A 57,671-nucleotide genomic window follows, 5' to 3' on the forward strand; every position below is an offset into this window, starting at 1 on the left:
AGAACATCCATTGGAGAAATAAGTCATATTGGAAATTAAGGAATTGAGTCCGCTTCAAAGTTTTTTGGAGCGGACTTTTTTTGTATTAAAATGTTCTTGTTCTGTATGAATCGGTATTTTCTTAAAAGTTGAGGTAGGAACCAGAATTACCCACCCCGCCCTTTGGGCACCCCTCCGAGGAGGGGAATACGCTCCAAATCCCCTCCTCGGAGGGGTGCCGTAGGCGGGGTGGGTAATTTTGCACAATTCCTGTTACCTAACTCATAATTACAAGTCTCCAAACCAAAACAAACCTTTCTCCAATGCCTCGACCCATAATACCCTACAACCCCAGACTAAAAAAACTTGCAAGAGAATTGCGACAAAACATGACTTTGTCTGAAGTTTTGTTGTGGAATCAGTTAAAGCAAGGACAAATGCTAGGACACGATTTTGATAGACAACGACCAATTGATAATTACATCGTTGACTTCTATTGTAAAGATCTTCGACTTGCCATAGAAATAGACGGCTCTTCTCATGACTTTGAAGAAGTTGCTGAAAACGATATTGTCAGACAAGAAAGATTAGAGTCTCTCGGCGTACATTTCCTGAGATTTAGTGATTTGCAAGTAAAAAGAGATATGATAAACGTGTTGCTAGCGATTCAGTATTGGATTGAGGATAATAGGGGGGATTGATTGCGTTATTAGTCAAACTATTAATTTAATCCTCGTCTTTTGAAATTTCTAGTTTTTTCGAAGAGTTGGTACATAATTACCCACCCCACCTTCGGCACCGCGCGGCGGACCGTCCCTCCAAGGAGGGGAATACGGTCTTAATCCCCTCCTTGGAGGGGTGCCCGAAGGGTGGGGTGGGTCTAGTACCAAGTAACCAATCAACTATTTTCAAGAATCTATAATTAAAATCAGGGAAAAATTAACTTTTGCTAGTTCATAACTGATATTTATCCCTTACCGCCTCATGTCTAAATCGTTACCTTTTTTAGCACTGTTTTTGCTCCTGAATCTGAGCTATATTTTCAGAGGTACAAAGGAAAATGGACTAAGCACCCGGAATGCCGAAGTACAGCTTCATATAGTCCAGGATACCACCGCCGGAACGATCAGTATTTTCCGGGGGAAGGAGTCAAAACCGATTCTGGTTCAAAATGCCAAAGCGAACTTCCGTCCTTATCTTCATCCGATTGTTGCGCCAGACGGGAAAGGTATTCTGACAGAGTATAGTCCGGGACATCATAAACATCAGACTGGTATTTACTGGGGTTACACCCGTGTGAATGGGAGAGATTATTTCCACCATCCGGAGGGCGATTATTGGAAAAGAGTATCGGCAACTGTTACAGAAAGTAAGGGTGATATCGTCAAATGGCAGACGGTATACAATCTTCTGGATTCGACGGGAGCGGCGGTTTTAACCGAGACACAAAACTGGTCTATGCGCCAGAAAGATGGTAAATATCTGCTTGATCTGGAATGGAACGGAGAGGCGCAAACGGACGTAACCATTGGGAAGTATAATTACGGTGGACTCTTTGTCCGGATGCCCTGGAAAGAGGGGATAAAAGGAGAAGTGGTAAATGCGGCCCGTCAAAAGAACGAGAAAGCAGAAGGACAGGCCGCCATGTGGGTGGACATTGGTATGCAGGTGGAAGGGCGGGACGATCTGGCGCATATCGCTATTCTGGATCATCCCGAAAACAAAGGTTACCCGCAAACCTGGCGTGTTGACGGTCAGTTAGGAGCTGGGCCTGCCCGTGCCCGCAAGGCAGACTGGCATATCAAAAAAGGAGAAACGGAGGTTATCAAACATGAACTGGTTATCTATTCCGGTGAACTGAATGACGTTGCACTGAATAAAACTTTTGGAGAATTTATAGGAAACAACGGGCAGTATAATACGGCTGCGCTTTGGGCAATTGCGCAAAAGGAGGGAAGGGAAGCGAAATTTCTGAGTGCTCAGGAAGCCGTGGCAGCCATGACAATCAAGGATGGATTTAAGGTAAATGCGTGGGCATCGGAACCGATGATGACTCAGCCCATGGCTTTTTGTTGGGATGACAGAGGAAGGATGTGGATTGCTGAAAACAGGGATTACGAGTCCAGAGGAAAAGGGTTTTCCAATGCTGGCGACAGCCGCATCCTGATATTGGAAGATACCGACCATGATGGTGTGGCAGATAGCCGTATGGTTTTTATGGAAGGGATTGCATTTCCTTCGGCCCTAGCCGTTGGTTTTGACGGTGTTTTCATTGGCGCCCCGCCAAATCTTCTTTTTGTACCAGACAAAAATAAAGACGACAAAGCTGATGTGGAGGATATTGAAGTACGGTTGACCGGTTGGGGTATTCGCGACCGGCATGAAACGATAAACAGTTTTCACTGGGGACCAGATGGCTGGTTGTACGGATTGCAGGGTTTTGCCACGCCTTCCAAAGTAGGCAAGCCGGTTGGAAAGGGAAAGCTATACAAACACAAAGATCCGTTTCCTGAAGAAATTCTGAAAGATGGAGTTGATATCAATGGTGGAGTGTGGCGTTACCATCCTACGAAGGATAAATTTGAAGTAGTAGCACACGGGTTTAGTAATCCCTGGGGAATAGATTACGATGCCAAGGGTCAATTATTGATGACAGCCTGCGTAATTCCCCACCTCTGGCATGTTGTACCGGGCGGTATTTACCACCGTCAGGGCGGACAGCATTTTAATCCCTATGTTTATAACGATATCAAAACCATTGCTGATCACAGCCATCGATCTGCACATGGCGGAGCAAGGGTGTATCTTTCAGATGCTTTTCCGCAGAATGAACGAGGTAAGATTTTTATGGCCAATATTCATGAACATGGCATACTGTCGGACATCCTGGAAAGCAAAGGATCCGGTTTTGTTGGGAAACATGGGGATGATTTCATGATGGCCAACAATGCGCAATGGGTAGGTTTTAGCATGGAAATAGGGCCGGAAGGAGGGCTTTATGTGCTCGACTGGCACGATGCGGATATATGTGGGTCCGATGTGTTGAACTCCGAAACGGGTCGGATTTTTAGAATTATGCCAAAAACTTCTCTGGCGGAAAACTGGGAGGGAAGATATGGTGATCTGGATAAGTTTAGTGACTTGAAGTTGGCTGATCTGCAAACAAGTAAAAGTGAGTGGCATGCAAGGAGAGGTCGTATTATCTTGCAAAACCGGGCTGCAAAAGGTAAAATAACAAAGCAGTCGTTGGATCGCCTGACTGAAATTTATACTTCTAATAGTAACGCCGACTATCGTTTGCGAGCCATGTGGGCATTGCAGGTTGCCAATGCGCTGGGAGAAAAAGAACTTTTAGCCGCTCTTTCAGATAAGGACGAGTACATACGTGCATGGGCAATTCAATTTTTGTGTGAAAATGAAGCACCATCACCTGCCGCCATTGCCCGATTTGAAAAGATGGCGAAAGAGGACCCATCCGCTCCTGTGAGGTTGTATCTGGCATCTGCCATGCAGCGCATCAAACCAGAATCCCGCTGGGAAATTGCGGAAGCGTTGGTGGGACATGCCGAAGATATCAATGATCACAATCTGCCAAAAATGATCTGGTATGGATTGGAGCCTCTTGTTAAAGCAGATCCTGCAAAAGCACTTGAACTGGCTTCCAAAAGCAAAATACCAATGGTAACCAACTTCATTGCACGCAGAACTATGGATGCTGATGCGTCAGAAATACTTTTGACCGCAATCGGGAAAACGCCTGCCAACCAAATCGACTTGCTGGAAGGTATGCGTGATGGACTCGAAGGACGCTCTGATGTGAAAACACCAGCCAACTGGAAGCCTACATATGTAAAGCTGAAACAAAGCACTGGTAAAGTTGCAGCCTTAGCAACTGAATTGGCGCAGTATTTCGGTGATACAGAAGCAGCCAAGACCTATTTGACCACACTGAAAAATGCCAGTGCACCAGTTGCTCAAAGACAAAAAGCGCTTCAATCTCTGGCGTCTCGCCAGCGCCCTGAACTTGTGAAAGAGTTACCAGCGCTGCTTGCAACACCGGCTCTGAGGTTTGATGCGATCCGGGCTATAGCAAGTTATGATCAGGAACCTTTGGGCAAACTGCTGCTTGAAAAATATCCGGGATTTGACCCAAGAGAAAAGGCAGAAGCAATTCAAACCTTGTCGTCACGGCCAAAATATGGCTGGTTGCTCACACAGGCAATTGCCAAAAAAACCATTTCTAAAAATGAAGTTCCAACCTATGTCGCCCGTCAGTTGCGCAGGGTAGTGGGAAGTGGTTTTGTCGAAGTTTGGGGACCGATTGATCATGTGGCTTTTGATGAAAAGGCATATACCAAATACAGAAAATTGCTTACCGATCAGGCTGTGTCAGCAGCTAGTCCGGATAACGGAAAGCTCATTTTTAAAAATACCTGTGGTCCCTGCCACAAAATGTATGGCGACGGAGGAATTATCGGGCCAGATCTGACTGGCTCAAACCGGGGGAATCTCGATTATTTACTTGGTAATATCCTCGATCCTAGTGGAGAAATTCAGGACGATTACAAAATGGTTGTCGTTACCACGCGGGATGGAAGAACTTATGTAGGAAACATTGCCAAAGAAACCGAACGGCAGCTTACGCTACGTATTGTTGGGCAAGATGCGGTGTTACTAAATAAATCAGATATACAAACAAGAGAAACCACACCAACGTCCATGATGCCGTCGGGACTTTTGGAAGCATTATCGGATAAGGAAGTGAAAGAGTTGGTAGCGTTTTTACGAACTACCAAAAAAGCGGGATAATTTTACCTGCTGTGCAGTAAAAAGCGGTTCTGTCTCAGTCTTTGTCTGAAACAGAACCGCTTTCAGTTTGTGCTGTAATTAGTTGTTAGTCGTCGTTTTCAACGTCACCTCAACATTTCCGCGTGTTGCATTAGAATATGGGCATACCGTGTTAGCCTTCGCAACAAGTTCCTCTGCAACGGACTGTTCCACCTCAGGGATGTTAACTTCCAATGTAATAACTAATCCAAAACCTTCTGATTCATTTTTGCCGATCCCTACCTGCGCGGTAACGCTCGTAGTTCCGGTTTTTATTTTTGCTCCTCTGATAACCAGAGCTAGTGCACTGTCGAAACAGGCTGCATAGCCTGCCGCAAACAACTGTTCCGGATTGGTATATGCGCCTCCCGAACCTCCCAGTTCTTTTGGAGTTCTTACTTCAAGGTCCAATACGTTATCTGAAGATATTACTTTGCCATTTCTGCCGCCGGTTGCGGTTGCAGAGGCTGTATACAATGCGTTAATCATGATTTTAATTATAAATTGTTGATTTTCAATTGGTAAATTAGTTGCTGCGTACAAGCTCAATCTGGTTTAACTTGTCCAACATCCCGGTTGCGAGTGAACGCATTTGTTCCAGTTCCTGATAAGAGAGTTCAAGGCTACATTTTATTTCTTCTGGTATACGGGAAGCATTTTCCTTTAACGCTTCTCCTGTTTCCGTCAGAGAAATAATAACAACGCGCTCATCTTCTTTCAACCGCTTGCGTGTGAGTAGCAGCCGGTCTTCCATCTTTTTCAGCAGAGGGGATAGCGTACCCGAGTCCAGCATCAGTTTTTGTCCAAGTTCTTTTACGGACAGCCCGTTTTCTTCCCAAAGCACAAGCATGACCAGGTACTGCGGATAAGTAAGTCCAATCTTGTCCAATAATGGTAAATAGTGGCCGGTGATTTTCCTTGATAAAGCATATAAAGGAAAACACAGTTGGTTCGATAGTTTTAGTAGCTCCATATCATTTATTAATTGTGTAAAATTAAATTGTATAAAATTTAATTACAAATTTTTGCATAAAAAAGAGCTGTATCTTTCGGATACAGCTCTTTCGGTATTGAATCAGGTTTCTGATTATTCTTCAGAAGAACCAATTTTAAGAATTGCCTTGTCGATTTGGTAACGTCCTGTACCATCTTCGCCGATTACATCGAAAAGCTCAACAGCACGACGTGCATTATCTTCTTCTTCAATTTGCTCGTTTACAAACCACTGGATGAAATTTTCAGTGCCGTAATCTTCTTCTCTGCGGCTTTGTGTTACAATTCTGTTGATGGCTTGTGTAACACTGATTTCGCTTTGCAATGCAGTTTCAAAAACACTTCTGAAAGAAGCAAATTCTTGTTTTACCGCAGGTACTTCCGGAGAAACCGCAGTTCCGCCAACAGTCATGATGTAATTGAATATTTTAAGCATGTGTGCACGCTCTTCGTCAGACTGCTTCATGAAGTAAGCAGCGCTGTTTTTGTAACCGTTACGATCACACCACGATGCCATGGCCAAATATTTAGCAGATGCTTCTGCTTCCATTTTAACCTGGTTGTTCAAAAGTATTTCTATTTCTTCCTTTAAGGATGTCCGTTGTCTAAGTAGGTCTCTCATGATAATATTTATTTGTGCTTCGTATTTATAAGCACAAATATGAGAGGAAAGTTCATGATTCCAATCTTCCTTAGAAAATTTGGAATTGGTCTAAAATGAAGGGAATGAGCTATTTAGACTAATTCTGATTCCTGATAGAGTAATTCGTGAAGAAGGGAATTAAGTTCGATTGCGAAGTGTGTTCCATTTACAAGCTCTCTGAGTTGGATTAGCTCGCAAAGTGTCAGTTTTTGGTAAATATTCAGCTGAGGAGCCTCAATGAACTCGTAATCAGAATCATCAGACAAATCGAAGATTTTGCTTTGTATGTCTATTTTATTGATGAACCTACGGAAATTAAGAAAATCCTGAATACGGAAAGAAGCTTCCATATCCCCAAAATTCATTACAATTCTTGCGCTTTTGTCACACTGAAAACTGAAACCCTTAGAGGTACTAAACAATTCATTAGAGATACTCACTGCAATCCGGTGTTTGTAATGTGGAAATTGTACCACAAAGATAGTTTCAAAGTTGATTGAACGCAAGTTTATTTAAAAGCATTCTAATTATATTTAGGTTTGAGGGGATTGTTTGCGAGACTCTACATGTTTGCACTTATCACGACGGTCCTGAAATAGCCCTTCAGACAGTACTGATTCTTTTCACTGTCTTTGGTTTCAATAATTTGAAAATTGATTTTACCAAACAGACTATCACCAACAACATATTGGAGTTTGTCTAGCAATAATTCCTGATGGATAATTTTCAAAACAGACTTCTCCTCTGTTCCAGCGGATATGTCAGAGTACGAATAGGGCTCAACGCGAAAAGCATTTTTACAATATTCTACATTATAGCCTCTTCCTCCAAAATAGGAATGTTGTCCGATATCAATTGTAACAAATTCAGAATTATGGAGTTGGGCTTTACATTCATATTGACTATAGGAATACTCGCAGTTGATTCCATTATCATCAAGAGCTTTTTCAGCGTACTCAAGTAAATTACTCGTACGCTTTACATTAATCTGATTGGATAAAAACGGCAATTCTTCTTTATCCATTTGGAGTATCCCAAAGCTTTTAGAAATGTTATTATCAATATTGGCATCCGACCAATGGACATCCTTGTCTTTTTGACAACTCAGCGTCATGCTTAGAGCACAGATGTACAGAAATATCCTCATAAAAAGCCGTTGTATTTTATATTTAAATATAAAATTAAATTATACATAATTCACATAAAAACAAAAAGCACGCAATTTAACATTGCGTGCTTTGCGTAAATCTTAGCGCCTTTGCGTGAAACTTTTTTATCTACTTCTCCGTCGCCTTAGCCCAGTTATCACGTAACGTTACCGTACGGTTGAACACCGGTTTCTCAGCAGTGCTATCCGTGTCGGTAGCAAAATATCCTTTACGCAAAAACTGGAAAGAATCTCCCGGTTGCGTATCGGCAAGTGCAGGTTCTGCATAGCCGGTTATGATGCTGAGTGATTCAGGATTGATGTAATCCTTGAAGTCACCTTCTTCGGTAGATACATTTTCTACTGAGAAAAGTCTGTCATAAAGGCGAATTTCTACCGGAACAGCATGAATTGCTGATACCCAATGCAGGGTTCCTTTCACATTAATGCCCGTCGTATCTTGTCCGCTTTTGCTGTTTTCAATGTATGAACAAAGCACCTCTGTAATTTCACCGTTTTCATCTTTCACCAAATCGTCGCACTGAATGATGTATGCACCTTTTAGTCGTACCATTTTTCCAGGAGCAAGTCTGAAGTACTTTTTGGAAGGTACTTCCATGAAATCTTCTTTTTCGATATAAATCTCACGACTGAAAGGTATTTCGCGTACACCTGCTTCAATATCTTCCGGGTTATTTTCAGAATGACACATTTCTGTAACACCTTCCGGGAAATTGGTAATGGTAACTTTCAGAGGATCCAGGACGGCCATGCGACGAAGCGCCTTTTTGTTCAAATCTTCGCGTACGCAGAATTCAAGCAAACCAACATCTACCATGTTTTCACGGCGAGCCACACCTATGCGGTCGCAAAAATCACGTATACTGGCTGCCGTAAAACCTCTTCTGCGCATACCGCTAATGGTAGGCATTCGCGGATCGTCCCAGCCATTCACATGTTTGTCCTGAACCAGTTGTAGTAATTTCCTTTTGCTGGTTACGGTATAATTTACATTTCTTCTCGCGAATTCGTACTGATGCGATGGATATATTTCCAGATTAGCAATCAACCAGTCGTACAATTCCCTGTGCGGGGCAAATTCCAATGTACAAATGGAGTGCGTTACATTTTCAATGGAATCGCTTTGTCCGTGTGCAAAATCGTACATCGGGTAAATGCACCATTTGTTGCCAGTCCGGTGGTGATGTGCGTGTTTGATGCGGTACAAAATAGGATCACGCATCAGCATGTTGATGTGAGCCATGTCTATTTTGGCACGAAGCGTGCGGCTTCCGTCAGGGAAATCGCCATTTTTCATATGCTCAAAAAGTGCAAGATTCTCTTCCACACTGCGGCTGCGGTATGGGCTGTCTTTTCCTGGTTCGGTAGGAGTACCTTTTAATGTTGCAATTTCCTCAGAAGTGGAATCATCTACATACGCCAGTCCCGCTTTGATGAACTTTAAAGCAAACTCATAAAGTGTATCGAAGTAATCAGAAGCATATAGCTCGTTTTCCCACTCAAAACCCATCCAGCGAATGTCGTTTTTAATGCTTTCTACATACTCTGTATCTTCTGTTACCGGATTTGTGTCATCAAATCGCAGGTTGGTATATCCCGGAAATTTTTTAGTCAGACCAAAGTTGAGGCAAATACTGGACGCATGTCCTATATGCAAATAGCCATTTGGCTCAGGAGGAAAACGTGTTACAATCTGCGTGTATTTACCTGATTGTAAGTCGGCCTCAATAATTTCTTCAATAAAATTCAGGTTTTTATCTTCTTTTTTTTCTTCAGTGATCATACTAGGCTGACAATTTTTCGATTGACAAAGTTAATGTTCTTCACGTCATCCCGGAAATATTTTATTTCCTTCATTTCAATTGTTGGAAAAAATCAACTGAAACGCAGTTCATTATTAATGTCGCCAGCATGGAGTTTTGTAATATTTAATCCTATTCCGCTACTTTTGCAACATGCGTTATTTCATTCAACTTAGTTATAAAGGAACTGCCTACAACGGCTGGCAAAAGCAAAACAACTCGCTCGGTGTGCAGCAGGTGATAGAGGAGGCGATGAGCAAGGTGTTGAGACAGCCGGTTGACATTACAGGAAGCAGCCGCACAGATACCGGCGTTCATGCGGAAGAGCAGTTCGCACATTTTGATTTTGATGAAATTACGGATACTGCAAAGCTTGTATACCAGATCAACGGACTAATTCCCAGAGATGTAGCTGTGCAAAATATCTACGCTGTTCCGGAGGAAACCAATTCTCGTTTTGCTGCCACGCACAGGCGTTATGAGTATCGCATCAGCCAAAATAAAAACCCGTTTTTGCACAATTTGGCCTATGTTTCAAGAGGCGAACTGAACGTTGAAAAAATGAACCAGGCCGCAGCTTTGCTTTTGAAATATATTGATTTTGAGAGTTTTAGTAAGATTCACACGCAGGTCAACAATTTTAGATGTACCATCACGGAGGCAGTTTGGGAGCAAAAGGGAGATTTGCTGGTATTCAGCGTTCAGTCAAACCGATTTTTACGAGGAATGGTACGGGCATTGGTTGGTACCATGCTTGAAGTTGGAAAAGGGAAGAGAACAATCGAGAGTTTTGAGGAAGTAATCATAGCCCGGGACAGAAAAAAAGCCGGTGCACAGGCACCGGCTGAGGGACTATTTTTGGTTGAAGTAGGCTATCCAAAAGAACTTTTGCCTGCTTCCTGATTATTTACCCGGAGTAATTACAATGTTTCTGTACTCAACGGGACCATGGTCTCCTTGAATAAGCAACGGGCCTGGCTCTCCTTCGTTACTGTCGATGGCTCCGCCTGTGATGCCTGGTATTTCCTGATTTGTAATTACAGGTTTTCCATTCGCTACCAACGTGATCATTCTGCCTACAAGGGTAATATCAAGCGTATTCCATTCACCCGCTTCCTTTGCAACCATTTCGCTTGGTTTGATAAAACCATATACAGCGCCCATCTGATCCAGTTCAGGCTCCATTCCTTTGCTGTCAGTCACCTGCACTTCATAACGTCCGCGTAAATACACGCCGCTGTTACTTCCTTTTGGTATACGGAATTCTATATGAAGTTTAAAATCATCATATTTTGTATCTGTCACCAGGTTTGAGCCTGACTTAGGACTCTCAAGAACACCATCCTTAACAATCCATTGATTTGGACCTTCTGCATGCCACCCCGTAAGATCTTTTCCGTTGAAAAGAGTAACAGGTTTTCCCCATGCTGGAGCTATGGTACGTTTGAGAGATGGCGCACGCACACCTTTCCAATTGTAGGTTTTTCCCTCGCTTGTAGTTAAGGTTCCTGTTAATTTGTCGCCATTTACCGTGCCTTCCACTTTCATATTCTCAGTCCCTTTTTCCCATTGAGGAGGAATGGCAAAAGTGAATTTTCCTTCGTTGAAGTATACCCGTGATATTGGACGGGCGCTTCCTGAAATTCCGGTAAACTGGCCAATTAGCATGCTGTTCCCTGAGTGTCTAACTTCTAGCCAGGATGGCGAAGCCTTGCCGTCAACGTCTATGGTAAGATCCCATCTTCCTTCAATTGGTGGAGCGGCCAGGATGCTCTTTTCAACACCGGCTTGCATTATTGCGGGCGAAGTAGTTAAAACTAATGCGGAAAGAAGGAACTGAGCAGATTTTCTCAGAACTGTGCGGTTAAGTTTGTGATTCATAGGTTTGGTTTAAATCGTTTAAGGCCGTCAATTTACCCAAAAAATAAGATTTGAAACGCAGGTTTTTCAATCCATTTTTGCAATAAATATTTTTAACGGTTTTTATACTCTGGTAATTTATTCAGTAAGCTTTCAACCTGAGAGTCTCCGAAGCCGTATATGCCTTCACGGAGGCTAAATTCTTTGAAAATTGTCTTAAAATCATGGTCAGGATTTTCTTTAAGAATTTGCCTTAGAGTGTTTTCCGGACGTCCTGATTGATGGTCATCAGAATGCCTTTCCAAATGTGCCTGAACAACTTCACCTAAAAATGGAAAATGAGCCGACGCATTCGTTGCCAACTCAGTCATTCGTAGCCGATCATTATTTTTAAAAGCGATCCACAGTTTGGAGAGTAAGTCAATATCTTCTTCACCAAGCAGCGTGCGATCTTGATATGCTTTGGCTAATGCATTCCGATCCAATGCACCAAATCCACGCCAGTCCGGGCGGTTATCTGTCAAAGGTGGTCTTATTAGATTAACTTTCAGGTCATCTCTTGAATTTAGCAGTGAGATACAAAACCATAAGTTCACCTGGCAAAAAAGGTCATCTTCAAACCATAAATTCACCTCCGAACCGGCAGGAATGGCAATGATTTCATCGAATTCAGTAACAACATCGGTAAAATACGTTTGTTGCTCTTCTCCGTATTCATTAGCAATAAAGGAAGCTCGTGTCTTCCAAAAGTCCGGCAACGTATCACCTGAAACAGGACCATCGACCAGACATTCGCGTGCAACTATTATTACACCGGAAAGGATATTCTCGGGAAGCAGGTCAAGAAGCGCGTCGCCGTTTAGGATTTGAAATGTCATATGTGAAAAGCATTATATTTTATTGAATCTTGTCTATTGTAAACTCATCATTAACCAACCGATGTATCCCCAAAGGATTTGCGTTTTGAAGCTCTTGTGGCAGTAGCGCATCAGGCCAATCCTGAAACGATTGTGGTCGAACGAAACGCAATATCGAATCCCGACCGACAGAGGTAAACTGTGCTATGCTGGCCGATGGAAACGGTCCGCCATGATGCATGGACGCGCAGACTTCAACGCCGGTAGGTACACCATTCATGATGAACCTACCTGAGATTTTGGCTAATTGTTTCACGATTTCAGGATAATTCCTGGCTTCCTTTTCAGTAGCCATTAGTGAGGCAGTAAGTTGTCCCTTTAAATGACTGATCACTTCCAGCAGTTCCTCGGAATCATTACAAACCACCAGCAAAGAAAATGGACCAAATATCTCCTCGTGCAATTTCGGATTGGCTATGAACGCCTGTCCGGTTACACGAAGTATTGTAGCTTCTGATTGATTTTTGAGGTCAGATGAAATTTTAGAAACGGCCAGCTCTGTCACATTTTCCTGTGTTTGAGCTTCTTCTTTTAGTTTGTAAAACGCCTTGCAAATTCCCGCGGTAAGCATCGTTGCCGGGGCTACCGCTTCAACCTCCGATTTATATTCATTTTCAAAAGTATCCAGACCATCTGAGTTTGTCACAAAAACAAGTCCGGGATTGGTACAAAATTGGCCAGCTCCTAATGTAACGGAGGCCGCAAGTGTTTTCCCCAGCTGAACCGCATTGTCTTTGAGATATTCTGGTAATACTACAATCGGATTCACACTGCCCATTTCTGCATAAACCGGAATAGGTTCTTCTCGTTCCTGCGCCATGCGGTACAGAGCCATCCCACCTTTATAAGATCCGGTGAAACCGACCGCTTTGCTTGCCGGGTGTTTGGTTAATGCGGCGCCTACTTCAAAGCCGTCATCGTACAACATTGAAAAAACGCCGTCCGGCATGCCGGTTCTTTTTGCCGCTTTAATAATGGCCTGCGCTGTAAGGTCACTCACACCGGGATGCGCTGCATGTGCCTTTACAATGACGGGATTTCCGGCGGCCAGAGCAGGGCCGGTATCAACGCCGGCAACAGAATATGCAAAAGGAAAGTTGCTGGATCCAAAGACTATGACCGGTCCAATGGGAACGAGCATTTTTCTGAGATCCGGTTTTGGAGCCGGTGATCGGTCGGGTAGGGCAGTGTCAATACGGGCATCAATCCAGGCACCTTCACGGATCAGATCTGCAAACTGTGTAAGTTGTATAATTGTTCTCGCCCGCTCATTCTTTAAACGTGGTAATGGTAAGCCGGTTTCCAGATGTGCTCTTTCCAACAATTCCTCTCCGCAGGCCATGATTTCTTCCGTGATGGCGATGAGGAAATCGGCACGTTTGGATGCAGGAACGGCTGCGTATTGGTCAAATGCTTTTTCCGCCAGTTTCATAGCACGATCCGTTTCGTCCGGGGTTGCGCAATGAAAAGTTTCTGGCAGGTATTCATCCTGAGCCGGAACGTAAGAACGGAAGGTTTTTTGCCCCTCAGACGATAACGTGTATCCTATATAATTTCTTCCTTGTATGTTCATAACAATTGAATTTTTTAGTTAAAATCTAAAAACAAAAAAAGTGCCATTCCCGAAAGACTGGCACAATCTGTGTCAAATGATTACGAAAACTTGTATCTAAACAAGACGGGCGATGATATCATCTACTGATATGCCTTCGGCTTCTGCTTTAAAGTTTCTGATAATACGGTGTCTGAGTACTGGCAATGCGATTGCTTTTACATCCTCTACATCGGGAGAATATTTGCCAGAAAGCAAGGCATTACATTTAGCAGCAAGAATCAGCGCCTGTGATGCACGTGGTCCGGCGCCCCATTCCAGATAATCGTTGGTGTCTTTCACTGCCAGTCCGGATGCGGGACGTGTTTTGTGAACCAGCTTTACAGCGTATTCAATCACATGGTCCGTAACGGGTACACGGCGTACAAGATGCTGAAAATCCATGATCTCTTCCGCGGTGATTACTTCTTTTACCTGATGCTTCACATCATTGGTTGTATTTTTTACAATGCTGACTTCTTCGGCATATGACGGATAATCCAGCTGGATCATAAACATAAACCTGTCAAGCTGAGCTTCCGGAAGCGGATAGGTTCCTTCCTGCTCAATCGGGTTTTGTGTAGCAAGTACAAAAAATGGTCGGTCCAGGTTATGTTTAGCACCTGCGATGGTTACTGAATATTCCTGCATTGCTTCCAGGAGCGCAGATTGCGTCTTTGGAGGCGTCCGGTTGATCTCATCTGCCAGAATGATATTGGCAAAAATAGGTCCTTTAATGAATTTAAAGTTTCTGTTTTGATCCAGCGTTTCAGAACCCAGAATGTCCGATGGCATTAAGTCGGGTGTGAACTGTATCCTATTGAATTTGAGATCGAGCGATGAAGCAATAGTTTGAATAAGCAGTGTTTTGGCTAATCCCGGCACACCCACCAGAAGGCAATGTCCCTGACAAAAGATTGCAGTCAGCAATTTCTTAACAACATCATCCTGTCCTACGATCACTTTGCCTATTTCACTACGGATTTTTTCATAAGCTATTTTCATAGCTTCAGCAGCTTCAACGTCCGATGAGTACTTCACAATGTATATGATTAGTTTTCCTTAAATGGCATTCGTATCAGGTCACCGGCTTCACTTTTCTGCTTGCCAGGTCTCGTCTCCAGTGTCCAGCCCTAGTATTTTGCAATCTTTGTATTCCGGTTCCACGCTGATGTAAACATCACCCTGCGCCTTTTTGAACCATTCTTCCAAAGCATTATTTCGTTTGTTACTCAATACAATCTGCGCAATTTTCTCATAGTCATCGCGCAGGTTGGCAGTATGCGGTTCCGATTTGCTTTTATACCAGAGAATACGCATCGCACTTGATCCATCCTCCATACGGTAAGATACTGGCTTGCTTACGTCTCCTACTTTCATGGTGTCGATGGCGAAATAAAGAGCTGGATCCATAGAGGCATCCAAAGTTAAAAGGCCAAGTCCTGTGTTACGGTCCTGTAAAAGCCCGCCAGCTTCAGCAGTTTCCTTGTCTTCCGAATTATCACGCGCCGCCTGAGCAAACGTAAGTGTATCAGTGGTAATCAAAGTGCGCAGACTGTCCAGTACATTGAGTGCGTCTGTCATATCTGTTCCCTTATTATAGTCAGGTCTCAAAAGGATGTGGCGTGAATGGTATTCAGCTCCCCTCGTTTCGATGAGTTTGATAAGGTGAAAACCATATTGTGACTCCACAATGTCAGACATCTCTCCTGGCTTCAAAGCAAGTGCAGCGCCTTCAAATTCAGGAAGCATCGCGCCGCGTTTAGCAAAGTTAAGGTCTCCGCCATTTTTCGCAGAACCAAGGTCTTCTGAGTAAATCTGAGCAAGCATTGCAAAGTCTTCACCTTTTTCCGCACGGCTTTTCAGATCGCGTAATTGCTGGATCAACTTGTCTTTCTGCTCCTTGGTAACTTCTCCTTTACGAACAATGTGGCCTATTTCCACTTCCGCAGGAATGTAAGGTAAGCTGTCTTTTGGGATGGAGTTGAAAAACTTACGAACCTCATTGGGGGTAATTTTTACGTCACCGGAAATTGTACGCTGCATTTTTTCAACGATCTTCTGGTCCTTAACCTGTCCGCGTAATTCCGTTTTCAGGTTTTCAATGCTTTTTCCGTAAGCTTCAACAATGTTCTTTTCGGAACCAAAACGTTGAATCATAAAACCCATCTTTCCGTCAAGCTCATTATCAACTTCTTTCTCTTCCACTGTCACAGAGTCAATTTCAGCTTTGGCAAGAAGCATTTTATTAATAATCAAAGATTCCAGCAACTGGCATTTCTCAGGTGCTTTCTGACCCTGCGCTTTGTAGCTCGCATACATTTCTTCAAGCTCTGAGCTCAGAATGTAGTGGTTGTCAACCCTGGCAATGATTTTGTCGATCGTAACACCTTTTTGTCCTTGTCCGTAGCTCAGCAGGCTCGAACCCAACGATAAAATTGCGAACAGACTGATCGCAACTAATTTATTTATATTCATATTGATTATTAAGTTCTTCTCTTTTTAGCAGGGTTTTGTATTCCGAAAGCCTGTCGTTTGTTTTAAAATGCTAAAATACGTTTTAACGCTTGATTTTTTCTAATTCTTGTTCATTCACTTTCACCGGATATTTTTGATGAAGGTTTGAAAGCCACTGTTTTTCGAGTTCTTTCTGGTACGCATTAATCACACTTCCTCTTGCCTCCATAAAGGTTTTCAGTCTGGCAGGCTCAATGGCGTCGATCTGTATCCAGGTAGCTTTGCCATTTTCAGTTACGATCTGCTCGCCGGTCTGCCACTTTACTTTATTTAGTAACGGATTTTCTTTGGTGAAATAACCATCACGAATAATAACGTTATCGGTTGATTCTGAATTATAAACCTTCTCCACATCTTTGCGCGAGTTACTATAAAACTGAAATGCAATCCTTCGGTTACGTGCAGGTTCCATGGATTGTCTGAAAGAGCCGTAATCCTTTTCGATAATTCTTACAATCGAAATGTTTTTTGAATTAAGGTATTTCACAACATTTTTAATTCTGCTTGCCGATACGGACTCGGGTTCCGAGGCTGCATGGTATCCTGCGACTTCCACGAGGTAGTCCGGGTTTTTCTGCATGATGGCGAAAAGGTCAAACAGTTCCTCCGTTTGTGACTTGCTCAGGTCATTCACACCTTCTGCAAACAGTAGCTCACTTCCTTTTCTTTCCAATTTGTACGGACTCTGAGACAAGGTCTTCCTGATTGTGTTAATAGTCTGCGTGTCGGGAGCTGAAATGAGGCTCGCTTTAACCCGTTCCGGCAAGGGAAACATGGTTTTGTTTTTTTCATAAAACCTCACCTGGCCCACAGAATCAGCAAGGGATTTTTGCCATACATTTTCTTCCATCATTTGCGATAGCAATACACCTTCCTTTATCTCCTCAATTACACTTTTAAATTCAGGGCTGGTTTCTTCCAGGTTGGCTTTTTCATAATCCGACAATTTGGCTGTTACATAATCATCATAATGCTTTTTGAAAACCACCGCAAAAGAAGAACCTTTTGGTTTCGGTTTCTGCTGACGTTTTACGTCGTTCAAAAATTCCAGTGCATAGTACTGTTTTTGCCCGATTGTGAAAAGGCGGAGGGTGGACCAATCTCCGGAAACTGCTTTTGCGTAATCCCATTTTCCATTCAGAATCGAACTGTCAGCTAAGGCAGCAACCTGTTTCCAGGCTTCGGGAAACTCTTCTAGTTTAATTTTTTTTCTTAAACGCAACGCATTTGCCTGTTCCAACACCTTTCCACGCGAATCTGTAACTACTTTCTGGCGTAAGGATGTCGCCATGTTTGCGTAACTTTCAATACCACGTTTTTCAACGAGTTTCACAATGTGCCAACCGTACATGGTAAATACGGGCTTCGAAAAACTACCCGGCTTGCTCAGTCCAAAAGCTGCCTCTTCAATTTCAGGTACCATTTGTCCCGTACCGAACATCGGCAATAGTCCCTGGTTTTTCTTCGATTGCATGTCATTCGAATAGGCTTCTACAATGGCGTTCCAGTCTGCACCATTTTGCAGTTTGTCGTATGCTTCAAATATGGCTGTTTTGGACAACTCATTTTGAACAGGTGTTGCTGTTGAATCCTGGCGTATCATAATATGTGCTACGCGAACCATGCCTCTGTTGTTACGTTTGTCTGTAACTTTAATCAGGTGGTAGCCAGTCTTGCTCCTTACCGGCTGTGATATTTTGCCGGGAGCAAGTGAGTAAGCTGCGTTCTCAATAGGATAAATTGTTTGAAAGGCCGTGAAATAACCTAAGTCTCCTTTGTTTTGAACCGCTGACGGATCCTTTGAAAACCTGGAAGCCATATCGCCGAAATCAGATCCTTCTTCCAGTCTTCCGCGAAGCGCAATAGCAGCCCTGTAAGCTTCAAGTGTGTCAGCGGGGGAGGCGTCTTCTGCCACCGCAATAAGTATGTGTGAGGCTCTTACTTCCTGCTTTAATCTGCTGTAAGCCTCATTTGCAAGTTTTTCTACCAGAGCTTTATCCACGAGGAAATTTTTTGCAAGTTGTTCCTTATAGGATCCGATCTCCTCCTTGAATGCTGATGTAGTGTCTCTTCCTTCGTTCTTCGCCTGCAGTACTTTGATTTTAAGATCAGTATATAAATTCAGATACTCTTCGGCAGTGAGTGTTTTTACTGAATCAGCCGCTTTGTTTTTTTCGTAAGAGTCTAAAAAGTCGGAAGGAGAAAATTTTTCCGAACCAATTTCAACAAGAGCACCAGACTCTGCCGGTATGATCTGCTGTACGGGTGCGGGTTTGCGGCATGAAGTAAAAAAGAATGTGGTAAGAAGGCAAAATATAAAAAGGGGTTTTAACATATTCATCCGGAATTCGTAACTATTAAAACTAAAAATGTAACTAGAAAACTGTTTTCACCGGTTTTCTATTATGAAAAAGATAACAAAGTTATGCCCTTTCCCTTCAGTATAAAAATTTAACAGCAAAGCGCCTCAGTCGGTGGTGCTTTCGGTTGGGAATAAAGTCAGGCGATATCTCCCCAGTTACCAATACGCAAAGACACTCCGACTTGTTACAAAAACGAATGATTTGGTAAGTTTTGTAACTAATTAAAGGTTGAGTTATACTTAAATTCTAAACCATGGTTTATAAGTTGTGCGGGCATAATTGTTATGTCACTGATGGATATATCAATTATGAAGGACACGATTATGGAAAATGTGCAAAAAGGTGATTTCGTTCTCAGAATCAGTGCATTGTGGGGAGATCAGAAAAGAAGGGAGAATCTGTATCTTGAAGCTTTAAAGAAGGACAGTATGAGCCCGTTAAGGAGGGTATTAACGCAGGGGCATTTTAGCGCTGTGCTTTTCCAAAAGGAGATACGTTGGATATATGATTATGTAAAATGTTTGCTGACAGATAAGGAACTTGGTGAACTGCCGTCAGAGAATCTCAATCAGACACAGATGGGAGATTTGGAGAACAAGGAGCAGATCACTACTTATTTGAAAAAGAATGAGGGGTTGGTATTGCAATCATATAATTCACTGGTGAGTAGTATGGAACTTGGTTCTGAGGCTCGTCGTGTGTTGGGAGAACATGTAGACAGGATCTCTGAATTTTATGAAATCCTGTCTAAGCAAGAGCTGGGAAAGAGACACGGGGTCGCTTTTTAATGCTACTTAATCCTCTGCATTCATGAATTTGTAGACGATCGCTGCAAGTGCAGCGCCGGCGATTGGAGCAACAATGAATAGCCAAAGTTGTTCTAACGCCCATCCTCCAACAAAAATAGCCTGGCTGATACTACGCGCAGGATTCACGGATGTGTTTGTAACCGGAATACTTATCAGGTGAATAAGGGTAAGTGCCAAACCAATTGCCAATCCTGCAAAACCTGGTGAACTCTTACGATCTGTTGCACCCAGTATCACAATCAAAAACATAAAAGTCATCACAAACTCGGTGATCAGGGCGGCACTCATGCTATACTTACCGGGGGAATGCTCACCGTAGCCATTCGCCGCAAAGTCCCCGATTAAGCTACCGTTACCAGTAACCACTATCTGCAAAACTGTGGCGGCAGCAATACCTCCAAGTACCTGAGAGATGATGTAAGGAAAAAGGTCTTTAGCGGTAAACCGGCCACCCAACCATAATCCTACCGAAACTGCCGGGTTGAGATGTGCTCCCGAGATGTGGCCCAGTGAGTAAGCAATGGTCAATACAGTGAGACCGAATGCGAAAGAAACGCCCAACAGACCAATGCCTACTTCGGGGAATGCAGCTGAAAGCGCAGCGCTCCCGCAACCTCCTAAAACAAGCCAAAACGTTCCGATAAATTCTGCTAAATACTTTTTCATACTTCTTATAGTGTTTGTGTTTTTACTACAGAATAGACGGGATCGTCTATGTGCAGTCACGATTTACTATAAGAAAACGTAGTTTAAATTATTGCTGAATTTATAAATGACTATGAATGAACTTCATAAAGTTCGATCGGTAAGTCGTCCGGATCTGAGAAGAAGGTGAATTTTTTGTTCGTGAATTCATCAATTCTTATGGGTTCCGTTTCAACACCTTTGGACTGAAAATGAGTGACGGCTTCTTCAATGTTATCCACCACGAATGCTATGTGACGTAATCCGAGCGCTTCCGGACGTGAAGGTCTGGCCGGCGGATTTGGGAATGAAAACAGCTCAATACAATAGTGACCACCAAGAGAAAGGTCTAATTTGTAGGAATCCCTTGCTTCGCGATATACTTCCCGATCAATGTCAAAGCCGAGAACTTCGGTATAAAACCGCTTTGATTTTTGATAATCCGAGCAAATGATCGCTATATGGTGAACTGATTTTAAGAATTGCATCTGACGTTTGTTTTGTAAAAGTGTCAAATATAGCCCTGCGAATATTTACACGTCAGATCTTTATGAAAATTTTCTTTTTGTACATGCTTCTCAGTATCCAGATTTCCACAAACAAAATCATGAACCCACTCACCAGCGTACGGTACGGGTTTCCTAATAGAAGATCATAATGGTTGCCAAGATGGATTTCGAAAGTATGGCGGATAAATCCTGCTAACGTATCGGCAAGCAAGTATGCTGCAATGGAATTGCTGCCAATAATGATCAGCATGGTAAACAATCCTTTTTTGTTTTTAAGGTCAACAACGAAGTAGAATCCAGCCAAAAGTAAGAAACACCAGCCGCCACTCAATAACGTCCAGGCCGGAGTCCAGATTCTTTTTACAATGGGGTTAATTCCGGTGAGATCCAGTAGCACAGCCATGGCGAAAAGTATTGCAGCTGTTACAACAAGTTTTTTTAATAGAATTCCTCCGGTTTGAAAGTTTCTTAACCATTGACCCGCTATAATTCCCAAAATCATAGTGCCCAGTGTAGGTATGAAGCTAAGCGTACTGTACCCGCCTCCGTTGAATCTGAATGGAGACTCTCTCGGTAGAAGATTTAAAAACCAGCGATCGAATGCCCAGGCCGCATTTGTGTTTTTATTCCAGTGAGCAGCAAAACCTTTCAGGTTAAACTCCCAATCGGCTGTGGTTCCGGTTTCTGCCCAATTGAAGCCAGCGGATGGCAATGGATAGAATGCGAACAAAAGCCAATACCCAACCAGAATGGATAAAAGTGCACCCCATTGAACCCGTTCCGATGTAAAGCCCAAAGCAAAAAGTATAGGATACCCAAGACCAATTTGAGTGAGCGTATCTTCGAAAGTGAAATTGGTTTGTTCCTTATGCATGGATCGGAGAAAAATGCCTAAAAATATCAGGACAAGCGAACGGCGAATTGTATGAATCCACATCATACTTTTATTCTGAGCTTTTGCAGCGCGGCTTGCAATGGAATAGGGGAGCGCAACGCCCACCAGGAATGAGAAAGAGGGCTGTATGAGGTCATGAAGGGAGCAGCCAACCCAGGGCACATGACTTTGATGGAAATCCAGAAATGCCCAGAAGCTACTATTTGGTAACGCCTCTGCAACGTCGCTTAGCCTTAGCACTTCTGCCATCATCAGGAACATGACAAAACCCCGGTAGGCATCAACTGATGATACCCGCTGTGGAGATAAAGACGACTCGTTCAAAGTGAATAGGTTTAAGGAATAATAGCAGTAACTGATGAGATTACCTTATGCAGAGACAATCGGGCTATATAAAAAGAAAAAACCTCACCAGTTTTACCCGATGAGGTTTTGACTATGAATATCAAACCAGCCAAATGACGATTAATATTCTACAAATTCATTTTCTTCAATTCTTTCACTGCATGGTCAGCAGCACGAGCTGTCATGGCCATGTAGGTTAGAGAAGGATTCACACATGATGCCGAAGTCATGAATGCGCCATCCGTAACGTATACGTTGGTTGCTCCCCAAACTTGGTTGTGCTTGTTAAGAACCGACGTTTTAGGATCATTACCCATTCTGGCAGTACCCATTTCGTGAATACCAATTCCCGGATGTTTAGATTCGTCGTTGTATGGTGTCACGTTGGTAAGACCCGCAGCTTCAAGCATTTCGGCTGCATCGTTCATCATATCCACACGCATTTTCTTCTCATTTTCTCCGTAAGCAGCGTCGAATACAACCACAGGCAATCCCCATTTGTCTTTTTCAGTGGGGTGCAGAGTAAAACGATTTTTTTCGTCGGGTATCATTTCACCAAAGCCGCCCAGGTTCATATTCCATGCTCCCGGTTCGGTCAGTTGCTTCTTGAAATCGGCTCCAAACCCATCCATACCGGCACCACGTCCCCAGCTGTCGCGACTTGCACCGCCCTGATATCCAAATCCACGAACATAATCACGCTTGTCGCTTCCCCAGTTACGGTAACGAGGAATGTAAATACCGTTTGCTCTGCGTCCGAAATAGTATTTATCTTCATAGCCAGGCATGTTACCACGAGCACCTACTGCCAAGTGGTGATCCATAATATTACGGCCAAGCTGATCACTTTCATTACCTAATCCATTAGGGAAGCGTTTCGACTTAGAATTCATCAAAATGGAAGCCGAAGCAATTGCCGAAGCATTCATGAAAATGATCTTCGCATAGTATTCTTTAGTTTCCAAAGTATTCTGGTCAATGATGCGAACACCAGTTACCTTTTCCGCTTTTTCGTCATAAATTACCTCTGATACGATTGCATCGTTGATCAAAGTAAGATTGCCGGTTTTTTGTGCAGCAGGTAGAGTGGATGACTGCGTACTGAAATACGCGCCATAGGGGCATCCGCGCATACACATATTACGGAACTGACAAGCCGCACGTCCAAGTTCTGTATGGAAGTTTTGAGGCTGTGTTAAATGTGCTGCACGCCCCATAATCACATGACGACCAGCGAATTTTTTCTCGATTTCTCCCTTAACAGTTTTTTCTACACAGTTCATCTGCATTGGAGGAAGATAGTTACCATCAGGCAAAACGTCCAGACCATCTTTCGCTCCGCTTATACCAGCAAATTTTTCTACATAGTCGTACCATGGAGCTATTTCGTTGTAACGTACAGGCCAGTCCACTGAAATGCCTTCTTTTGCATTGGCTTCAAAATCTGCTGCGTTCAACCTGTAACTCTGGCGGCCCCAAAGCAATGAACGTCCACCTGTGTGGTACGCACGTATCCAGTCAAATCCACGCGTTTCCTTGTAAGGATTTTCCTTGTCATTTTCAAAAAAGTGGCGGTGCTCCTCATTTGCCGTGTATCCCGTACGCATTCCAGCCCAATATTCTTCTTTTGCGACTGTGGTTACACGTCCACGGTGTTCCAGTTCCCATGGTGCAAGTGTTGCCGTTTTATAATCGGTAATGTGCTTAACATCCCGGCCTCTTTCCAGCATTAATACTTTCAGGCCTTTTTCACATAATTCTTTCGCTGCCCATCCGCCACTTATTCCTGATCCTACTACGATCGCATCGTAAGTAGCTTGTTTGGTTGCTTTTATGTTTAAATTCATTGTGAATAATATTCAGAGTTTGTTATTGATTAATTGCAGGAATAGCTGTCTTCACTCACCTTTATGCACGTTATTCCTTATTTGCTTATAATTACATCGCCCAGTTTTTCTGTCCTGGTTTCATGTCGATGCAGCCATCGTAACGTCCCGGCACGGCTACATATTCAAGAGCTTGCGTAGCTCCGGGCTCGGAAGTAAAGTAACCGAGCAGTGTAAGCTCTTTCATCAGACGGAAGAAAGGGACGCCGGCATCCGTATATTCTTTGCCTGCTTCTGTATATTTCTTTTTCTCTTCGCCCGCCTTGGTAGCTTCTTCCTTAGCTGCGGCTTCCATTTCTGTCAAAATCTTGGTCTGTTCCTCAGGTGTGGCTTTTAAGAAATCTTTCTTCTCCAATTCCTGTAGACCTTTGTTAAAGCTTGCCTGATCTTTTTCAGGGTAGCAGTCTTTTAGCATCATTTCTACGAATTCACCCACTTTTGCATCTTTCGCTCCCGGTGTGTCCGTCTTTGGTATAATTATTTCCGCAATTTCAGATACCAGGTTTTTCCTTTCAGCAGGAAACGGAAATGTAATTCCGGTTGCCGCATCACCCGCCTGTTTGCAGCCCTCCAAAAAGGCCAGCATCGTTGGGGCGGAAAGCGCGCCACCCATCAATAGTGCCACACGGCCTAATGCATCACGTCTTTTCATTATCTTATCTTAAGTAAGGTTAATAATCCCAAAGTGTAATAATACATTTGATAAATGCAATTACAACAATTTGGCTAATTTAGGAAATAATCTTAGTTCCTGATTTTTAGAATAATTCTATATAATTCGAAGCTGAATATCTGTCTGTTAATCAGATTTATATAGAAATTAAAAAGAAATTAATCTTTAACAAAGGTGATTAGGAAGGCGCTAAATGATAAACTATATGCTGTTTTAGTAGCTCAAAGTACCATTAAATTGCAGCCACGTATATCGGAGTTGTCAAATCGGCCCATTACGTAAAACGATCCGGGATCGGTTCCGAATCTTCCTAAATCCTGGGTTTCTATAAAAGAGCAGCTATCGATATTGGCCAGGTCTATCGCGTTGATGCCGCCTGTTTTAGAAGCAGCCAGATTGTGATCATAAATGGAGAACGGATCATTTACATCCCGGAGTAAGACACGCATGGTGTAACCGGGGTTAAAAATACCTTCGCCATTGGAGTAGCCCTGGGAAAGCAATTCAGTCATGCCATATTCAGAATGAATGCTGGCGACTCCCAGGCGAGATTTTAGAATGTCATGTACCTCTTCACGCAGCAATTCCTGGCGACGTCCTTTCATGCCACCCGTGTCCATCACAGTCAGATTTTTCATCGTAGAGAGAAACGAAAAGTCGGTGTCACTTTCTGCAAGATCCAATAGGGCGAAGGTTACACCCATAAGCAGGATATTTTTACCATCCGGGTGTTCCGACAGATACCGTAACCGGTCCAGCATTGCTACTGTATTGTGAAGGTAAAAGCCGGAATACTCTGAACCTGTTTGCTTAATAAAATGGTCCAGCATATACACCAGCGATGAATTGTTTCGTTCAAGGTATGATGGCAGCAGTGCCAATATATGGTAGTTGCCGAGCGGGCCGTAATGCTGTTCGAAGATGCGGGTGGAAACGGATGTGTAGAGTGCATCGTCATACAATGCATGGCGGCTTGTTACAATTGCTGCGCCAGTAGATCGTATATCATTCGTCTGGGTGGTACCGCTGCTCTCAAATGTAACTACAGGGGTGGGTAACTGGCCGGTTCCGATCAGGTGGTGTTTGAAGAATTGTATGGGGAGGAAAGGAATCTCTGTCAGTTGCTTTACCTGGGTTACATCTATTTTCAGATTCGACAGATATTGGTTGTACACCGGGTTGTGGGAAGCCTGATAACGAAATATCTGTAAAGCCAGGTCAAGGAAGCCTGCGGGCTTGAGGTCAATGATCTGTTGACGTAATGTGTTACGTATTTCCGAAAAAGATTTGTTGCTTGGCAATTTCAATACTGTTACTTTCGTAATTAAAGAACAAAGTTAGACTGACAAAGTAATAAATGCGAAATGGCGGCAGAAAGTTTACGATGAACCTTTCTTTCATGTTTGTTTATACCAGAATATATGAAATTTAAACTACTCCCGTTTTTATTCCCGGCCATTGCAATCAGCAGTTGCGTGGATATACCAGATTTTAAGGACACTCCTGTTATTTCTTACAATGGTTTAAGCCAGTTTACCCAGATTGATACCTTGGATGGGGGTTCCACGCAAAGGGTTGAAATGGTAGTATTGTCTATTCGGTTTGAAGACGGAGATGGCGATTTGGGCGTTAATCCCAGAGATTTGCAAGGTGAAAATCCAGTTTCTTTAAGATATGCGGCAGTTTCTGATTGGGGACTACCTGCTAACTATGAGGTGGTGACCATGACTAAGTTGTCCAATGGAACTTGGAGCGAAGTAATTTTTCCTAATGACAGTGTCAACTTTTTTCCAGAACTGAAAACAGACAGTAAACCCGGACCAATAAAAGGAACTCTGGATATGTACATCAGAAATCCAGTTCTTAATTCATACGTCCAGGCTGAGAGAAGATATAAAGTTAGAGTTATTGATAGAAAATTTAACATCAGTAATCAAGTCACAGTACCGGAGGGAGATTTTGTAAAAGTTCCAGTTCCAAGAGAGTAACTTTCTTGAACTTATATTTTTACTAATCCTCAATAACTGCCGCTGGCAGCACAATTCTAAATGTGGTCCCTTTTCCAAGTTCGGAGCTTTTTACAAAAAGCTTACCTGCATGGTAATTCTCAATGATCCGTTTAGCAAGCGTGAGACCAAGACCCCATCCGCGTTTTTTGGTACTGAATCCGGGATTGAAAATTTTATTCATATTTACTTTTGTCATCCCTTTTCCTGTATCGGAAATATCAATCATAATCTGATTGGTTTGTGGCGGGGCTTGTAATGTCACATTTATTTCTCCAATACCGCCCATTGCGTCCACAGCATTTTTGCAGATATTTTCAACTACCCATTCAAACAGGTTCTTGTTAAGCGAAGCCGTTTGTTCCGGAACAAGTTGGTTGTCAACAGAAAATTTTACTTTTGAAGAAACCCGCTTTTGTAAATAAGTAATGAAGTCAGTCACGATCTCAGCAATCGGCTCGTCGTTCATCAGCGGAACAGATCCTATATTTGAAAACCGTGTGGTGATCATTTCAAGACGGATCACATCTTTCTCTATTTCGTCGGCGATGGAGGGGTCAATGTTGGGATCACTGCGAAAGTATTCTACCCAGGCCATCAATGATGACAATGGTGTACCCAGTTGGTGCGCCGTTTCTTTTGCTAAACCTACCCATACACGGTTCTGCTCCGCTTTTCTCGCCGAACTGAATGCCAGATAAGCCAGATAGCCGATCAAGAGCATTACGGATAGCTGTATAAACGGGTAATATCGAAGTTGTGTAAGCAAAAATGAGTTACTATAATAAATGTAACCGGTTTTGCCCTTGGCAATCTCAACAGGAATAGGCGCATGTTCCTGCTTCATCACAGCCAGGCGCTCTTCAATGATACGCTCTGTTTCCTTCAAAGTAGCATTTTTAGGAATATCTATATTGATGTGTTGATAGCCAAGGCTATTTCCATCGGCATATATAACCGGGATTTGGTAGAAATTTACTGCATCTTGTATCACCTGCAAAATTACAGTGATGTTTTCATTTACGTCTGTGGTAGTAATGGTCCTTACAAGCTCTGCATACAAGATAACTTCCCGTTCCTCCCGCTCTTCGAGTTTATCAACCAGATTACTGGTATAAAATAATGACCCGATGCTCAAAACCAGGAGAATGATTCCGATCATGTATTTCAAAAATATCTTTTGATCGTAAAAGTCGGTCAATGACCTTCTGAGCCGATCGCTATTGAGCAGTGCAACCGGACGGAGACGGAACTTAGGCTTTTCTTTCGGAGTTTCAGTATTCATCGGTATCCGATTGTGTACTTAAATAAAAACGAACGAAGTTACTCCACTTCATTTCATATTCAGCAATATATTACTTCAAACAGTTGTCTGTTCGCCCGGATTAGTACCTGAAAGTGCACAAATAACGAAAAATAATGCGGCTTAGTGGATCGTGACGTGTTTAATGTTTGTCTGTAAGATCAGTAAATAACATGATGCAGGTCATAAAAACAGAGAAGTTAGCTCAGGAAATTTGTACAGGAAATGTTGGTTTTATTTGTATAGTTTCTAAATAAACCATCACTCTTTCAATCACTTTCCTATTGTAAGTTTTGTGCCGTATTTTTGTAATCAGAATTAGAAACAGTGATGTATAATCATTTCAAATCAATAAGTTTATCACACCGGAAGGCCCCTCTCGCAATTAGGGAACAGCTTGCACTGAATGAGGACAGCGCTAAGGGTATAATGCTCCGTTTGAAGGATTTCTTTGATGTTACGGATGTTCTGACCGTTTCTACCTGCAATCGTACAGAGATATATTACTCGGCTTCGGAGGATTTGAACGAGGAAATTATCAAACTTCTTCTGATTGAAAAAGGTATTTCTGATGTTGAACCTTTCCTGAATTACTTCGAAAGGTTTTCGGCAGGAGAAAGTGCGGTGCAGCATTTGTTTGAAGTTGCTACCGGCTTGCATTCTCAGGTAGTGGGAGACATGCAGATTCCTAACCAGATCAAACATGCCTATCAGTGGACGGCAGATCTCAATCTGGCAGGACCGTTTTTACACCGTTTGCTTCATACCATATTTTTTGCAAATAAGAGAGTTGCTCAGGAAACATTTTTCCGTGATGGCGCTGCTTCGGTATCTTATGCCGCAGTGGAGTTGCTGGAAGGGCTCATGCCAAATCCTAAAATACTGGTTGTTGGTCTTGGAGAAATAGGTAGTGATGTATGCCGTAATCTTGCTCAAAAGGCAGATGCAGATGTTACCATCATTAACCGCACCAGAAGCAGAGCCGATGTGCTTGCGCAGGAGCTTGGATTCAGAGTTGCCAATTTTAATGATATTGAAGCTGAGGTAGCCAATGCAGATATCATCATATCTTCAATAGCCCGCGACGAACCTTTCTTTACCAAAGAAATGATGGTACGTCTTCGCGGGATGTCATTTAAATATTTTATTGACCTCTCTGTGCCGCGCAGTGTATCTCCGGAAGTTGAGGAAATACCGGGTGTGATGCTTTACACCATTGATTCCATCAGAAGCAGAGCCGACGAAGCACTTCACCGCAGATTGGAAGCCGTGCCTCATGTTCGTGAAATTATTGACGAGGCTGTACTGGAATTCAACGATTGGTCAAAGGAGATGATTGTTTCGCCTACCATTCAAAAATTGAAAGGAGCTTTGGAGCAGATCCGGAAAGAAGAGCTTACCCGCTTTACCAAAAATCTGAACGATGCGGAACTTGAAAAGGTAGAGCGTATTACCACTAGCATGATGCAAAAAATACTTAAACTGCCTGTGTTGCAATTGAAGGCTGCCTGCAAACGTGGAGAAGCTGAGACGCTGATAGACGTACTGAATGATCTTTTCAATCTGGAAAAAGAAAAGGAACGTCATTAAGAATTGAATAATTACTATGGCTCATATAAGGCCCCGGAAAACCAGAATAACAATGGTTTCTTCGGGGTTTTTCATTTTATGAGGTATGTAACTCCAAATAAAAAATGCTACTGATGCACAGATTTATACGAATGTGCTTTGGTTTTTCAACCCGCAACTCAATCAGATTGGTTGATATAAAATTAAAAGAGCGGTAGTCTGTTGGCCACCGCTCTAAGCATTACCTTACCCTCCACAATAATCTAGAACTGTTTTTATCAACATTCCAAATCTTTGTTAATTCAACATCTAGCATTAGATCCTAATGATCGACTCGAATATTTAGACTTACGACAAGGATGTTCGTATAGATCGAAGGGTATTAAATATTTTTAGGTTTTTTTTCATGGCTCTGATAACCTTATAAAAGATAGGGAAATGTCAACCTAGTGTTTACCTCTGGCATCGTTGAAGCCCATCCAAAAACCATCCAGCATATCCGCTCCATGTGCATACACTGCGAATCCTACAAGGAAGCCGAGACCGGCCTGTCCGATCCATGTGAGTGCCTTGCCTGCTGATGGGTTGAAGTTCAGGAATTTAACTCCATACTTTCCGGCAATGATCAATAAAAGAGACGAGATTAAAACAATTACTAGCATGATGATTTGATTTTAGATATGAATAATTTTTACTGATGAATTCGGTAACCGTATTGTTATAATTGTACTTTTTCCTTTTCCAAACCATTGTTTTTTACGGCTTGATCCTGCGTACTTTCACCAGGAGCATTGGTTTGATGTATATACTGTACATCCGAAGGTATAACCTCTTCTGACTGGCAGCTGTAAAGAAATGAAGCTGTAAAGAGTACTGCGAAGAATTTGATAGTCGTTTTCATGAGTTTGAATTTTATATGTTTTGAGTGATACGTTGTCTCTGATGACATGACAAAGGTGGCAGATGAAAACGGGGTTGAAAATTTGTTGTGATAAACTGCCAAATTGCAATGACGAAGCAGGAAGGCAACAGGATAAAGCTGTTTTTTGATGATTTTTTGGCAAATTTGGTTTAGTACCTTAGCTTCGTCATTCAGCAGGATAGGTTCGTCATAAATTTTACTGTGTTGGTCGGGCACGTATTAGTTTTATAACATATTACCGCCCCAAACAACTTTACATGGCACAGTTTTTCAGCCGATATGGCAAATCTGCTTTCTTCTTAGGATTACTCACAATTATCACCCTATTGTCGGCGTGGGACTATCCCGGTTATTTTTCAAAGTGGCTTAGCCTTGGGCTTCCGCTGTCAATTTTGAATGCCTATTTGTTGTATGCAGCGGTTTACTATATCATTTATCCATCATGCAGAGTTGGTAAATCGTGGATACGTAACACTGTTTATATCACAGCATGTGCTTTGTTGTCCATAGGATTTACATGTTTGATTAGTCGTGTTGCCATTTCGAATGAAGAGTTACTGACAGTACATAATGGTATCAGGAAATCGCTGGGTGCACAGGCGGATCCTAATGCTCAGGTTGGAGGTGTTGCTGAGCTTATTGGTGGGAGTTTTATGACATTTCTGATGTTTTTTGGAATCTCCTGGGCTCTTGTGCATTGGCACAGGAAGAAGAATCTCAGAATGCGTTTGAGAAAATGGTGGAGACTGCAGTCGTTAAGTACTTCTGGAGTTCACCTTTTGTATGTATCTTTTGGATGGATTTTCTGGATATTTTTCACGCTTTCCCCGGTACTCTTTACAGGTAAACCACTTTCGTGGCAGACAACTTTAGCAATGCTGGTGCCATCGGTAATTTTCTTTTATATCAATCTTAAAACCAGTTTTAATCTTCTTGCCGACAATAAAGTGTTGCTGGCGTTACTTACAACATTGTGCTGGTGGGCCGTTTTGTTGATCATAAAAGCCATTTGGTTCGTGATCATTACTAGAGGATTCGGTTTGCCGCCGATCCTGGATGGCAAGAATGTTATTCAGGAGGTTACTAAAGTTGGCGAGAAACACAATGCTGCTTATTTGGCAGGCAAGTCCATCGGGATGATTTTGAGCGGTTCGGCTTTCAAAGAACTGATCATTCTACTAGCCAGTTTTATTTATGGATATGATCGTCGTGTAACACAATACCGAAATCAAATGACCGCGATTGCAGAGGCCAGGCAACAGGAGCAATTGAAGCAAAAAGTAATGGAAAAAGAAGTTGTAGATGCGCGACTGCAATCATTGAAGTATCAGATCAATCCGCATTTTCTCTTTAACAGCCTTAATTTTCTTTACTCACAATCGCTTCCGTTGTCGGACGAGCTGGCGCGGGCAACCATGTTGTTATCCAAAATGATGCGTTATGGTTTGCAGGAAAATAGTGAGGAGGCAAAGGTTTCGTTGGCAGGAGAAGTGGAACATCTTCAAAACTTTATCGAATTTAACCAGCTGCGGTTTTCGAATCAGTTACAAATAGATTTTAAGACAGAAGGACAAGTCGCAATCCGACGGATTATGCCTTTGTTGCTGATTACTTTTGTGGAAAATGCATTTAAGTATGGGGAGTTGCATCAACCAGAAAATCCGCTTCAAATTCATCTTAAAGTAGATTCGCAGAAGCTGACTTTTTTTGTGAAAAATAAGAAGAGGAATGGGCCGAAGGAAGATTCAACCGGGATAGGTTTAGAAAATATACGTAAAAGACTGGCCTTGGGCTATCCTGAAAAGCACAGCCTGATTATTAATGACGAAGAGGATTTTTATGCTACCGAATTGACCGTTGTGCTTTAAATCCCAAACCTAAATAATTTAAATTACTGATCAACCTCTACCATGACCTTACGCTGCCTCATTGTTGACGACGAGCAAGCTGCTCTCAATGTATTGACGAATTACATTTCTAAAACGCCGTTTCTTGAGCTTGCCGGTGCATACACCGATCCGATTGCCGCACTGGATGTAATTAACAGAGAGCAAATTGATATTGTTTTTCTGGACATCCACATGCCCGAAATATCAGGACTGGAATGGATCAAATTGTTGAGAGGTAAATCGAAGGTAATTTTAACCACTGCATACAGCCAGTATGCACTGGATGGGTACAACCTGGATGTAGTGGATTACCTCTTGAAACCAGTTCCATTTGATCGCTTTTTACATGCCGTACGGAAGGTTCAGGATATGGTGGAGCAGAAGCCTGCTTTAACTGTGATTTCCGAACCGGTTGTGGTTTCAGCACCCGTACCAGCTGTGGTCAACGATCACGTTTTTGTAAAAGTCGATAGCAAAATCGTAAAAGTCCGGTTTCAGGATATTCTCTATATTGAAGGACTGGGAAATTACGTCAGCATTTTTACCGAAACAGGTCGACTGGTGACTTTGTCAACCATGAAAGAAGTCGAGGAATATTTGTCAGACACCTATTTCATGCGTGTTCACCGTTCCTATATTATCGCCTTCAACAGGGTGGAATACATAGAAGGCAATCAGATATTTTTGGGTAAAAATACAAATGTCCCGCTGGGAGAAACTTACCGCGAACGTTTCTTTAAAATGCTGGAAGAGAATATGATGAATAGGAAGAATTAAGAAGTTAAGAATTAAGAAGTTAAAAATTAACCGGAGTAGCGGGCGACAATTAAGAATTAAATTTTATTGTGGAGGGCGATAAAAATTAATGGTTAACCAAAGGTCGCCCCCTTAATTAACCATTAACAACCAACCATTAAAAATTACTCTCTATTTTTTTCCTGATCGCTTAATTGGTCGGCCGTATTTCTGCATCTTTTCGGCTGCGTGGTCGCGGCGGACGTTTACTTTCAGGTTTTTTGGAATTTTCTGGTGAAAGGCAGCACCGACGCTTTCTCTTTTCGGGAGTTTAACGTCAATGTTTTTCATGTTTATTTTAGGCTCCTCGTCAGGCGTAAGAATCTCCGAAATTTTTACATTCTCAGGCAAAGTTTGCATTGGAATTTCATACTGCATCAGATCTTCTATTGCTTCCTTCAACTCCTGATCTTTCTCCGTGATAAACGAAATTGCCTTTCCTTTTTTATCTGCCCGACCTGTACGTCCGATTCTGTGAATGTAGTTTTCAGGGATTTCAGGAATATCGAAATTGATCACATGTGAAACTTCAGCGACATCAAGACCGCGAGCAATAATATCGGTTGCGATCAGGATCCGGTATGTTCCTTCATGAAATTGTTTTACAGAATTAAAACGGTGATTCTGCTCTTTGTTAGAGTGTATTACTCCAATTCTGTTCAAATAACCAAGTTCAAGTTGATTGAATAGCTGATCAGCCAGTTTTTTGGTGGCAACAAAAATCAACACCTTATTCATGTCAGGATTTTCATCCAGAAGCAAATCCAGCAAATTGACCTTTGTATAAAAATTAGGCACCTCGTAAGCAACCTGCTCAATATTGTCCAAAGGGGTTCCAACGGGCGCAGCTTCTATCCGAACAGGGCTGTTGAAATAGGTCTGCATGAGTTGCTCCACCTCCTGAGTTATTGTTGCGGAGAAAAGCAGGTTCTGACGTTTTTGAGGTAATAAGTCCAGTATGTTTTTAAGTTGGGTACGGAAGCCAAGATTCAACATTTCGTCCACTTCGTCGATTACCAGTTTTTTAATTGACTTGGTTTTCAATGAACCATCCATGGCCAGATCAACAAGTCGACCCGGCGTGGCAACTACCACATCGGCTCCTTGTTTCAGCTCAGCCCTTTGCACTTTTATATTCCCACCTCCATATAAACCCACAGTTTCGAGAGTCATATAAGCACTCAATTTTTTTACCTCGTCTACCACCTGCACTACAAGTTCGCGGGTTGGGACGATAATCAAAAGCTGTGGCAGTCTATCCTTTGCAAAGACAATCTGGCGCAAGGAGGGCAACAGATATGCAAAGGTTTTTCCTGTACCGGTTTGTGCAATTCCGCATACGTCCTTACCAGACATCATGACAGAAAACACCTTTTCCTGTATTGTAGTGGGAGTTGTATAACCTAAATCAGTGAGGGCACTTAAAAGAGGTTTGGTAAGATTTAATTCTTCGAACGTCATAACTTGCTTCATAAATAGAATGCAAAGTTACTTTAATCTTCCTTGCGAAAGAATTTTATGTTCATTTGATCCATCTACAAAAAGAGAATGCCATCGAAACGGCATTCTCAGTGGGGCATAGTGTATGGTAGTGAAAATGTGTGTTTAGCGTGTACGGAGGCGTCCGGTATTTTTGTTATACGTGCCCAAAGGAAAACTAATACCTGCATTGATCCCCCAGTTACTATTCATCATTTTGTTGTTGTCAGCAGACACATCCAAAAGTCCAAGGCCATAGCGCGCATCAATATTAAGCCAAATCTTCTCCTGAAGCTTGATGTTTAGACCTGCTCCAAAAGTCAGACCTAGATCAAATGGATTGTATATCCTTGGACCTGATTCGGGATTAAGACGGTTTCCGTCCTTATCCTTAGCTCCAACAAGGAAATTCAGGGATGGACCAAGAAAAAGTTTCGGCCTTACAGGCGCACCATACTTTCCGAAGAAGAATGTAGCGAAAAGTGGTACCTGTATATAGTTCAGGTTAATTTCGTTGGTTTTGTTAAAGACCTGCGCGCCCATTTGCGTAAATAACAGCTGTCCGCTAAAACCGAATCCGCTTTTCGAACTGTAATTGTAAAACCCACCGGCAGTTAATCCTGGTTTCCAATCAGTATTTCCACCGATCGCACTGGTGTTTCCTCTGAAATTAGCAATGGATACACCTACAACAGGCCCGATGGAAACGTTCTCCTGAGCAATAGCCGAAACTGAGAACGTTAAGGCTGATAATAAAAGAATAATGCAATTTTTCATTTAGTTCTGGTTAAATAATTCTTAACAGAAGTATCAATATGCGTACCAGATAAGTGGATAAATTAACGTTTAGGTCAAAAGGTTGTCAATCAGTAAAATATAAGATCATTGCAATTTGTGCCCATTTGTATACTGCTTAAAACTGAGGTACTATATCCACATACTTTTGAAAAAAGCGCCAATATGATCAGGCTCGTTTGCCAATTTTTTGCAGAATATAATAGAGCGGTGCACCGCCAAGGAAAAGCCCCCAGCCAACAATCGCAGAAGATGGATCGGTCACGATCACATTAATGGCGATAATGAGCAGGAATAAAACAAAAAATGCTGGAAGCCATGGATATCCTTTCATTTTAAACCCTGTGTGGAGGTCTGCCTTGCCGGCCTTATTTCGGAAAACAAATATTGTTGCCGCTGAACTGGCCAAGGCAATGCTATCGACGGACATGACGTAATTGACAATCTGCTCAAAAGTGTCGAGCATTAATAAGGACAGTAAAGTTGTAACAATCAGAAAAGTAAGCGCAAATTCCTGAACCTGTGTTTTAGAATTAACTTTCTTAAAAGCGGATGGCAATATTCTGTCGTCGGCCATGGCGTAATAAACCCTGGGAAGGGACAACATCGTGGCGTTGATGAATCCTAACACTGATAAAAATATTGCGACTGAAAAGAAGACCTCTCCCCATGGCCCAAATAGCGCTCTTGCTGTATCGGAGGCAATTAATTTAGAATTTTGCAAGCCTTCAAAACCCAGGACTTTGAAGTATGTATAATTGATCGATAAGTATAATGCCAGGATCAGAAAAATACCCAGCAAAATGCCTTTTGGAGTACTTTGTTTAGGGTTCTTAATATCGGCTCCAAAATTCAGTGTTTGCTGATAACCCCCAAAGGTGTAGAATACGGCTATAAGGCTCGCTCCGAAGGCGGTGAACCAATTATCTGAATTTGTGGATGGTACGGGCATAGATGCCTCGGGGGGAGCCTGTGCGTAGAAAATACCGGTGCACAAAATGAGCATCATTACAATTTTGAGCGTGCTCAGCAGATTTTGTGTACGTGAGCCTGACTTTATCCCCAGCATGTTTACTGTGTAAAAAAATAGTAAGGTAATCACCGCCGTACCTTGTATTCCTATTTTGCTATGCAGCGCTGCGGGGAGGAGCGGATTGAGATACTCCGAACCGATGAGTGCGACGCCGGCCATTCCCGCACCATAAGTGAGCACAATCACCCAGTTTATCATGAAAGAATAAACAGGGTGAAAAGCTGTCGATATTAATTTATAGACGCCACCCGGAAAATGATGCCTTGATCCTATTTCTGCAAAGACAAGCGCTCCAATCAAACTGACAATACCACCGAAAATCCAGGCAGAGAAGAATATCTGCTCAGTACCGGCTTGCCGGGCTACAATGGCTGGTGTTCTGAATATACCAATACCAATGACCAGACTAACTACGATCATACCCAAGTCAAATACACCAATTTGGGGACGAATATTGTTTTCTGGTTCGGTCATCAGTCAGCAGTTGTTAGTTGGTTGTCCAAGATAAAGAAATATCAGTCTTCGTCCTCATCCAAATCTGGTTCATTAGGGATCTGATAGGTTTTTAGGTAGGCTTTAAACACGGATGGTATCTTCCACTGTTTAAGTATTTGCTTGATATTCTTAACCTCCGCTTTTGCTTCATTTACATTGGTATTGAATTTAACAATGGAAGATGTGTACGAATTGGCGTGTTGGAATGGGATTCCGCATAATGAAGAGATTTCCTTCTGTACCATTTCTTTCTGAATTTCCAGTTCTTCAACCTGTTGTTTCAAAACCTTGTTATAATAATTCAGCTGATTTTTTGTCAGATTTTCCAAATGATCCTGATCGATCCGGTCAAATTCAATTTGTAATTTCAGAAGTCCCAGCAGATTGTTTTCCTGGTATGCCAATGTTACGCGCTGCATGATTTCAGTCTTCCTCAACTTTTCATTTTCATCAGTTTCACGGTCAGGATGGAAGGCTTTTACCAAATCCATGTAAACGGTTCTTACAGACTTCGTCGTCTTCTGTTTTTCGAGATTCTGTTTGGCCTGTTGTATTTTTGCCTGCACTTTTTCTGCTCTGCGTTCTTCTTTCAGTCGCTGCTGGTCTTCCTCCGGCAACTCATGAAAATTCTCAGGGAATTCTTTTTCTGGCTGAATTTCCTCTTCCAGTAAAAACGCAGGATCCGTTATCTTCTCAGTTTTCTGATTTGCAAGAAGTAATGCCGTTTCAATGTCGGTCTCACTGTATTTATTATAAACGGGTTTGAGTTCATCGAAGCCATAATTGGCAATCAGGTCAAAAGCATTTTCGCAAATGAGGTATGAGAGCTTGGTCAGATAGGCTTTGCGGAAGAGATCAGCCTCGTAGGTGCGATCCATCACCTGCACCAACTCAACTCTGAATGTCTGGTATTCCATTACCAAAGGATTGAGATCCGTCGGAATCCGGCGTATCATCTCGTCCCTGGCATTTTCAAGTTCGGGAATGAGATTGTCGAGTTGTTCAATTTTTTCAGACAAAAGATTAAATTCTTTCTGCCTTTTGTTCAGATCAGATTTTGGCTGACCAATTCTTAATAATGGTGCTGTATTTGTCATTCGGATATTGTAAACCTTGTGGGTTTTGATGTAACGCTTGTTTTTGAGATTTTGTTTATAATCCCAATTCCTGATATGAGATCAGTATAATTGCAGCTACTGCCAGCAATAATCCTATTTTATTATAAATGTTAAGTTTCTCCTTATAAATTACCCAGGCGGCAAAGGAGGAAACGAGCATGGTAAGTATGTTGTATACCGGAAAAACATAAGCCGCACTATTGCCAAATGCAGCAAGCGCTTTGAGCAGGAAATACAGCGAAAGGAAATTGGGTACACCTAAAATAATTCCGCCGGCTACACTCCGAAGTTCAAGCTTCTCTTTGTTAATGAGGATTTTATAGAGTAGCAGGGTTGAACCAATAAGTACTGCGCCAACGCAGGCGATGATCATGAAAACCGTGGTTTGTCCCGGAGGATAATAGGTTGACGACAGATAATTGATCAAAGTATTGTTGGTGCCGCTACCAAAAAAAGTCAGGATTGGAAGAAGCCACAATAGATAATTTCCCGACTGGTTTTTCGCATCAGACTGAACATCTTTTTTACCGGATATCTGAACTGCTCCCAGCGCCAGGGCAAAGAGCGCCAGCAAAAGTCCGGTATAGTTGAGAGCCGTAAATTCCTTGTTGTTATTTTGAAATATAAATAAACCGAACAGAACGGGGATCACCAGTGACATATTTCCTGCAAGAGAAGCTGCCGTAACGCTCACTTTCTGAGCTGTGAGGCCGATGAACATGAATGCGATGACAAACATGCTGCCGAGTGAAAGCGTGAGCAATGTACCTGTGGAATCCCACTGAACGTTTTGAAAAACGCCGAGATCAGGTGTGAGAAAAATTCCTGTTACAACGCACGAGTAATAATTGAATACAATGGCATGAAAGGAATTGACCTTGTAACGCGGATAAGCCCGCATGATCAGGTATAGCGCAACGGTAAAAAGTACGGAAAGTATGAAGTTGAGCATTTCGACTATTCTATTCCTGCTTTCAAAATTGTTTCATCGACTACGCGCGGATAATGAACATGTTCCAAAACCTGTACTTTGGTGGCTACATCTTCTGGTGAATCAGTAGGGAGTACTTCGCAGGTTGCCTGGAAAATGATGTTGCCTTCATCGTATCGCTCATTCACAAAATGAATTGTAATTCCTGATTGTGTATCCTTTGCGGTAACTACGGCTTCATGTACAAAATGTCCGTACATGCCTTTTCCTCCATGTTTTGGAAGTAGGGCGGGGTGAATGTTAACAATTTTATCAGGATAGCCGTCCACCAGAAACTGAGGGATAAGCATCATAAATCCAGCCAGAACAATAAAGTCGATGCCATCATTTTGGAGCAATTGCAGAATGCGTTCTGACTCGTAAAAGGTTTTTCTATCAAAAACAACAACGGGAATGTGAAGCCTTCTTGACCGCTTTATTACGCCAGCCTCAGGATTATTGGTCAGTATGAGGGAAACTTCCACATCGGTCCTTCCTAAAAAATAATCACAGATTTTTTCTGCGTTGGAACCGGAACCTGATGCGAAAATGGCAATTCGTTTCATTTAATAAAGAATAGATTGGGAAAATGTTGATCAGCTTTTGGCAAAGCTATAAAAAAGAACGGCTTCCGAAGGTATCAGAAGCCGTCAATTGAGTGATTTTGGAAAGGAAAGTGTACTGTCAGTATATTTTTGAGAGAACGGTAGTGCCCATCAACTTACCCTTTCTGTAACTTTCTGTTTTTAAATCCCACAACACGCCGTCGGCACGGTAGGAGACAGCCTGCATATCAAACTTGATCTTCATACCCATCTGAGTCTCCATGGTCATGTCTGAGGTTACTTTGTAAGCGTCGAAAGTTCCTGCCGGGATCGTAAGTTTTTCCTGGCTTTCCACTTTTCTGTTAAATATCAGCATATTCATCGTCATCGTCAGTGGTCCCGACGAGCCTTCTCCTTTCAGAGATGCATCTTTGAGTTTATCTCCTACCGTTAATTTTGCAGGATATTCAATGTCATCCGAAGTGAATTTCATCTGAAAGCTTTCCAGCGATTTCATCTGCTCCTGGCTCACCAGAGATTTGGTATCAAGTGTGAGTACGTTGCCCTTGCAACGCATTTTGTAGGTGTTTTTTAACTCAGATTTTCCTTTGCTGCTGAATGATTCGAAGTCAATGGTGTAGACCACATAACCGCCTTCATTACTGACATCGGATATTTTGTATGTCATCTTACCGATAAGTTTTCCTTTACCGTCGAAGCTGTCCATTTCAAATCCGTTGCCCGATTTGAGTTTGAAACCCATGCAATCCTGGGCTTGTGCCGTGCATATTGCCACTATAGTGAAGAGCACGGCGGAAAGTATAGTTCGTATCATTTTAGCAGGTTTAAAATTAGTTGAATGTAAATATAGAAGCTTTAAAGAATGGGATTTGCCGGGACGAATGTGATTTGATTTAACGGCAGATTTTATGCCCAAAGCATCGTTAGTAAACCAAAGAGCATAATGATTTTACACAATGTGCTGATTTCCTTAAATTCTCTTCTGGTATCGGATTTGGCTAGTTTGAAAACCAGATAGCCGATTGGAATCAGAAGCAATAGAAACAGCCAAATCAGGACCGGATTATTGAGCACCTTCGCCATAAGAAACAGCGTCAGTACAAAAATCGAAATCACGGCATAAAGAAAAGTTTTAGTTTGCCTTATACCCCATACGATCGGCAATGTACGACAGCCGTGTGCTGCATCGCCCTTAATATCCTCCATATCTTTCACAACTTCTCTGATGAGAGAAATGAAGAAGGAGAAAACCGCATAAATGAAGACCAGGTGGCGGTTTTCGGGAAAGTGGACTGTTAGAATTAAAAGCGAAAAACCAGTGAGTAGTGATACAATGAAATTTCCTATAAAGGCTTTTCGCTTAAACCTTTCAGAATAAAACCACAACAAGGTGATGGAAAACACATTTACCAGAAAAACCCACGGGCTTACCAGCAGTCCGAGTAAGGCTCCGACAACGTTTAGTACCTGATGTGCACCCATTGCCCAGCGCCTTTTGAGGTATCGCCCGACCACAACCCGTTCAGGTTTATTGACGATATCGATCTTGATGTCGAAATAATCGTTGATGATGTAACCTGCCGCCGCAATACAAACAGTGGAAAGGGAAAGAAAAAACATATCCGGATCGGCAATGATCTGCTTCCAGTCCTGTCTGGGTCCAATTAAAAGAATGCGTGTAAAATACTGTGTTAAAGCCACAATGACCAGATTGGTCATGCGAACCAGACGGACACTTCCTGCGACATAATCCCGGATGGTTATTTTTGGGCGTGCAGACACATTCATTGCAATTAGATAGAAGAATTAGATTGAGACATTAAAATTATTCATTTTACCGCAGTATTGACAATAATTCACATCTTTCTCCCAATGTTTGAGATAAAATGAATCCATTTTGTGTTAATCGAATGTCATCAGTGAAAAGTTTCGGCACCAACCGATCTTTTTCAAACATTTCACCACGATTAGAATGAGAATTATGAAAATTGGTATTGTATGTTATCCTACTTTTGGCGGCAGCGGAGTGGTGGCTACCGAACTCGGTAAAGCGCTCGCTAAAGTAGGTCATCAGGTTCATTTTATTACATATGCACAGCCACAGAGGCTGGATTTTTTCAACGAAAATCTTTACTATCACGAAGTAAATATACCTACCTATCCGCTGTTTCAGCATCCGCCTTACGAATCGGCGTTGTCGAGTCATATGGTTCAGGTTGTTGAAAGTGCGAAGCTTGATTTGCTTCATGTTCATTATGCCATTCCACATGCCTCCTCTGCATATTTAGCCAAACAAATATTGGCGCAGCAGGGTATTCACATTCCGGTGATTACTACGCTTCACGGAACCGACATCACGCTTGTTGGTAAAGATCCGTCTTATGAACCGGTGGTTACGTTTAGTATCAATCAGTCGGATGGTGTTACCGCAGTTTCTGAATCACTGAAAAGTGATACCTACAAGCATTTTAATATTACAAAAGATATTGAGGTTATTCCGAACTTCATTGATCTGAGCCGGTTCAACCGTCAGAAAAAGGACCATTTTAAACTGGCCATTTGTCCTAATGATGAAAAGCTGGTGGTGCACACTTCCAATTTCCGTAAGGTAAAACGCATTGAGGATGTGATCATGATTTTTAGCAAACTCCGCAAACTGCTTCCAAGTAAACTACTGCTTGTAGGCGATGGTCCCGATCGTGTGTTGATAGAAAGGATGTGTAAGGATCTTGGAATGCTTGCAGATGTTCGGTTCCTGGGTAAACTGGATGCCATTGAGGAAGTGCTTTCTGTGGCAGATCTTTTCCTGATGCCGTCGGAATCGGAAAGTTTTGGATTGGCGGCACTTGAAGCCATGGCTTGCGAGGTGCCTTGCATTACTTCAAATGCTGGTGGGTTACCTGAGCTTAATGTCCAGGGAGTAACCGGATTTTTGAGTGATGTAGGAGATGTGGATGACATGGTTAAAAATGCAGCCTTTGTTCTTCAGGATGATAATTTGCCAACATTTAAAGCAAACGCGCTTGCCCGTGCGAAAGAATTTGAACTTGCAAAGATTTTACCGCATTATGAAGCTTACTACGAACGTGTTCTGGAAAACTCCAAGGCTGTGATTTAGTGCCGGGTACGGTATTTTTATCAGTTCTCGTTCAATAATTTAATGAGATATGCTACCGAATATTCCAGATACAAATTTTAAAAGGGTGGTAATTGTTGGCGCAGGTTTTGGTGGTTTGGCACTGGCCCGCGAAATAGCCAAACGGGACGATTTACAGGTCGTTTTGATAGATCGTAATAATTATCATCAGTTTCAGCCGCTATTTTATCAGGTAGCCATGGCTGGTCTCGAACCAAGTTCGATATCGTTTCCGCTGCGCAAGGTTTTTCAGTCAAAAAAGAATGTACATATTCGTATCACAGAAGTTCATGGTGTGAATCCTGATCGCAAGTCTGTTGATACGGATCTGGGAGAAATTACCTACGATTATTTAGTGATCGCCACTGGTGCAAGTACCAATTATTTCGGAATGAAAGAAATTGAGGAGCGCGCCATACCAATGAAAACGGTTTCGGAGGCGCTTGCTTTGAGAAATCGTATTTTGCAGAATTTTGAAGATGCCTTATCCGTCGATTCCGATGATCAGCGGGAGGGGCTCATGAGTGTGGTGGTTGTTGGAGGAGGACCAACCGGCGTGGAATTGTCGGGTACGCTGGCTGAAATGCGTTCATTCATCCTGCCAAAAGATTATCCTGAACTTGATTTTTCAGGTATGCAAATCCACTTGCTGGAAGGTTCAGACAAGGTTCTGGGCGCTATGTCGGCGGAATCTGCAACGAAGTCCAAAAAGTATCTCGAAGAAATGGGCGTTATCGTGCATACCGGTCAGGTCGTTACAGGATTTGACGGAAAATATGTTACGACCAAACAGGGATTAAAACTCCGAGCTGATAATCTTGTATGGGCTGCTGGTATTAAAGCCAATCCGCTCAATGGATTAAATCCTGAGGTCATTGTCAGAGGCGGACGTATAAAAGTGGACCAGTATAACCGTGTTGAGGGATACGACAATGTATTCGCTTTGGGCGATGTAGCCACCATGAGCGAAGGCAAATGGGAGAACGGGCATCCGCAACTTGCACAGCCAGCCATGCAGCAGGGCAAAGCACTTGCACGCAATGTATGGAGGGTGATGGATGGTAAAAAAGCCATTCCATTTGCTTACAAAGATCTGGGCTCCATGGCGACTGTCGGTAGAAACCGTGCCGTGGTGGATCTCCCTTTCTGGAAATTTCAGGGATTTTTTGCGTGGCTTACCTGGATGTTTGTTCATTTAATGTCCATTGTTGGAGTTAAAAACCGGGTACTTACGTTGATTAACTGGGTGTGGAGTTACATTACCTATGATCAGTCGTTGCGTCTTATTTTGAGACCTAAGACCGTTGCAACGATAGCAGACAAGGAAGAAAAAAACACTGAAGTTGTGCAGTGATGTGTATAAAGCTTACAGGAATGTGTTTCATACAAACCTGATTCGTGCCGTTCAACTTTAAATTGGGTCTTTCAACAGGTTTTCTATATATTCGTGTGCTAATTAGTGCGAGGTTTACGTTATTAAAAGCAGTAATAAACCGTTGAAAGATGAAGATAATATTCAATATTCTGATCATATTTTTGCTCCTGATCGCATTCGTGCCTTTTTTCAGGAGATTCATATTTCATTTACTCGTAGGTCGTAAGCTTGTGAAGGAGCAAGAAAGACAATACAAAGCTCAGCAGCAACGTGCACGCCAAACAGGCGTCCGTGTTGATAACGTTCCTCCGGATATTAACCAGTCGAGATTTAAAGGCGGAGAGTACGTCGATTATGAAGAGGTGAAGTAAGGCTTTAAGGAATCAAGAAGTAGAATTTGAGAAGTTAAGTAGTTAGAGGAAGTTAGGGTCTGACTTCAAAAAACAGAAAACCGGGTTTCTTTGGATTCCCGGTTTTTTGTTTTTGGTGTCAGATGAAAAATAAGGACACTACTCGTCGTCCACATCGTGTACTCTGAGTGATAGTAATCCGGCGATGATCATGGCAACACCGCCAATGAGAAGTGCGTAGATGGATTCCCCTGCAAAAAATGACTTAATGAGAAAACCAAGAAGTGCTGCTGCTACGATTTGGGGTATGACAATAAAGAAATTGAACAGCCCCATAAAATACCCCATTTTCTCCGCCGGCAATGAACCTGCAAGCATGGCGTAGGGAACAGACAGAATAGACGCCCAGGCAATTCCGACCCCAACCATGGACAACATCAAATATTTGGCATCGGGCAGTATGTAAACCGACAACAATGCAATTCCACCCGCAATGAGGCATATCATGTGTGTAAATCTGCGGTTTGTTTTTCTTGCAACTACCGGGATTAAAAAAGCGACCAGCGCCGAAATTCCATTGTAAACACCCATACACAGACCCACCCAATCTGCGCCGTCATTGTAGAGTTTACTTGTGGTGTCAGATGTTCCATACAGATGGCTTGTTACAGCAGAAGTCATATAAATCCACATTGAGAAGAGCGCAAACCAGGAAAAGAACTGCACAACAGCCAATTGTTTCATGGTAACGGGCATATTTTGAAGATCGCTCATGATTGTTACGTATGGAGAAGTCCCGCTTTTAGCAGCAATACCAGCGCCGATAAACAATACGCCTGCTATCAACACACCGACTGAAAAAATATATAATTCTTTGTTTAAGTCCTGGGCTACGAACCAGCCAGAAAGAACCAGACCGACCACTGAGAGGATTACTCCCTGACGAATCATTTTTTGTCTATCTGTTTCGGAAACGTTGTGAACTTCTATCCCGCTATCATCATGGGCATTCGAAAATGCTTTGAGTTGCTCAGGCGAATACTCTTTTGATTTCGCAACAGTCCATATCACGGCGATTAGAAATACAAAACCGCCCAGGTAAAAAGACCACTTAACAGCATCCGGAACAAGTCCCGGTGCAGCCTGATTGGAAATATCAAACCAGTTGGTAAAGATGTAGGGCAGGGATGAGGCCACAATCGCTCCAATTCCTATAAAAAAGCTTTGCATGGCAAAACCCGATGTGCGTTGCCTTGAAGGTAGATTATCTCCCACAAATGCACGGAAGGGTTCCATAGTCACATTGATAGAAGCATCCAGCATCCACAACATTCCTGCCGCAAACCACAGCGATGGAGAGTTGGGCATGATAAGTAGAGACAAAGATGCTACAATGGCTCCGGCCAGAAAGTAAGGTCTTCTTCGCCCGAGTCTGGTCCAGGTTCTGTCGCTGAAATAACCAATAATTGGCTGGATGATCAGGCCGGTAAGCGGTGCAGCAACCCACAAGATGGGAATGTCATCGACATTGGCTCCCAATGTTTCAAAAATGCGGCTTACGTTGGCATTTTGTAGCGCAAAGCCAAATTGTATTCCCAGAAAACCAAAACTCATATTCCATATATCCCAGAATGAAAGATTCGGTTTTTTGTCCGAAAGAGTTGATGCGGGAGGGGATGTTGATGCCATCGTAAATCTTCGTGTTTGTCAATTTCTTATCAATTCACAAATATGATGGTTTTGGTGTGTAAATTTAACTTTTAGAAGTTTATTTGATAATAATCGAATGAGCGCTGTTCCGGGATTTTAACGATCCGGAACCAGATTTTTGTCCGAATCCAGCCGATAAAGATCAAATCCTTCGTCCCAATAATCCTTCACAACTTCACGCAGTTGGAGGTTAAATTTCTGATAGAATTTATAAACAAGCTGTGAAGTTCTTACTGAAATGATTTCAACAGGTTCGATCTTCTTGATTTGAGCTATCCGGAAAAATGTGAGCGCGGTTCCCACTCCTTTTCCATGTGCATCGGGGTGAACAATATCCCAGGATAGCGCAGCGGTCTTTTGGTCGGTCGAAATATTGAACCCTGCGCAACCGAGTAAAGTGTCATTTTCTTCCGCGACAAAATAATTGCCGGCGTGGCAGTCAAGATAATATTCTAAATCCTTTTCCTCATTGGGTGAAAAATAGGCAGGTGTATTGAGGCGCAGTAAATCAATGATCGCAGTTCTGTCGCCTTCCCGATGTTTTCGTATCAGCATTTCAGTAGGTTTTAATCAATTAATAGTTGGCCAGCATAAAATCAACCGCCGATGCAGCATGGATTGCAGTGGTGTCGAAAACCGGACCCGCCACATCATTTGAACTGATCAGCATAGGTATTTCTGTGCAACCCAATACAATTCCCTGAGCTCCGTCTTCTACCAGTTGGGTGATAATGGATAAATAACTTTGTTTGGTCTCCGGATTAATAATTCCTTTCCCGAGTTCTTCTTTAAGTGTTTGCTGAATGTAATCTCTGGTTTCCGACCTTGCCGGAACTAATGTTTTTATTCCGGACTGCGCAAGTCTGTCTTTATAAAAGTCCATCTCCATGGTGAACTTAGTACCAAGCAGCCCGATCTGGTTTAGTCCCGACCTGGATATTTCTGCGGCTAAGGCATCCACAATATGAATGATGGGTAAACCAATATTTTGTTGTAGCTGGTCGGCAACCGCATGGGCTGTATTGGCACATAAAAGAATGCCCTCTGCTCCGCTTTTTTCCAAACTGATACAGGCTTGATACAGCAATTGATAGGTTGCGTCCCAGTTTCCAGACGTATTGTTTGTGACAAAATCATTAAAATTGACAGAATAAATAATGCATTCCGCAAAATTGATTCCGCCGAATTGATTATTCACACCTTCATTGATAAGTCGGTAATAATCAATTGTAGATGTCCAGCTGATTCCACCTACCAGTCCAATTTTTTTCATTGAATACGTTATTTTTTGTATTTTTTAATTTGTTTAAAGTTCAGGTTGCAGTAGATGAAACGACCGGAAAGTGTTCCAATTTAGATATAAAAGCGCTGTTTTTTGAACTTCATCACGTTTGAATTTTAATTTGGAGATAGTATAAAACGACCAGATTTTCGTTTTTCAGTAAATCTTACAATTTCTAAACCTTTAAGCTGACGTGAAATTAAATCCGAAAAGTATCTCTTTTGCAGGAAAAACAGCCATCATGTTTCTTGCATGTATACTGAGTATTACAAACTGTTTCGCCCGTGAAAACAGTACAACAGGTGATTCCCTTAGACTATTTTTAATTGGAAACAGTTTCTCTCAAAATGCTACACGTTATTTGCCTAAGCTTGCCGAAAAGGGCGGACATCGTTTAAAAATCGGGAGAGCGGAGCTGGGTGGCTGCTCCTTACAACGTCATTGGGAAATTGCCGAGGCTGCTGAAAAGGATCCTGAGGACAAAAAAGGGAAAGCCTATAATGGTAAATCATTAAGGGAATTATTGTCACAGGGAAAGTGGGATGTCGTTACAATACAGCAGAATTCGATGAATTCCGGCGATGTGACGACTTATCAGCCGTACGCAAAAAAGCTGTATGATCTGGTAAAATCCATTCAGCCCAATGCTAAAATTATCATGCAGCAAACCTGGGCGTATAGAACAGATGCCAAAAAATTTACGCAAGTTGCCGATCAGAAGTTTGCAGCTGATGCAAAAGATATGTGGGAGAAATCGCGGGCAGCTTATCATCAGATTGCAAAAGAACTTGGAATCACGCTGTTTCCCGTCGGTGATGCATTTTGGAAAATAAACTCAGACCCTGAAACTGCTTTCAAACCGGACTCAAACTTCGATTATGAAAACGCAAAATATCCTAACCTGCCGGATCAAAAGAATTCATTACACGTAGGATATAAATATGACAATAGCCAAAAACTGGGATTTGATGCCAATCATGCCAATGAAGCGGGATGTTTTTTGGGGGGACTGGTTTGGTATGGCGTTCTGTTCAGACAATCGCCAGTTAATCTCAAATTCCGACCTGAGCAGGTTTCGCCGGAATTTGATGCCATTCTGAAAAAAATAGCTGAGGGTGCCGTTAAGCTCGGGAACAGCAAATGAATGAATGACGAAGACCGACACCAACACCGTTTAAACTTACAGGCTTTTAAAGAACGAGGGATTCTGCTTTACAGCGGAATCCCTCGTTCATTTCAAATGTGTGTACTATATTTTGTGTGTCTAGCAACTAGTTGCCCCTATTTTTCTTCTTTTTTGAAGCGTCTACTACTGCGCCGGTTCCTGCTCCTACGCCCGCACCGATAAGACTACCGATGATCGCACCTTCCGCACGATTTTTGTTTATAATAGCACCAGTAACAGCACCTGTTCCGGCACCCACAACAGCGCCCTTAGCTGTGTGATTCCACTTTTTCTTTGCTGGTGCAGCGGAGGAAACCTGCTGTGTTGCGTTGTTGTTAGTTGCTACATTTTGTCTTTCTTTTTCCTCATTTTGAGCTTCTATTTCTGTCTCTTTTTGTGCCATTACGGCGTTCATTGAGTCAATTACCACTTGTTTCGCAAGCACGGCCTTCATGGAATCAATGGTTGCCTGCTTGGATTTAAGTGCTTGTGATTCTTTGTTGGACTCACTGTTACAGCCAGTTAAAAGTAAGACTGCACATGTGATTGAAAATAACACTTTCATGATTGTAGGTTATGATGTTTACAATTTATGAGCTAAATCTATGCCACAGGATGAGAGGGGACGATTCAGGTCTTTGTAATTGACGATTTAGCATTGAAATAATACCTTAGCATCGTCGGAAGGCATCATTCTATTGTCGGCTTGATTTCATTGCCTTCACAGTTTTTAAATTTTTGTCCAATCTGTATTTCTCATACGAGTCTGATCCGACGGGGTAAATAGCAATTTTTCCTTCTTCGTTGTTGTGGACACCCCAGCCATATCTTTTGGTTAATGGTGAAGCACGCATGCAGGCTTGTCCCTTGCTAAAAAAATCTTTTCTGGCTTCATCCAATTCCCTTTCAGTAAGATCTTTTCGTTCTGCAAAGACCTGAAACAGCACATCGTCAGAGGTGTACTTATATGGATTCTTGCTGATCATCTCAAACTGCATATTCGCCACCGTTTTGCTGTCTCCTTTCACCGGCGGAACCTGCCCTTCTGTTACAGGGCTATCGTTAGCAACTTCTATGAAGGTGTTCTCGTAGTTGGTTGTATGTGTTTTCATTGCCTTCTCGTTTTTCTTTCCAATTTAAAACATGCCGGTGACAACCTGATGTCAGCAGAAAATTAATCCCCAAAAAATTACGGTGTAACAGGTGTGTAGATAATCCCGCTCCTCTCCATGTCCCTGAAAGCCCAGTCTGCCATGGCGTTAATAACAGTTTCTATTTCACGACCACCTTCAGTAAGTGAGTAAGTTACAAATGGCGGCACCACCGGTCTCGCTTCTCTGATCACCAGGTTGTCTGTTTCCAGTTGCTTCAAATGTTGGATCAGCATTTTTTCGCTAATGTGCGGCATCGCCTTCTTTATTTCACTGTAACGTTTGTTCCCCGACAGCAGGTGATACAGAATAATGGGTTTCCAGTGACCGCCGATCTTATTCATTATATACGTGACCGGGCAGGATTGCAGTGCGATCTGTTTATTGGCATTGTAAGTTGAGGCTTCTTTAATTTTTGTCATGATACATACTTTGGGGTAAGTACTTGTCTAAAAGTATGTACAAAGGTAGCTTTGCAAATCAATAAATCAATTTTAATTATGAAATATATCATCACAGGATCCCTTGGGAATATCAGTTTGCCAGTTACAAAAAATTTAGTAGCAGCTGGACATGAAGTAGTTGTCATAAGTAGTAATACCTCTAAAAAGGCCGACATCGAAAATTTTGGTGCAACGGCTGCAATAGGTTCTTTATCAGATCTTCCATTCGTTAAAAGTGTTTTCAATGATGCTGATGTCGTATATCTGATGATCCCTTCGGATTTTACCGTTGTTGATTTTCCGAAATTGCAACGTGAAATTGCCGATAACTACATCCAGGCTTTGGAGGGCAGCGCTGTAAAAAATGTAGTCGTGCTAAGCAGTATAGGCGCACATCTTCGAAAAGATTCCGGACCTATCGACGGACTTGGATATCTGGAGGAGAAATTACTCGGCGTTTCGGGTATCAACACGGTTTTTTTGAGGCCTTCCTACTTTTTCAATAACCTATACAGTCAGTCTGGTCTGATCAGAAATGCAGGAATTGCCGGAAGTAATTTTGGCAATACAGATGAAAAATTGGTGCTTGTACAAACGGACCATATTGCTGCTGAGGCAACCAGGCAATTACTGGATACAGATTTTACCGGCAACCGAATAGTATACATTGCAAACGATGAAAGGCATCCGAACGAAATCGCGGAAGTGCTAAGCGCGTCAATCGATAAGCCGGGTACTCCATGGGTGACATTTACTGACGAGCAGGCTTTCGAGGGAATGCTAGGTGCGGGTTTGAATGAAGGCTTCGCCAATTTATATGTAGCGATGGGAAAAGCCATTCGTGAAGGAAGATTGCAGGAGCACTACTGGCAGAACAAACCGGCAGAGCTGGGAACCTTTAAACTGGAAGATTTTGCAAAGGATTTTGCCAAAGCATAATTTCAATTGGCTGGTTATTCATCAGAATAATCAGCCAATTTCCTGTACGCGACCCACTTCGCCCGTGGCAAGCCTCACCTTTATGCCTCTGGAATGAACCGCGGCACTCGTTAAAATGTCCTTCACAATTCCCCGTGTAATTTTGCCCGTCCGCTGGTCTTGTTTTTGAACGATGGCTACCGACAATCCCGACCAAATATTTCTTCTTTCTGTACCTGCTGCCATTTGTGTTCTTCTGTTTAAATCCCGCTAAGCTTTTGCGGGCACTACTTTTTGCAATATTTTAATTTCATCAATGGTAATGGTGCTGATCAGCTCAAACAATCCGTTGATCGTTTTCAGTTCCGAGAGTTTTTTTCTGGCTGGCGATTGAGCCGAAAGTTCAATACCGATTTCTTTAATTTCCTTTTTACGTTTTACCAGTAGTTCTACCAATTTCTGATTTTGTGGTAGTGATTCCCGTACTATTTCAAGATTGCCATGAAGCGTGCCGTCGATCACGTCATTAGCTGCCTGAAACTGTCTGTCTATCTGCCTGATCATCAATTCATATTCGGTTGCATAATCCGTGTTCGAACTGATCTGCGCGTAGGTCGACAGTGAAGCAATGTAGGAGGTGAGCATGTGGCTGGTAGCAACAAACTGGTGATATTCTTCAATTTTAAGCTGGCGTCTTTTGGGCTCAGAAAGCATTTTTTGGAAATTGTCAGAAAGGTTGGCCAGAGCAATAATGGCATCTTTTCGGTTAACTTTCATCTCGCTGACCTCAAATGGTTTTCCGGCAAATTTTGCGGCAACGACATCAAAATATTTCCTGTTGGCTGCAAGAGCTTCTTTGATATACTGATTGATCTGAGAGTGTTCCCAAACGGGCAATACATAAGAAGAAACGAAATAGGCAATTACGGAGCCAATAACGGTATCAATCACCCGATCCTGCAATACATCCGTAATATGAGCCGGATTCAAAAAGTTAAACCAGAGCAACACATAAAGTGTGATACTTACGGATGCTACGAAATAATTGATTTTCAGGAAAGTATAGGCCAGTATCATGGAGAGCATCAGGAATACGAAATGCACTGTTCCATCCTTGATAAAATAGAGTATCAAAAAGCCAGAAACTGCTCCCACAAGCGTACCCGCAATCCTGTACAAATTTCTTTGTTTGGTAATGCTGAATGCCGGTTTCATGATCGTCACAATGGTGAGCAATATCCAGTAACCATGGCCAAAATCAAAGAAAAGAGATGCCGTGTAACCAATTAGTAAACCAAGCGTAACCCGCAAAGCATGTCTGAAATGGCTGGATTTCAGTGAAAGGTTGTCAACCAACGTGTGCAGTTCGTATTCCTGTTTCGGAACAAAATTATCTATTCCAATATCGAGTTTGTATTCTTTGCTTAACGAAGCATCGTAAGTAGTGGCGCGATGCAGTTTTTTGATGCGCTCCGTAATATCCTGCAAACTATTCAGGATCTGACGCAGCATAATATAGTCCTCCATATTCTCATGCGTCATTTTATCCTGACGAATCCTTTCAAAAGCCGACTGACATTTGTTGAATGCCTCGTCCAGATCTCTTTTAGGATGTGAAGGGAAACCGCTTTGTACAGCCAAACCTATCTGCTGAATTTCCGCAGCCAGCCAGGTAATGTATGTGCCAAACAGACGCAATACTTTGGTATCATCAAAAGCCCGGTGCAGGTTTTGGTAGTTTTGCTGGGAGTTGAGAATTCTTTCAAACAAATCGATACTGTCGAGAAACATCAGCATCAGCATCCGGCTTTTGTTGGTCGACTCCGTTACAAATTCTCGTGTTTTAAATATGATCTCACGAAGCGTTTCATGGTTCTCGCGCAGCTGTACCTGCTGGTGGATCATCTGGTTAAACAGCTCGTCATAATCCGGTTTGGCAAAATAGTAGCCCGCTTTAACCGACAGCAGTTTTCCCAGCTCGACAAAGTTTTCCCCCAAAAGCTGCTGTATGAGCAGGTATGGCCGAAGCGTTTGGATAATAAGAAAAAGCAGAACGTACCACACGCCACCCGCTGAAAAAATAAGTGCGTTTCGGAGTACCGCATCGCCGCTAAGATGATCGTCAATATTGAACACAAACACAAGCAGGGAAATTAATCCGATGCTGTTTGCCCGGTTGCCATACACACCTATCAGCGAAAAAAATAGTCCGAAAATGATGATCTCCGCAAAGACAATAAAATGAATGTGTCTCAAAAAGCCGGTGATACACGCAACCAGAAAGCAGGTGAGAATGGCAATCAGCAAAGCATTTCGCCTCCTGTGGAATGGTCCGGGATTATCGGTGGCGCCAATAAGCAACGTACCCAGCGGAAAAGCAATCATTTCGCTCAGTATTCCAAAATGATGGAAAATCAAACTGGGAATAACCGCGCCAAATGTTAACCTGACACCAGTTGAAAGGTAATGGCTTGAAAGGAATTTTTTAAACTCGTCCAGGTAATTCATAGAAGCGTGCTGATAGCTTTCGCAATACTACCAATATAAATTTTCAAGTGACAAAAAATTCATACCTAAATCGATATTAATTCATTCTATTGTCAGCAAGTGCTCGAAAAATGAGCTGAGTGTGTGAAATTTAATTTATTTGTACCATTAACTTATAAATAAAGAACCATAATTTTCTGGTACGGGTTCTTTTTAAAGTGTTTCAGAATATAATTATTTTAAGTTTGTGAAAATTACTTCTGAAAACGATGATTTCGGGCAGGTCGGCTCGTCCGCAAAGATACAGGTTGCTTTTTCTTTTAAAGCGAAATTACAGTTCAGGAGAAATGTTTCCATGTCGGTGATTGAACCTAACCTCAATTAATCCTTTTTTCTATGAATAACAGATCATATCAGTACAAAAAAGCGGAACGCGTGGGTGCGGTATTACTCGCAGCTGCTTTTACAGGGGTATTGTCGGCACTGGTTGCAGACACACTCAAAGTGATGACCGAACATTATGAAGAACAGTTTTTCCACCAGCTTCATGAGAACAAGTATCTGATATTCCTTCTGCCGCTGATCGGGCTGTCTACCATTCATATTCTGCGTAAATATCTTTTTAGAAATAAGGCTAATAAAGGTATTAAAGAGGTGCTCGACACCATCAATAAAAATGATTCTACTTTACCGGCATATAAGATTCCGTCGCACTATTTCAACGGATTTCTGACCGTTATTTTTGGTGGCTCCACCGGTATCGAGGTTTCAACCGTCGTTGCAACGGCCTCTATTGGCGCTTTATCCAGCCGTAAGGTCAGCTTTCTCAAAAAGTACCGCACAGACCTTGTTTGTTCAGGCCTTGCTGCCGGCGTTACAGCACTCTTCAATGCACCGATTGCGGGTTTTTTGTTTGCCTTCGAAGTGTTTACCAGGAGAAAAAGTAAGCTTCATACCGCAAGTGTGATAACCGCCATTCTTTCGTCGTATTTATTGACGAAGTTCTTTTTCTTCAAACAAATATTTCATTTCAACGTAGCCGGTTGGCAGCAGCATGCTTTGCCTTATTTTGTATTGTTGGGCGTTTTGGCCGGCTGTTATTCGGTATATCTTACCCGGAGTGTGATTGTTTTCAAGCAGTATTTTGGTGCTATTCCAAAAAGTTATTTTAAAATTCTTCTCGGCTCTTTCATAATTTCTTCACTCATTTTCTTTTATCCGAGCTTATACGGTGAAGGTTATAGCGGGATAAAAGATCTGATGAAACTCACGCCTCAGTCTGCCATGGTGGTCATGTTTTCGCTGGTGATGGTTCTGGCGTTGAAACCACTTATTACGTCCGTTACTTTGGGAGCAGGCGGAGACGGAGGGGTATTTGCTCCAAGTCTGTTTATGGGCGCATTTCTCGGTTTGATCGTATGTACCATACTCAATCACTTCTTTCATCTGAACCTTGTTCCGGTCAATTTTATGCTGATAGGAATGGCGGCTGTATTAAGCGGAAGTATCCATGCGCCGTTTACCTCCATTTTCCTGGTATGCGCTGTCGCCGACAATTATGTTCTTTTTGTGCCAATTGTAATTGCCTGCCTTATCGCGAAGTTCGTTGCACATTTTATTTTCCCCCACACTGTGTACACTTATAAAGTAGCGCATAAATAACCGCAGTGGGGTTGATCTATACAGTTTTTGTGTAAATTGGTTTTCGGGAAGGGTTGAGCAGTTTTAGCTAAACTCTCTATTTTTAAAAAATTGCTTCGTTATGCTCGATTGTACCTTTAATCCATTTCCGCTTCTGGAAACAGAGCGATTGCAACTGCACGCGCTTACGCTGGAAAATGCAGGTGATATGTTCTTGCTAAGGGGTAACCATCTGGCGATGAAATTCATTGGAAAGCCGGTTCTGAAATCCGTGAGAGAAGCGGGGCAACTTATAACGGGGTATCAGGATCACATTAAATCGGGTGACGGAATTACGTGGGGTATTACGCTGAAAAGTGAAAATGTAGGTCTGATAGGTTCAATCGGCTTTCACAGGCTGGAAAAGCAAAACTATCGCGCTGAAATTGGTTATATGCTGCATCCCGACCAATGGAAAAAGGGTTACATGAATGAGGCAATTGCAAAGGTCCTGGAATATGGGTTCAATGACATGGGGTTACATAGTGTTGAGGCTCGGATCAATCCTGAAAACCAGAACTCTGCTCAAATTCTGCTGAAAAACGGGTTTGTCAGAGAGGGGTATTTTAAACAGGCGTTTTGTTTCGAGAGCACATTTTATGATTCGGAGGTATATTCGTTAGTCAATATTCTTTGATTTTTAATAATATGATAATCAGTGCTTTGTGCTGATTGTTTTATAGGATTAGTCCATTTGCGGAGGTAGCCGGATTTTGGTTAATCTGAGGAATATGGTTAAGTTGCGACTCTGTTTAAGCACCATAATTATTAATTTCAGTACTATGCTACGATTTGCTGGGTTCGTAGTCCCCATTTTTGTCTTTCTCCTCTATCTGGTTTATACTTTATTCTTTTCCGTAAATTTTCCGTTTCAGGACGATTTTCTACTCATTCAGTTCACAGAGGCCATAGCTCCAGGCGGGCTTGGGTTTTTTGGCATGATCAGAGAATTGTTCAGGTCTTTTAACGATCACATCGCCGCAATTCCAAGACTTATAGGCCTGGTGGAATATAGTCTGACCGGAAACCTCAATTTTCGTTTTTACATCGTACTGATAGCTATCAACACAACCTACATTTTTTACTTTCTATACAGTCAGTTTAAGAAACTTAATCTTCCGCTCTACTACTTTTTACCGGCTCCTTTTCTCTTTTTTCATCCGCTCTATCATGAGGTGTCAGGCTGGGCTTTAAACGGAATGCAACATACTTTTCTCACTGCATTTACCGTCACTGCTATTATTCTTGCCGGCAAGCGTACCAATTTATCCTTTGCAGGAGCTTTGCTTTGTTGTTTTCTGGCGACCTTCACGCATGGGAATGGCATTCTCTCATATCCTGCACTTGTGTTTTATTTCATTGGTGTAAAAGATTTTAAAAGGGTTGGAATCACCATTCTGGCTATGTTTGGGTCGTTAGCCATTTATCTGATCGGATACGAGTCAGGGCAGGCGATGAACCTGCCGAAAAGTGCGCTGGTGTTCTTTACGTCACTTTTTGGTTTCATAGGTTCCTCCATGTCGTTGTGGAGTTTTCCTGAGCTTTGGTCTGCTTTGACAGGAATTATCATTGTTGGGTTTGTGCTTTTTGTAACAGTAAAAACAGCAAAAATTTATTTTACCAAACCCCTGGAACGAATTAAGCCGGGTACATTGGAATTACTCTCTCTCTTTGTATTCATTTTTGTCACCAGTTTGGTAATTGCCATTTTTCGTTCCTGGTCCGGAACTACCATTGTGAGCAGGTTTCAGTTGTATGCCTGTCTTTCTATAGTTATATTTTACATACTTCTGTTGAGCTATGTCCCTTATTTTCGCCGTAGAATGATGCTGTACGGGGTCGTGGGTCTGAGCGCGTTTTATTGGGTTTACTCATATTACGTCAACACCATTTATGTAGCTAACAAAAAGACGGCTTACGTTGCAGATGTATATAACTGGAAAAATGAACGACGGATGTTTAGTGTGCCGAGGCAGCTGTTGTTAAATGCAGATTTTTATTTAAAGCCGGCCTACAAAAAAGGAGTGTTTCTTCAGTCGGAACGTGTTGTCAGTAAAAATGAGCTGATATCGTTTTTTAATTCCACGCCAATTGAAAAAAAGGATTATGAAGTGTTCATCAGTATCCTTGATCTGAGCAAAAAACCGCCAGGAACAAGTGATTATGAAAGATATTTTTATGTGGTAAGCGATATTATGCCGGGACCTAAGCGCTTTTTAGCGGACCGTTTCCTTGTACTGCGTCACCAGGAAAATGGCCGTATTTATCTAAAAAATGCAGACCCGAAGGTTCAGGCACGTAAAGTCATCCTTACCAAAGGAGAATACTTCAAAGGAGGATTTAATGTGTTTTTCCGTCCGGACGACCTTGATGAAGGGCAGTACGATCTGGGCGTTCTGGATGTTGAAGTTGGAGGGAAGAGGACATTCTCGAGAGTAGACCGCTCCCTTTCAGTTGCTGACGAGAATCTGCTCTTGAATTGATGCCGCGTTAGATAGGAAGAACCGGCTGTTCCTGTTACAGCATTGTTTGAAATTTCATTGATTTTCGAAGGTTCGGTCGTATAAAAGTAC

General features: G+C 42.4%; 55 protein-coding genes (1 of these 55 cut by a window edge). 18 read left to right on the plus strand and 37 right to left on the minus strand.

Annotated features, from left to right (window positions below):
- The 3 genes from LZG71_RS10905 to LZG71_RS10915 form a co-directional block, all read left to right on the plus strand.
- Positions 1-22 carry the final stretch of a PVC-type heme-binding CxxCH protein gene (locus LZG71_RS10905; RefSeq protein WP_233820327.1) on the plus strand. The gene continues 3,149 nt to the left of window position 1, outside the view, so only the last 22 of its 3,171 coding nucleotides appear in the window; its start codon lies off the left edge, out of view; its stop codon occupies positions 20-22.
- A gap of 280 nt (positions 23-302) precedes the next feature.
- Positions 303-680, plus strand: a complete 378-nt coding sequence (locus LZG71_RS10910) for an endonuclease domain-containing protein (RefSeq protein WP_233820328.1) — start codon at positions 303-305, stop codon at positions 678-680.
- 283 nt (positions 681-963) lie between these two features.
- Positions 964-4,788, plus strand: coding sequence for a PVC-type heme-binding CxxCH protein (locus tag LZG71_RS10915; protein WP_233820329.1), 3,825 nt, complete (start codon positions 964-966; stop codon positions 4,786-4,788).
- Positions 4,789-4,866: 78 nt separating this feature from the next.
- Here LZG71_RS10915 and LZG71_RS10920 read toward each other — a convergent pair whose 3' ends face one another.
- The 6 genes from LZG71_RS10920 to LZG71_RS10945 form a co-directional block, all read right to left on the minus strand.
- Positions 4,867-5,295, minus strand: a complete 429-nt coding sequence (locus tag LZG71_RS10920; RefSeq protein ID WP_233820330.1) for an organic hydroperoxide resistance protein — start codon at positions 5,293-5,295, stop codon at positions 4,867-4,869.
- Positions 5,296-5,332: 37 nt separating this feature from the next.
- Positions 5,333-5,779 (minus strand): MarR family winged helix-turn-helix transcriptional regulator, encoded by a 447-nt coding sequence (locus LZG71_RS10925; protein WP_233820331.1) that lies wholly within the window; start codon positions 5,777-5,779, stop codon positions 5,333-5,335.
- Between the two features lie 114 nt (positions 5,780-5,893).
- The gene (locus LZG71_RS10930; protein WP_233820332.1) at positions 5,894-6,421 is read right to left on the minus strand and encodes a ferritin; all 528 of its coding nucleotides are present in this window, start codon (positions 6,419-6,421) and stop codon (positions 5,894-5,896) included.
- Positions 6,422-6,534: 113 nt separating this feature from the next.
- Positions 6,535-6,792, minus strand: a complete 258-nt coding sequence (locus LZG71_RS10935; RefSeq protein ID WP_233820333.1) for a hypothetical protein — start codon at positions 6,790-6,792, stop codon at positions 6,535-6,537.
- 212 nt (positions 6,793-7,004) lie between these two features.
- The gene (locus LZG71_RS10940; RefSeq protein ID WP_233820334.1) at positions 7,005-7,589 is read right to left on the minus strand and encodes a hypothetical protein; all 585 of its coding nucleotides are present in this window, start codon (positions 7,587-7,589) and stop codon (positions 7,005-7,007) included.
- Positions 7,590-7,719: 130 nt separating this feature from the next.
- Positions 7,720-9,393 (minus strand): glutamine--tRNA ligase/YqeY domain fusion protein, encoded by a 1,674-nt coding sequence (locus LZG71_RS10945; RefSeq protein WP_233820335.1) that lies wholly within the window; start codon positions 9,391-9,393, stop codon positions 7,720-7,722.
- A 172-nt stretch (positions 9,394-9,565) separates the two neighbouring features.
- Between LZG71_RS10945 and truA the strand changes: the two genes are divergently transcribed.
- Positions 9,566-10,315 carry a tRNA pseudouridine(38-40) synthase TruA gene (truA, locus tag LZG71_RS10950; RefSeq protein WP_233820336.1) on the plus strand — a complete coding sequence of 250 codons (750 nt, stop codon included), beginning with the start codon at positions 9,566-9,568 and terminating at the stop codon, positions 10,313-10,315.
- Here truA and LZG71_RS10955 read toward each other — a convergent pair whose 3' ends face one another.
- The 6 genes from LZG71_RS10955 to LZG71_RS10980 all read right to left on the minus strand — a co-directional run bounded on the left by LZG71_RS10955 (position 10,316) and on the right by LZG71_RS10980 (position 18,632).
- Positions 10,316-11,293 (minus strand): DUF1080 domain-containing protein, encoded by a 978-nt coding sequence (locus LZG71_RS10955; RefSeq protein WP_233820337.1) that lies wholly within the window; start codon positions 11,291-11,293, stop codon positions 10,316-10,318.
- Between the two features lie 92 nt (positions 11,294-11,385).
- The gene (locus LZG71_RS10960) at positions 11,386-12,150 is read right to left on the minus strand and encodes a DUF1835 domain-containing protein (RefSeq protein WP_233820338.1); all 765 of its coding nucleotides are present in this window, start codon (positions 12,148-12,150) and stop codon (positions 11,386-11,388) included.
- 19 nt (positions 12,151-12,169) lie between these two features.
- The gene (locus LZG71_RS10965; protein WP_233820339.1) at positions 12,170-13,762 is read right to left on the minus strand and encodes an aldehyde dehydrogenase (NADP(+)); all 1,593 of its coding nucleotides are present in this window, start codon (positions 13,760-13,762) and stop codon (positions 12,170-12,172) included.
- Between the two features lie 96 nt (positions 13,763-13,858).
- Entirely contained in the window at positions 13,859-14,821 is a 963-nt protein-coding gene (locus LZG71_RS10970; RefSeq protein ID WP_233820340.1) for a MoxR family ATPase, read from the minus strand.
- Positions 14,822-14,872: 51 nt separating this feature from the next.
- Positions 14,873-16,258, minus strand: coding sequence for a peptidylprolyl isomerase (locus tag LZG71_RS10975; RefSeq protein ID WP_233820341.1), 1,386 nt, complete (start codon positions 16,256-16,258; stop codon positions 14,873-14,875).
- Between the two features lie 82 nt (positions 16,259-16,340).
- Positions 16,341-18,632 (minus strand): peptidylprolyl isomerase, encoded by a 2,292-nt coding sequence (locus LZG71_RS10980; RefSeq protein WP_233820342.1) that lies wholly within the window; start codon positions 18,630-18,632, stop codon positions 16,341-16,343.
- Between the two features lie 321 nt (positions 18,633-18,953).
- On the opposite strand from LZG71_RS10980, the gene LZG71_RS10985 reads away from it, so the two are divergent.
- Entirely contained in the window at positions 18,954-19,448 is a 495-nt protein-coding gene (locus LZG71_RS10985; RefSeq protein ID WP_233820344.1) for a hypothetical protein, read from the plus strand.
- Between the two features lie 6 nt (positions 19,449-19,454).
- Here the strand turns inward: LZG71_RS10985 and aqpZ are convergent, their stop codons facing one another.
- The 6 genes from aqpZ to LZG71_RS11015 form a co-directional block, all read right to left on the minus strand.
- Positions 19,455-20,195, minus strand: coding sequence for an aquaporin Z (aqpZ, locus tag LZG71_RS10990; RefSeq protein ID WP_310587753.1), 741 nt, complete (start codon positions 20,193-20,195; stop codon positions 19,455-19,457).
- Positions 20,196-20,245: 50 nt separating this feature from the next.
- A complete protein-coding gene (locus tag LZG71_RS10995; protein ID WP_233820346.1) occupies positions 20,246-20,641 on the minus strand; it encodes a VOC family protein in 396 nt (131 codons plus the stop codon).
- Positions 20,642-20,693: 52 nt separating this feature from the next.
- Entirely contained in the window at positions 20,694-21,881 is a 1,188-nt protein-coding gene (locus LZG71_RS11000; RefSeq protein ID WP_255712890.1) for an acyltransferase family protein, read from the minus strand.
- Between the two features lie 149 nt (positions 21,882-22,030).
- The gene (locus LZG71_RS11005; protein ID WP_233820347.1) at positions 22,031-23,749 is read right to left on the minus strand and encodes a GMC oxidoreductase; all 1,719 of its coding nucleotides are present in this window, start codon (positions 23,747-23,749) and stop codon (positions 22,031-22,033) included.
- Positions 23,750-23,840: 91 nt separating this feature from the next.
- Entirely contained in the window at positions 23,841-24,440 is a 600-nt protein-coding gene (locus LZG71_RS11010) for a gluconate 2-dehydrogenase subunit 3 family protein (RefSeq protein WP_233820348.1), read from the minus strand.
- Positions 24,441-24,682: 242 nt separating this feature from the next.
- The gene (locus tag LZG71_RS11015) at positions 24,683-25,768 is read right to left on the minus strand and encodes an acyl transferase (protein ID WP_233820350.1); all 1,086 of its coding nucleotides are present in this window, start codon (positions 25,766-25,768) and stop codon (positions 24,683-24,685) included.
- 114 nt (positions 25,769-25,882) lie between these two features.
- Here LZG71_RS11015 and LZG71_RS11020 point away from each other — a divergent pair, with 114 nt between their 5' ends.
- Positions 25,883-26,449, plus strand: coding sequence for a hypothetical protein (locus LZG71_RS11020; RefSeq protein ID WP_233820352.1), 567 nt, complete (start codon positions 25,883-25,885; stop codon positions 26,447-26,449).
- A 22-nt stretch (positions 26,450-26,471) separates the two neighbouring features.
- On the opposite strand, the gene LZG71_RS11025 is transcribed toward LZG71_RS11020, so the two are convergent.
- Positions 26,472-27,752, minus strand: a complete 1,281-nt coding sequence (locus tag LZG71_RS11025; RefSeq protein WP_233820354.1) for a PAS domain-containing sensor histidine kinase — start codon at positions 27,750-27,752, stop codon at positions 26,472-26,474.
- Between the two features lie 348 nt (positions 27,753-28,100).
- On the opposite strand from LZG71_RS11025, the gene hemA reads away from it, so the two are divergent.
- Positions 28,101-29,360: a glutamyl-tRNA reductase gene (gene hemA / locus LZG71_RS11030; protein WP_233820355.1), complete on the plus strand. Its 1,260-nt coding sequence runs from the start codon at positions 28,101-28,103 to the stop codon at positions 29,358-29,360.
- Between the two features lie 425 nt (positions 29,361-29,785).
- Here the strand turns inward: hemA and LZG71_RS11035 are convergent, their stop codons facing one another.
- Together LZG71_RS11035 and LZG71_RS11040 are read right to left on the minus strand one after the other, a co-directional pair.
- On the minus strand, positions 29,786-30,001 hold the full coding sequence (locus LZG71_RS11035; protein ID WP_233820356.1) for a hypothetical protein: 216 nt from the start codon (positions 29,999-30,001) through the stop codon (positions 29,786-29,788).
- Positions 30,002-30,057: 56 nt separating this feature from the next.
- The gene (locus tag LZG71_RS11040) at positions 30,058-30,240 is read right to left on the minus strand and encodes a hypothetical protein (RefSeq protein ID WP_233820357.1); all 183 of its coding nucleotides are present in this window, start codon (positions 30,238-30,240) and stop codon (positions 30,058-30,060) included.
- Between the two features lie 278 nt (positions 30,241-30,518).
- Here LZG71_RS11040 and LZG71_RS11045 point away from each other — a divergent pair, with 278 nt between their 5' ends.
- Both LZG71_RS11045 and LZG71_RS11050 read left to right on the plus strand, forming a co-directional pair.
- Positions 30,519-32,129, plus strand: a complete 1,611-nt coding sequence (locus LZG71_RS11045; protein ID WP_233820358.1) for a sensor histidine kinase — start codon at positions 30,519-30,521, stop codon at positions 32,127-32,129.
- A gap of 42 nt (positions 32,130-32,171) precedes the next feature.
- Entirely contained in the window at positions 32,172-32,927 is a 756-nt protein-coding gene (locus LZG71_RS11050) for a LytTR family DNA-binding domain-containing protein (protein ID WP_233820359.1), read from the plus strand.
- Positions 32,928-33,077: 150 nt separating this feature from the next.
- On the opposite strand, the gene LZG71_RS11055 is transcribed toward LZG71_RS11050, so the two are convergent.
- The 8 genes from LZG71_RS11055 to LZG71_RS11090 form a co-directional block, all read right to left on the minus strand.
- The gene (locus LZG71_RS11055; RefSeq protein ID WP_233820508.1) at positions 33,078-34,406 is read right to left on the minus strand and encodes a DEAD/DEAH box helicase; all 1,329 of its coding nucleotides are present in this window, start codon (positions 34,404-34,406) and stop codon (positions 33,078-33,080) included.
- A gap of 144 nt (positions 34,407-34,550) precedes the next feature.
- A complete protein-coding gene (locus LZG71_RS11060) occupies positions 34,551-35,201 on the minus strand; it encodes a porin family protein (RefSeq protein ID WP_233820360.1) in 651 nt (216 codons plus the stop codon).
- A 187-nt stretch (positions 35,202-35,388) separates the two neighbouring features.
- On the minus strand, positions 35,389-36,726 hold the full coding sequence (locus LZG71_RS11065) for an APC family permease (RefSeq protein WP_233820361.1): 1,338 nt from the start codon (positions 36,724-36,726) through the stop codon (positions 35,389-35,391).
- A 41-nt stretch (positions 36,727-36,767) separates the two neighbouring features.
- A complete protein-coding gene (locus tag LZG71_RS11070; RefSeq protein ID WP_233820363.1) occupies positions 36,768-37,844 on the minus strand; it encodes a hypothetical protein in 1,077 nt (358 codons plus the stop codon).
- A gap of 55 nt (positions 37,845-37,899) precedes the next feature.
- On the minus strand, positions 37,900-38,817 hold the full coding sequence (locus tag LZG71_RS11075) for an EamA family transporter (RefSeq protein WP_233820365.1): 918 nt from the start codon (positions 38,815-38,817) through the stop codon (positions 37,900-37,902).
- 5 nt (positions 38,818-38,822) lie between these two features.
- Positions 38,823-39,401 (minus strand): phosphoribosylglycinamide formyltransferase, encoded by a 579-nt coding sequence (locus LZG71_RS11080; RefSeq protein ID WP_233820367.1) that lies wholly within the window; start codon positions 39,399-39,401, stop codon positions 38,823-38,825.
- Positions 39,402-39,519: 118 nt separating this feature from the next.
- On the minus strand, positions 39,520-40,215 hold the full coding sequence (locus LZG71_RS11085) for a hypothetical protein (RefSeq protein ID WP_233820368.1): 696 nt from the start codon (positions 40,213-40,215) through the stop codon (positions 39,520-39,522).
- Positions 40,216-40,307: 92 nt separating this feature from the next.
- On the minus strand, positions 40,308-41,189 hold the full coding sequence (locus LZG71_RS11090) for a geranylgeranylglycerol-phosphate geranylgeranyltransferase (RefSeq protein WP_233820372.1): 882 nt from the start codon (positions 41,187-41,189) through the stop codon (positions 40,308-40,310).
- Positions 41,190-41,382: 193 nt separating this feature from the next.
- Between LZG71_RS11090 and bshA the strand changes: the two genes are divergently transcribed.
- From bshA to LZG71_RS11105, 3 genes are all read left to right on the plus strand, one after another.
- Positions 41,383-42,519 carry an N-acetyl-alpha-D-glucosaminyl L-malate synthase BshA gene (gene bshA, locus LZG71_RS11095; protein ID WP_233820509.1) on the plus strand — a complete coding sequence of 379 codons (1,137 nt, stop codon included), beginning with the start codon at positions 41,383-41,385 and terminating at the stop codon, positions 42,517-42,519.
- A 49-nt stretch (positions 42,520-42,568) separates the two neighbouring features.
- A complete protein-coding gene (locus LZG71_RS11100) occupies positions 42,569-43,891 on the plus strand; it encodes an NAD(P)/FAD-dependent oxidoreductase (RefSeq protein WP_233820373.1) in 1,323 nt (440 codons plus the stop codon).
- Between the two features lie 149 nt (positions 43,892-44,040).
- The gene (locus LZG71_RS11105) at positions 44,041-44,283 is read left to right on the plus strand and encodes a DUF4834 family protein (protein WP_233820375.1); all 243 of its coding nucleotides are present in this window, start codon (positions 44,041-44,043) and stop codon (positions 44,281-44,283) included.
- Between the two features lie 138 nt (positions 44,284-44,421).
- Here LZG71_RS11105 and LZG71_RS11110 read toward each other — a convergent pair whose 3' ends face one another.
- From LZG71_RS11110 to LZG71_RS11120, 3 genes are all read right to left on the minus strand, one after another.
- Positions 44,422-45,951 (minus strand): MFS transporter, encoded by a 1,530-nt coding sequence (locus tag LZG71_RS11110; RefSeq protein ID WP_233820376.1) that lies wholly within the window; start codon positions 45,949-45,951, stop codon positions 44,422-44,424.
- A 117-nt stretch (positions 45,952-46,068) separates the two neighbouring features.
- A complete protein-coding gene (locus LZG71_RS11115) occupies positions 46,069-46,527 on the minus strand; it encodes a GNAT family N-acetyltransferase (RefSeq protein ID WP_233820378.1) in 459 nt (152 codons plus the stop codon).
- A gap of 19 nt (positions 46,528-46,546) precedes the next feature.
- Entirely contained in the window at positions 46,547-47,245 is a 699-nt protein-coding gene (locus tag LZG71_RS11120) for an aspartate/glutamate racemase family protein (protein ID WP_233820380.1), read from the minus strand.
- Positions 47,246-47,447: 202 nt separating this feature from the next.
- Between LZG71_RS11120 and LZG71_RS11125 the strand changes: the two genes are divergently transcribed.
- On the plus strand, positions 47,448-48,398 hold the full coding sequence (locus tag LZG71_RS11125) for a DUF4886 domain-containing protein (RefSeq protein WP_233820381.1): 951 nt from the start codon (positions 47,448-47,450) through the stop codon (positions 48,396-48,398).
- Between the two features lie 127 nt (positions 48,399-48,525).
- Here LZG71_RS11125 and LZG71_RS11130 read toward each other — a convergent pair whose 3' ends face one another.
- The 3 genes from LZG71_RS11130 to LZG71_RS11140 form a co-directional block, all read right to left on the minus strand.
- Positions 48,526-48,984, minus strand: a complete 459-nt coding sequence (locus tag LZG71_RS11130; protein WP_233820383.1) for a glycine zipper family protein — start codon at positions 48,982-48,984, stop codon at positions 48,526-48,528.
- Between the two features lie 130 nt (positions 48,985-49,114).
- Positions 49,115-49,531 (minus strand): DUF6157 family protein, encoded by a 417-nt coding sequence (locus LZG71_RS11135; protein ID WP_233820385.1) that lies wholly within the window; start codon positions 49,529-49,531, stop codon positions 49,115-49,117.
- A 77-nt stretch (positions 49,532-49,608) separates the two neighbouring features.
- Positions 49,609-49,992, minus strand: a complete 384-nt coding sequence (locus LZG71_RS11140) for a helix-turn-helix domain-containing protein (RefSeq protein ID WP_233820387.1) — start codon at positions 49,990-49,992, stop codon at positions 49,609-49,611.
- 78 nt (positions 49,993-50,070) lie between these two features.
- On the opposite strand from LZG71_RS11140, the gene LZG71_RS11145 reads away from it, so the two are divergent.
- Complete coding sequence (locus LZG71_RS11145; RefSeq protein ID WP_233820389.1) at positions 50,071-50,952, plus strand: NAD(P)H-binding protein; 882 nt, start codon at positions 50,071-50,073, stop codon at positions 50,950-50,952.
- A 30-nt stretch (positions 50,953-50,982) separates the two neighbouring features.
- On the opposite strand, the gene LZG71_RS11150 is transcribed toward LZG71_RS11145, so the two are convergent.
- Both LZG71_RS11150 and LZG71_RS11155 read right to left on the minus strand, forming a co-directional pair.
- Positions 50,983-51,177 carry a YwbE family protein gene (locus LZG71_RS11150; RefSeq protein WP_233820391.1) on the minus strand — a complete coding sequence of 65 codons (195 nt, stop codon included), beginning with the start codon at positions 51,175-51,177 and terminating at the stop codon, positions 50,983-50,985.
- A gap of 24 nt (positions 51,178-51,201) precedes the next feature.
- Positions 51,202-53,439, minus strand: coding sequence for an FUSC family membrane protein (locus tag LZG71_RS11155; protein WP_233820393.1), 2,238 nt, complete (start codon positions 53,437-53,439; stop codon positions 51,202-51,204).
- Positions 53,440-53,665: 226 nt separating this feature from the next.
- On the opposite strand from LZG71_RS11155, the gene LZG71_RS11160 reads away from it, so the two are divergent.
- From LZG71_RS11160 to LZG71_RS11175, 4 genes are all read left to right on the plus strand, one after another.
- Positions 53,666-53,803 (plus strand): hypothetical protein, encoded by a 138-nt coding sequence (locus LZG71_RS11160; protein ID WP_233820395.1) that lies wholly within the window; start codon positions 53,666-53,668, stop codon positions 53,801-53,803.
- A gap of 11 nt (positions 53,804-53,814) precedes the next feature.
- A complete protein-coding gene (locus tag LZG71_RS11165; protein WP_233820397.1) occupies positions 53,815-55,080 on the plus strand; it encodes a chloride channel protein in 1,266 nt (421 codons plus the stop codon).
- 100 nt (positions 55,081-55,180) lie between these two features.
- Complete coding sequence (locus LZG71_RS11170) at positions 55,181-55,735, plus strand: GNAT family N-acetyltransferase (protein WP_233820399.1); 555 nt, start codon at positions 55,181-55,183, stop codon at positions 55,733-55,735.
- Between the two features lie 145 nt (positions 55,736-55,880).
- Positions 55,881-57,581, plus strand: coding sequence for a hypothetical protein (locus tag LZG71_RS11175; protein ID WP_233820401.1), 1,701 nt, complete (start codon positions 55,881-55,883; stop codon positions 57,579-57,581).
- Positions 57,582-57,671: the final 90 nt, after the last annotated feature.

Source organism: Dyadobacter sp. CY312 (genome assembly GCF_021390535.1).
Lineage (GTDB): Bacteria > Bacteroidota > Bacteroidia > Cytophagales > Spirosomataceae > Dyadobacter.

Bases quoted from the DNA above. Each gene is read 5' to 3' on its own strand.
- LZG71_RS11135 (WP_233820385.1), bottom strand. From the start codon at position 49,531: ATGAAAACACATACAACCAACTACGAGAACACCTTCATAGAAGTTGCT.
- LZG71_RS11140 (WP_233820387.1), bottom strand. From the start codon at position 49,992: ATGACAAAAATTAAAGAAGCCTCAACTTACAATGCCAATAAACAGATC.
- LZG71_RS11145 (WP_233820389.1), top strand. From the start codon at position 50,071: ATGAAATATATCATCACAGGATCCCTTGGGAATATCAGTTTGCCAGTT.
- LZG71_RS11170 (WP_233820399.1), top strand. From the start codon at position 55,181: ATGCTCGATTGTACCTTTAATCCATTTCCGCTTCTGGAAACAGAGCGA.
- LZG71_RS11035 (WP_233820356.1), bottom strand. From the start codon at position 30,001: ATGCTAGTAATTGTTTTAATCTCGTCTCTTTTATTGATCATTGCCGGA.
- LZG71_RS10945 (WP_233820335.1), bottom strand. From the start codon at position 9,393: ATGATCACTGAAGAAAAAAAAGAAGATAAAAACCTGAATTTTATTGAA.
- LZG71_RS10910 (WP_233820328.1), top strand. From the start codon at position 303: ATGCCTCGACCCATAATACCCTACAACCCCAGACTAAAAAAACTTGCA.
- LZG71_RS11090 (WP_233820372.1), bottom strand. From the start codon at position 41,189: ATGAATGTGTCTGCACGCCCAAAAATAACCATCCGGGATTATGTCGCA.
- LZG71_RS11075 (WP_233820365.1), bottom strand. From the start codon at position 38,817: ATGCTCAACTTCATACTTTCCGTACTTTTTACCGTTGCGCTATACCTG.
- hemA (WP_233820355.1), top strand. From the start codon at position 28,101: ATGTATAATCATTTCAAATCAATAAGTTTATCACACCGGAAGGCCCCT.
- LZG71_RS10915 (WP_233820329.1), top strand. From the start codon at position 964: ATGTCTAAATCGTTACCTTTTTTAGCACTGTTTTTGCTCCTGAATCTG.
- LZG71_RS11010 (WP_233820348.1), bottom strand. From the start codon at position 24,440: ATGAAAAGACGTGATGCATTAGGCCGTGTGGCACTATTGATGGGTGGC.
- LZG71_RS10940 (WP_233820334.1), bottom strand. From the start codon at position 7,589: ATGAGGATATTTCTGTACATCTGTGCTCTAAGCATGACGCTGAGTTGT.
- truA (WP_233820336.1), top strand. From the start codon at position 9,566: ATGCGTTATTTCATTCAACTTAGTTATAAAGGAACTGCCTACAACGGC.
- bshA (WP_233820509.1), top strand. From the start codon at position 41,383: ATGAAAATTGGTATTGTATGTTATCCTACTTTTGGCGGCAGCGGAGTG.
- LZG71_RS11150 (WP_233820391.1), bottom strand. From the start codon at position 51,177: ATGGCAGCAGGTACAGAAAGAAGAAATATTTGGTCGGGATTGTCGGTA.
- LZG71_RS11085 (WP_233820368.1), bottom strand. From the start codon at position 40,215: ATGATACGAACTATACTTTCCGCCGTGCTCTTCACTATAGTGGCAATA.
- LZG71_RS11050 (WP_233820359.1), top strand. From the start codon at position 32,172: ATGACCTTACGCTGCCTCATTGTTGACGACGAGCAAGCTGCTCTCAAT.
- LZG71_RS11110 (WP_233820376.1), bottom strand. From the start codon at position 45,951: ATGGCATCAACATCCCCTCCCGCATCAACTCTTTCGGACAAAAAACCG.
- LZG71_RS11175 (WP_233820401.1), top strand. From the start codon at position 55,881: ATGCTACGATTTGCTGGGTTCGTAGTCCCCATTTTTGTCTTTCTCCTC.
- LZG71_RS10935 (WP_233820333.1), bottom strand. From the start codon at position 6,792: ATGGAAGCTTCTTTCCGTATTCAGGATTTTCTTAATTTCCGTAGGTTC.
- LZG71_RS11070 (WP_233820363.1), bottom strand. From the start codon at position 37,844: ATGACAAATACAGCACCATTATTAAGAATTGGTCAGCCAAAATCTGAT.
- LZG71_RS11165 (WP_233820397.1), top strand. From the start codon at position 53,815: ATGAATAACAGATCATATCAGTACAAAAAAGCGGAACGCGTGGGTGCG.
- LZG71_RS11080 (WP_233820367.1), bottom strand. From the start codon at position 39,401: ATGAAACGAATTGCCATTTTCGCATCAGGTTCCGGTTCCAACGCAGAA.
- LZG71_RS10925 (WP_233820331.1), bottom strand. From the start codon at position 5,779: ATGGAGCTACTAAAACTATCGAACCAACTGTGTTTTCCTTTATATGCT.
- LZG71_RS11115 (WP_233820378.1), bottom strand. From the start codon at position 46,527: ATGCTGATACGAAAACATCGGGAAGGCGACAGAACTGCGATCATTGAT.
- LZG71_RS11105 (WP_233820375.1), top strand. From the start codon at position 44,041: ATGAAGATAATATTCAATATTCTGATCATATTTTTGCTCCTGATCGCA.
- LZG71_RS11120 (WP_233820380.1), bottom strand. From the start codon at position 47,245: ATGAAAAAAATTGGACTGGTAGGTGGAATCAGCTGGACATCTACAATT.
- LZG71_RS11100 (WP_233820373.1), top strand. From the start codon at position 42,569: ATGCTACCGAATATTCCAGATACAAATTTTAAAAGGGTGGTAATTGTT.
- LZG71_RS11020 (WP_233820352.1), top strand. From the start codon at position 25,883: ATGAAATTTAAACTACTCCCGTTTTTATTCCCGGCCATTGCAATCAGC.
- LZG71_RS10980 (WP_233820342.1), bottom strand. From the start codon at position 18,632: ATGTTAAAACCCCTTTTTATATTTTGCCTTCTTACCACATTCTTTTTT.
- LZG71_RS11040 (WP_233820357.1), bottom strand. From the start codon at position 30,240: ATGAAAACGACTATCAAATTCTTCGCAGTACTCTTTACAGCTTCATTT.
- LZG71_RS10995 (WP_233820346.1), bottom strand. From the start codon at position 20,641: ATGCAATTCTTAAAATCAGTTCACCATATAGCGATCATTTGCTCGGAT.
- LZG71_RS10960 (WP_233820338.1), bottom strand. From the start codon at position 12,150: ATGACATTTCAAATCCTAAACGGCGACGCGCTTCTTGACCTGCTTCCC.
- LZG71_RS10955 (WP_233820337.1), bottom strand. From the start codon at position 11,293: ATGAATCACAAACTTAACCGCACAGTTCTGAGAAAATCTGCTCAGTTC.
- LZG71_RS10985 (WP_233820344.1), top strand. From the start codon at position 18,954: ATGGATATATCAATTATGAAGGACACGATTATGGAAAATGTGCAAAAA.
- LZG71_RS10930 (WP_233820332.1), bottom strand. From the start codon at position 6,421: ATGAGAGACCTACTTAGACAACGGACATCCTTAAAGGAAGAAATAGAA.
- LZG71_RS10965 (WP_233820339.1), bottom strand. From the start codon at position 13,762: ATGAACATACAAGGAAGAAATTATATAGGATACACGTTATCGTCTGAG.
- LZG71_RS11055 (WP_233820508.1), bottom strand. From the start codon at position 34,406: ATGACGTTCGAAGAATTAAATCTTACCAAACCTCTTTTAAGTGCCCTC.
- LZG71_RS11130 (WP_233820383.1), bottom strand. From the start codon at position 48,984: ATGAAAGTGTTATTTTCAATCACATGTGCAGTCTTACTTTTAACTGGC.
- LZG71_RS11065 (WP_233820361.1), bottom strand. From the start codon at position 36,726: ATGACCGAACCAGAAAACAATATTCGTCCCCAAATTGGTGTATTTGAC.
- LZG71_RS11060 (WP_233820360.1), bottom strand. From the start codon at position 35,201: ATGAAAAATTGCATTATTCTTTTATTATCAGCCTTAACGTTCTCAGTT.
- LZG71_RS10975 (WP_233820341.1), bottom strand. From the start codon at position 16,258: ATGAATATAAATAAATTAGTTGCGATCAGTCTGTTCGCAATTTTATCG.
- LZG71_RS11155 (WP_233820393.1), bottom strand. From the start codon at position 53,439: ATGAATTACCTGGACGAGTTTAAAAAATTCCTTTCAAGCCATTACCTT.
- LZG71_RS11045 (WP_233820358.1), top strand. From the start codon at position 30,519: ATGGCACAGTTTTTCAGCCGATATGGCAAATCTGCTTTCTTCTTAGGA.
- LZG71_RS10920 (WP_233820330.1), bottom strand. From the start codon at position 5,295: ATGATTAACGCATTGTATACAGCCTCTGCAACCGCAACCGGCGGCAGA.
- LZG71_RS11025 (WP_233820354.1), bottom strand. From the start codon at position 27,752: ATGAATACTGAAACTCCGAAAGAAAAGCCTAAGTTCCGTCTCCGTCCG.
- LZG71_RS11005 (WP_233820347.1), bottom strand. From the start codon at position 23,749: ATGAATTTAAACATAAAAGCAACCAAACAAGCTACTTACGATGCGATC.